General features: G+C 66.1%; 50 protein-coding genes, 1 tRNA gene and 1 other RNA gene (1 of these 52 only partly in view). 34 read left to right on the top strand and 18 right to left on the bottom strand.

The genetic code is table 11. The features are described from left to right. The 6 genes in view from hyfB to ACQR0W_RS15720 are tightly spaced (at most 14 nt apart) and all read left to right on the top strand, a layout consistent with a single transcriptional unit that may run on beyond the window. Positions 1 to 1,236, top strand: partial view of a hydrogenase 4 subunit B gene (gene hyfB, locus ACQR0W_RS15745; RefSeq protein ID WP_316169595.1) — the 3' portion only. The gene continues 780 nt to the left of window position 1, outside the view; 1,236 of the gene's 2,016 nt are visible here — the last part of the coding sequence; the start codon falls outside the window, past its left edge; its stop codon occupies positions 1,234 to 1,236. Continuing rightward, positions 1,227 to 2,180 carry a respiratory chain complex I subunit 1 family protein gene (locus ACQR0W_RS15740; RefSeq protein ID WP_315715389.1) on the top strand — a complete coding sequence of 318 codons (954 nt, stop codon included), beginning with the start codon at positions 1,227 to 1,229 and terminating at the stop codon, positions 2,178 to 2,180. Before hyfB ends, ACQR0W_RS15740 begins: the two co-directional genes overlap by 10 nt. A 2-nt stretch (positions 2,181 to 2,182) precedes the next feature. Continuing rightward, positions 2,183 to 2,848: a hydrogenase-4 component E gene (locus ACQR0W_RS15735; RefSeq protein WP_315715388.1), complete on the top strand. Its 666-nt coding sequence runs from the start codon at positions 2,183 to 2,185 to the stop codon at positions 2,846 to 2,848. Then, a complete protein-coding gene (locus ACQR0W_RS15730) occupies positions 2,848 to 4,296 on the top strand; it encodes a hydrogenase 4 subunit F (protein WP_315735705.1) in 1,449 nt (482 codons plus the stop codon). Before ACQR0W_RS15735 ends, ACQR0W_RS15730 begins: the two co-directional genes overlap by 1 nt. A 5-nt stretch (positions 4,297 to 4,301) precedes the next feature. Further along, positions 4,302 to 5,813: a hydrogenase expression protein HypE gene (locus ACQR0W_RS15725; RefSeq protein ID WP_316169596.1), complete on the top strand. Its 1,512-nt coding sequence runs from the start codon at positions 4,302 to 4,304 to the stop codon at positions 5,811 to 5,813. A gap of 14 nt (positions 5,814 to 5,827) precedes the next feature. Continuing rightward, positions 5,828 to 6,358 carry an NADH-quinone oxidoreductase subunit B family protein gene (locus tag ACQR0W_RS15720; protein ID WP_316169597.1) on the top strand — a complete coding sequence of 177 codons (531 nt, stop codon included), beginning with the start codon at positions 5,828 to 5,830 and terminating at the stop codon, positions 6,356 to 6,358. Between the two features lie 212 nt (positions 6,359 to 6,570). Here ACQR0W_RS15720 and ACQR0W_RS15715 read toward each other — a convergent pair. Then, a tRNA-Arg gene (locus ACQR0W_RS15715) sits at positions 6,571 to 6,647 on the bottom strand. Positions 6,648 to 6,918: 271 nt separating this feature from the next. Continuing rightward, the gene (locus ACQR0W_RS15710; RefSeq protein WP_315715364.1) at positions 6,919 to 8,394 is read right to left on the bottom strand and encodes a sensor histidine kinase; all 1,476 of its coding nucleotides are present in this window, start codon (positions 8,392 to 8,394) and stop codon (positions 6,919 to 6,921) included. A 513-nt stretch (positions 8,395 to 8,907) separates the two neighbouring features. Here ACQR0W_RS15710 and rpmH point away from each other — a divergent pair. From rpmH to dapE, 11 genes are all read left to right on the top strand, one after another. Continuing rightward, entirely contained in the window at positions 8,908 to 9,042 is a 135-nt protein-coding gene (gene rpmH / locus ACQR0W_RS15705; protein ID WP_006609582.1) for a 50S ribosomal protein L34, read from the top strand. A 31-nt stretch (positions 9,043 to 9,073) separates the two neighbouring features. After that, positions 9,074 to 9,484 carry a ribonuclease P protein component gene (gene rnpA / locus ACQR0W_RS15700; protein ID WP_315715363.1) on the top strand — a complete coding sequence of 137 codons (411 nt, stop codon included), beginning with the start codon at positions 9,074 to 9,076 and terminating at the stop codon, positions 9,482 to 9,484. A 22-nt stretch (positions 9,485 to 9,506) separates the two neighbouring features. Then, complete coding sequence (gene yidC, locus ACQR0W_RS15695) at positions 9,507 to 11,372, top strand: membrane protein insertase YidC (RefSeq protein ID WP_316169598.1); 1,866 nt, start codon at positions 9,507 to 9,509, stop codon at positions 11,370 to 11,372. A 145-nt stretch (positions 11,373 to 11,517) separates the two neighbouring features. After that, complete coding sequence (gene yihA, locus ACQR0W_RS15690) at positions 11,518 to 12,177, top strand: ribosome biogenesis GTP-binding protein YihA/YsxC (protein ID WP_315715361.1); 660 nt, start codon at positions 11,518 to 11,520, stop codon at positions 12,175 to 12,177. Continuing rightward, positions 12,174 to 12,545 (top strand): DUF423 domain-containing protein, encoded by a 372-nt coding sequence (locus tag ACQR0W_RS15685; protein ID WP_315752203.1) that lies wholly within the window; start codon positions 12,174 to 12,176, stop codon positions 12,543 to 12,545. Before yihA ends, ACQR0W_RS15685 begins: the two co-directional genes overlap by 4 nt. 75 nt (positions 12,546 to 12,620) lie before the next feature. Beyond that, positions 12,621 to 13,517: an acetylglutamate kinase gene (gene argB, locus ACQR0W_RS15680; RefSeq protein ID WP_012047096.1), complete on the top strand. Its 897-nt coding sequence runs from the start codon at positions 12,621 to 12,623 to the stop codon at positions 13,515 to 13,517. 80 nt (positions 13,518 to 13,597) lie between these two features. After that, positions 13,598 to 14,662 carry a DUF1036 domain-containing protein gene (locus tag ACQR0W_RS15675; protein WP_316186630.1) on the top strand — a complete coding sequence of 355 codons (1,065 nt, stop codon included), beginning with the start codon at positions 13,598 to 13,600 and terminating at the stop codon, positions 14,660 to 14,662. Positions 14,663 to 14,882: 220 nt separating this feature from the next. Then, a complete protein-coding gene (locus tag ACQR0W_RS15670) occupies positions 14,883 to 15,575 on the top strand; it encodes a pyrimidine 5'-nucleotidase (protein ID WP_315752205.1) in 693 nt (230 codons plus the stop codon). Between the two features lie 215 nt (positions 15,576 to 15,790). Continuing rightward, positions 15,791 to 16,636: a 2,3,4,5-tetrahydropyridine-2,6-dicarboxylate N-succinyltransferase gene (gene dapD / locus ACQR0W_RS15665; protein ID WP_316186629.1), complete on the top strand. Its 846-nt coding sequence runs from the start codon at positions 15,791 to 15,793 to the stop codon at positions 16,634 to 16,636. Positions 16,637 to 16,704: 68 nt separating this feature from the next. Further along, entirely contained in the window at positions 16,705 to 17,355 is a 651-nt protein-coding gene (locus ACQR0W_RS15660) for a DUF805 domain-containing protein (protein ID WP_316186628.1), read from the top strand. Between the two features lie 17 nt (positions 17,356 to 17,372). Further along, the gene (gene dapE / locus ACQR0W_RS15655; protein ID WP_316186627.1) at positions 17,373 to 18,527 is read left to right on the top strand and encodes a succinyl-diaminopimelate desuccinylase; all 1,155 of its coding nucleotides are present in this window, start codon (positions 17,373 to 17,375) and stop codon (positions 18,525 to 18,527) included. 19 nt (positions 18,528 to 18,546) lie between these two features. Here the strand turns inward: dapE and ACQR0W_RS15650 are convergent, their stop codons facing one another. From ACQR0W_RS15650 to def, 4 genes are all read right to left on the bottom strand, one after another. Then, a complete protein-coding gene (locus ACQR0W_RS15650) occupies positions 18,547 to 20,604 on the bottom strand; it encodes a methyl-accepting chemotaxis protein (protein WP_316186626.1) in 2,058 nt (685 codons plus the stop codon). Positions 20,605 to 20,758: 154 nt separating this feature from the next. Then, positions 20,759 to 21,496, bottom strand: coding sequence for a tRNA pseudouridine(38-40) synthase TruA (gene truA / locus ACQR0W_RS15645; protein WP_315715355.1), 738 nt, complete (start codon positions 21,494 to 21,496; stop codon positions 20,759 to 20,761). Positions 21,497 to 21,616: 120 nt separating this feature from the next. Further along, positions 21,617 to 22,552, bottom strand: coding sequence for a methionyl-tRNA formyltransferase (gene fmt, locus ACQR0W_RS15640; protein ID WP_315715354.1), 936 nt, complete (start codon positions 22,550 to 22,552; stop codon positions 21,617 to 21,619). A 141-nt stretch (positions 22,553 to 22,693) separates the two neighbouring features. After that, positions 22,694 to 23,221 carry a peptide deformylase gene (def, locus tag ACQR0W_RS15635; RefSeq protein WP_315715353.1) on the bottom strand — a complete coding sequence of 176 codons (528 nt, stop codon included), beginning with the start codon at positions 23,219 to 23,221 and terminating at the stop codon, positions 22,694 to 22,696. 169 nt (positions 23,222 to 23,390) lie between these two features. Here def and ACQR0W_RS15630 point away from each other — a divergent pair, with 169 nt between their 5' ends. After that, positions 23,391 to 24,626 (top strand): DNA recombination protein RmuC, encoded by a 1,236-nt coding sequence (locus tag ACQR0W_RS15630; protein WP_315752210.1) that lies wholly within the window; start codon positions 23,391 to 23,393, stop codon positions 24,624 to 24,626. A 117-nt stretch (positions 24,627 to 24,743) separates the two neighbouring features. Continuing rightward, a complete protein-coding gene (locus tag ACQR0W_RS15625) occupies positions 24,744 to 26,129 on the top strand; it encodes an AmpG family muropeptide MFS transporter (protein ID WP_315825865.1) in 1,386 nt (461 codons plus the stop codon). A 159-nt stretch (positions 26,130 to 26,288) separates the two neighbouring features. On the opposite strand, the gene ACQR0W_RS15620 is transcribed toward ACQR0W_RS15625, so the two are convergent. The 5 genes from ACQR0W_RS15620 to ffs form a co-directional block, all read right to left on the bottom strand. Beyond that, a complete protein-coding gene (locus tag ACQR0W_RS15620) occupies positions 26,289 to 26,714 on the bottom strand; it encodes a hypothetical protein (protein WP_315715350.1) in 426 nt (141 codons plus the stop codon). 20 nt (positions 26,715 to 26,734) lie between these two features. Further along, positions 26,735 to 27,334 carry a recombination mediator RecR gene (gene recR, locus ACQR0W_RS15615; protein WP_315715349.1) on the bottom strand — a complete coding sequence of 200 codons (600 nt, stop codon included), beginning with the start codon at positions 27,332 to 27,334 and terminating at the stop codon, positions 26,735 to 26,737. A 25-nt stretch (positions 27,335 to 27,359) separates the two neighbouring features. After that, complete coding sequence (locus ACQR0W_RS15610; RefSeq protein WP_315715348.1) at positions 27,360 to 27,680, bottom strand: YbaB/EbfC family nucleoid-associated protein; 321 nt, start codon at positions 27,678 to 27,680, stop codon at positions 27,360 to 27,362. 103 nt (positions 27,681 to 27,783) lie between these two features. Then, positions 27,784 to 29,622, bottom strand: a complete 1,839-nt coding sequence (locus ACQR0W_RS15605; RefSeq protein WP_316169602.1) for a DNA polymerase III subunit gamma/tau — start codon at positions 29,620 to 29,622, stop codon at positions 27,784 to 27,786. Between the two features lie 131 nt (positions 29,623 to 29,753). Further along, positions 29,754 to 29,850, bottom strand: an RNA gene (ffs, locus tag ACQR0W_RS15600) — signal recognition particle sRNA small type. Between the two features lie 145 nt (positions 29,851 to 29,995). On the opposite strand from ffs, the gene ACQR0W_RS15595 reads away from it, so the two are divergent. The 5 genes from ACQR0W_RS15595 (at position 29,996) to ACQR0W_RS15575 (ending at position 33,923) form a co-directional block, all read left to right on the top strand. After that, the gene (locus ACQR0W_RS15595) at positions 29,996 to 30,415 is read left to right on the top strand and encodes an HIT family protein (protein WP_315715346.1); all 420 of its coding nucleotides are present in this window, start codon (positions 29,996 to 29,998) and stop codon (positions 30,413 to 30,415) included. A 3-nt stretch (positions 30,416 to 30,418) separates the two neighbouring features. Beyond that, positions 30,419 to 31,363, top strand: coding sequence for an NAD(+) diphosphatase (gene nudC, locus ACQR0W_RS15590; RefSeq protein WP_315752214.1), 945 nt, complete (start codon positions 30,419 to 30,421; stop codon positions 31,361 to 31,363). Between the two features lie 130 nt (positions 31,364 to 31,493). Then, positions 31,494 to 31,994, top strand: a complete 501-nt coding sequence (locus ACQR0W_RS15585; RefSeq protein WP_315715344.1) for an Lrp/AsnC family transcriptional regulator — start codon at positions 31,494 to 31,496, stop codon at positions 31,992 to 31,994. Between the two features lie 112 nt (positions 31,995 to 32,106). Then, positions 32,107 to 32,436, top strand: a complete 330-nt coding sequence (locus ACQR0W_RS15580) for a hypothetical protein (RefSeq protein WP_316169643.1) — start codon at positions 32,107 to 32,109, stop codon at positions 32,434 to 32,436. Between the two features lie 20 nt (positions 32,437 to 32,456). Further along, positions 32,457 to 33,923, top strand: coding sequence for a methyl-accepting chemotaxis protein (locus ACQR0W_RS15575; RefSeq protein WP_316167266.1), 1,467 nt, complete (start codon positions 32,457 to 32,459; stop codon positions 33,921 to 33,923). 53 nt (positions 33,924 to 33,976) lie between these two features. Here ACQR0W_RS15575 and ACQR0W_RS15570 read toward each other — a convergent pair whose 3' ends face one another. The 4 genes from ACQR0W_RS15570 to ACQR0W_RS15555 all read right to left on the bottom strand — a co-directional run bounded on the left by ACQR0W_RS15570 (position 33,977) and on the right by ACQR0W_RS15555 (position 40,273). After that, the gene (locus tag ACQR0W_RS15570) at positions 33,977 to 35,476 is read right to left on the bottom strand and encodes a phosphomannomutase/phosphoglucomutase (RefSeq protein WP_316169603.1); all 1,500 of its coding nucleotides are present in this window, start codon (positions 35,474 to 35,476) and stop codon (positions 33,977 to 33,979) included. A gap of 224 nt (positions 35,477 to 35,700) precedes the next feature. Continuing rightward, positions 35,701 to 36,201 (bottom strand): TIGR02281 family clan AA aspartic protease, encoded by a 501-nt coding sequence (locus ACQR0W_RS15565; RefSeq protein WP_315799204.1) that lies wholly within the window; start codon positions 36,199 to 36,201, stop codon positions 35,701 to 35,703. 161 nt (positions 36,202 to 36,362) lie between these two features. Then, positions 36,363 to 38,837 carry an ATP-dependent helicase HrpB gene (gene hrpB, locus ACQR0W_RS15560; protein ID WP_316169644.1) on the bottom strand — a complete coding sequence of 825 codons (2,475 nt, stop codon included), beginning with the start codon at positions 38,835 to 38,837 and terminating at the stop codon, positions 36,363 to 36,365. Positions 38,838 to 38,953: 116 nt separating this feature from the next. After that, positions 38,954 to 40,273: a UDP-glucose dehydrogenase family protein gene (locus ACQR0W_RS15555; RefSeq protein WP_315825860.1), complete on the bottom strand. Its 1,320-nt coding sequence runs from the start codon at positions 40,271 to 40,273 to the stop codon at positions 38,954 to 38,956. 151 nt (positions 40,274 to 40,424) lie between these two features. Between ACQR0W_RS15555 and ACQR0W_RS15550 the strand changes: the two genes are divergently transcribed. After that, positions 40,425 to 41,477 carry an acyltransferase family protein gene (locus ACQR0W_RS15550; RefSeq protein WP_316169604.1) on the top strand — a complete coding sequence of 351 codons (1,053 nt, stop codon included), beginning with the start codon at positions 40,425 to 40,427 and terminating at the stop codon, positions 41,475 to 41,477. Positions 41,478 to 41,485: 8 nt separating this feature from the next. On the opposite strand, the gene ACQR0W_RS15545 is transcribed toward ACQR0W_RS15550, so the two are convergent. Beyond that, the gene (locus ACQR0W_RS15545) at positions 41,486 to 42,454 is read right to left on the bottom strand and encodes a quinone oxidoreductase family protein (protein ID WP_316169605.1); all 969 of its coding nucleotides are present in this window, start codon (positions 42,452 to 42,454) and stop codon (positions 41,486 to 41,488) included. Between the two features lie 99 nt (positions 42,455 to 42,553). Between ACQR0W_RS15545 and ACQR0W_RS15540 the strand changes: the two genes are divergently transcribed. From ACQR0W_RS15540 to ACQR0W_RS15525, 4 genes are all read left to right on the top strand, one after another. Further along, positions 42,554 to 43,405, top strand: coding sequence for a LysR family transcriptional regulator (locus tag ACQR0W_RS15540; RefSeq protein ID WP_316169606.1), 852 nt, complete (start codon positions 42,554 to 42,556; stop codon positions 43,403 to 43,405). A gap of 72 nt (positions 43,406 to 43,477) precedes the next feature. Next, positions 43,478 to 46,498, top strand: a complete 3,021-nt coding sequence (polA, locus tag ACQR0W_RS15535; protein WP_316169607.1) for a DNA polymerase I — start codon at positions 43,478 to 43,480, stop codon at positions 46,496 to 46,498. 1,004 nt (positions 46,499 to 47,502) lie between these two features. Further along, complete coding sequence (locus ACQR0W_RS15530; protein WP_315752221.1) at positions 47,503 to 48,702, top strand: glycosyltransferase family 87 protein; 1,200 nt, start codon at positions 47,503 to 47,505, stop codon at positions 48,700 to 48,702. An 84-nt stretch (positions 48,703 to 48,786) separates the two neighbouring features. Beyond that, positions 48,787 to 49,422 carry a LysE family translocator gene (locus ACQR0W_RS15525; RefSeq protein ID WP_315752222.1) on the top strand — a complete coding sequence of 212 codons (636 nt, stop codon included), beginning with the start codon at positions 48,787 to 48,789 and terminating at the stop codon, positions 49,420 to 49,422. Positions 49,423 to 49,551: 129 nt separating this feature from the next. On the opposite strand, the gene ACQR0W_RS15520 is transcribed toward ACQR0W_RS15525, so the two are convergent. Then, positions 49,552 to 50,178 carry a glutathione S-transferase family protein gene (locus ACQR0W_RS15520; RefSeq protein ID WP_315715332.1) on the bottom strand — a complete coding sequence of 209 codons (627 nt, stop codon included), beginning with the start codon at positions 50,176 to 50,178 and terminating at the stop codon, positions 49,552 to 49,554. A 168-nt stretch (positions 50,179 to 50,346) separates the two neighbouring features. On the opposite strand from ACQR0W_RS15520, the gene pyrE reads away from it, so the two are divergent. Both pyrE and ACQR0W_RS15510 read left to right on the top strand, forming a co-directional pair. Next, a complete protein-coding gene (gene pyrE, locus ACQR0W_RS15515; RefSeq protein ID WP_315752224.1) occupies positions 50,347 to 50,904 on the top strand; it encodes an orotate phosphoribosyltransferase in 558 nt (185 codons plus the stop codon). Between the two features lie 188 nt (positions 50,905 to 51,092). Continuing rightward, complete coding sequence (locus ACQR0W_RS15510) at positions 51,093 to 51,914, top strand: DUF2865 domain-containing protein (protein WP_315752225.1); 822 nt, start codon at positions 51,093 to 51,095, stop codon at positions 51,912 to 51,914. Between the two features lie 95 nt (positions 51,915 to 52,009). Here the strand turns inward: ACQR0W_RS15510 and ACQR0W_RS15505 are convergent, their stop codons facing one another. Further along, complete coding sequence (locus ACQR0W_RS15505) at positions 52,010 to 52,441, bottom strand: hypothetical protein (protein WP_316169608.1); 432 nt, start codon at positions 52,439 to 52,441, stop codon at positions 52,010 to 52,012. Between the two features lie 138 nt (positions 52,442 to 52,579). Between ACQR0W_RS15505 and ACQR0W_RS15500 the strand changes: the two genes are divergently transcribed. The 3 genes from ACQR0W_RS15500 to ACQR0W_RS15490 all read left to right on the top strand — a co-directional run bounded on the left by ACQR0W_RS15500 (position 52,580) and on the right by ACQR0W_RS15490 (position 56,478). Then, positions 52,580 to 52,828 (top strand): hypothetical protein, encoded by a 249-nt coding sequence (locus tag ACQR0W_RS15500; protein ID WP_315752226.1) that lies wholly within the window; start codon positions 52,580 to 52,582, stop codon positions 52,826 to 52,828. 218 nt (positions 52,829 to 53,046) lie between these two features. Continuing rightward, positions 53,047 to 55,554 (top strand): glycogen/starch/alpha-glucan phosphorylase, encoded by a 2,508-nt coding sequence (locus ACQR0W_RS15495; protein WP_316169609.1) that lies wholly within the window; start codon positions 53,047 to 53,049, stop codon positions 55,552 to 55,554. A gap of 105 nt (positions 55,555 to 55,659) precedes the next feature. Then, positions 55,660 to 56,478, top strand: coding sequence for an acyl-CoA thioesterase (locus tag ACQR0W_RS15490; RefSeq protein WP_315715326.1), 819 nt, complete (start codon positions 55,660 to 55,662; stop codon positions 56,476 to 56,478). The last annotated feature ends 195 nt before the right edge of the window (positions 56,479 to 56,673 follow it).

Genomic DNA, 56,673 nt, shown 5'->3' with positions numbered 1-56,673 from the left:
ATCGTATTCGATCTTGCTGGCGACCTGCCCTGGTGGTCGGGCGCGCTACTGCTCGCGATCGGCAGCCTGAGCGCGGTCCTCGGCGTGTTGCAGGCCCTGATGCAGGACGACGCCAAGCGGCTGCTCGCCTATTCGACCATTGAAAATATCGGCATCGTCTTCATCGGGCTCGGCCTCGCGCTGTCGTTCCGAGCCGACGGCATGAATGCGGCGGCCGCGCTGGCCATCACGGCGGCCTTGTTGCACGTGCTCAACCATTCCCTCTTCAAGAGCCTGCTGTTCTTCGGCGCCGGTGCGGTGCTGACCGCAACCGGCGAGCGCGACATGGATCGTCTCGGCGGATTGATCCACCGCATGCCGGTGACGAGCTTCCTGTTCCTGGTCGGCTGCATGGCGATCTCGGCACTGCCGCCACTGAACGGTTTCGTGTCGGAATGGCTAACCTTCCAGGCCGTGCTTCAGAGTCCCGACCTGGCGCGATGGTTGCTGAAGGTCATGGTGCCGGCGGCAGGCGGCCTGCTCGCGCTCGCAGCAGCGCTGGCGGGCGCGACCTTCGTCAAGGCCTTCGGTATCACCTTCCTCGGCCGTCCACGCAGCACGGAAGCGGGACAAGCAACGGAAGTGGACCGCTTCTCGCTCTCGGCCATGGCGGCACTTGCCTTGCTCTGCCTGATCACCGGCATCGTTCCGGGCTTCATCATCGATGCCATCGCCCCGATCACGCACCAGCTTGCCGGCACGGCGCTGACGACTCAGGGGAGCCGGCCCTGGCTCACGATCGTGCCGGAGGCCGAAACCGGCAGCTCCTATAACGGCTTGCTCGTCTTTCTCTTCATCGCCACGTCCGCGCTGCTGGCGGTGTGGGCCATCCACCGCTTCGCCTCGCACGCGATCCGCCGCGGCCCGGCATGGGATTGCGGCTTTCCCGATCCCAGTCCGCTGACGCAATATTCCGGCTCGAGCTTTGCCCAGCCTATCCGCCGCGTGTTCCTGGCGCGGACTCCTTTTACGAGTGAAGAGGTCACCATGCCCGCGCCCGGCGACACACGCGCCGCCCGCTTCACACTGACGATCGCCGATCCGGTGTGGGACTGGCTCTACGAGCCGGTTGCCGGCGCCGTCGAACGCGCCGCGCTCCAGCTCAACAAACTGCAATTCCTCACCATCCGCCGCTACCTCAGTCTTGTCTTCCTCTGCCTCGTGCTGCTCTTGCTGGTGCTGGCGATATGGAGCTGATCTCCGCCCTTCTCGTTCAGGTCTCGCAGATGATGCTGGTGCTGCTGGCGGCGCCGCTGCTGACCGGCTTCATCCGCAAGGTGAAGGCGCGTCTCCAGCGCCGCCGCGGCCCGCCGATCGTGCAGCCCTATCGCGATATCCTACGGCTCCTGAAGAAGGAGGTCGTGGTCGCGGACAATGCCTCGTGGATATTCCGCGTCGCGCCCTATCTGATCTTCGCGGCGACCTGGGTCGCCGCCGCGCTGGTGCCGACCTTCGCCAAGGGTTTGCTGTTCAGCTGGTCCGCGGACCTCATCGCCATCATCGCGCTGCTCGCCAGCGCGCGGTTTTTCCTCGCGCTCGCCGGCATGGATATCGGCACCGCCTTCGGCGGCATCGGGGCGAGCCGGGAAATGATGATCGCCTCGCTCGCCGAGCCGGCCATGCTGCTGGTCGTCTTCACCATGGCGCTGGTCGCGCACTCGACGCAGCTCTCGGCCGTGGCCGATCTGTTCGCCTCGGGCGTCGGCCTGCGTGTCTCGCTGGGCCTTGCGATGGTCGGGCTGATCATCGTCGCCATCGCCGAAAACGGCCGCGTTCCGGTCGACAACCCGGCGACCCATCTCGAACTCACCATGGTGCATGAAGCCATGGTGCTGGAATATTCAGGTCGCCACCTCGCCATGATCGAACTCGCCGCCGCGGTCAAGCTGCTGCTCTACATCTCGCTGATCGGCTGCATCTTCGTGCCGTGGACGCTGGCTGCGCCCAGCGCGAGCACCGCAAGCCATCTGACCGGATTTACCGGCTATCTCGCCAAGCTCACTGTGTTCGGCTTTCTGCTCGGCGTGTTCGAGACCGCCATTGCGAAGATGAGGGTGTTCCGCCTACCGGATTTCATCGGCGCTGCCTTGATGCTCGGCCTGCTCGGCACGCTGCTGTTGTTCGTGTCGAGGAGCCTCTAGCAATGGCGCACGGACTGACATTCGACGTCGCGCACCTGTTGGCGGGCAGCCTGTTGCTGGTCAGCTTCCTGATGATCACACAGCACCGGCTCTATGCCCTGCTCAACGCCTTTGCGCTCCAGGCCGTGCTGCTCGCGATGTCGGTCGCCTGGCAGGCCCACGTCCAGAGCGCGCCGCATCTCTATGTCACCGCCATGATCGCGCTGGTCTTCAAGGCCGTGGTCGTGCCGGTCGGGTTGCATCGCATCATCCAGCGGCTCGGCATCCATCGCGAGATCGAAACCGTGATCGGCTCCGGAACGACCATGCTGACCGGCATGGGACTGGTCGCGCTCTCAATGACGGTCATGCTGAAGGTCACCCCCGCCGCCGATCCGCTCGCGCGCGAGGACCTCGCCTTCGCGCTGGCGGTCGTACTGCTCGGCCTGTTGATGATGGTGAGCCGGCGTAACGCTGTGAGCCAGGTGGTCGGCTTCATGTCGCTTGAAAACGGGCTGGTGCTCGCAGGCACCGGCGCGCGCGGCATGCCGCTGGTGGTCGAGATCAGCGTCGCCTTCTCGATCCTGATCGCCTTCTTCGTGATCGGCGTCTTCCTGTTCCGGATCCGCGAGCGCTTCGATACCGTCGATGTCCAGGCGCTGGATCGCTTTCGCGGAGAGCGCCGATGATGTTGTCCACCAACGAGGGCGTCGTCCTCGTCACCGTCATTCCGGTCGTCTCGGCCGCTGTGCTGGCCCTGCTTCCCGGCTATCGGCTGTCCGCGCGCCTCAACGTGCTGGCGTCGGGGTTGACCTTCGCGGCCTCGCTCTCGATGTTCTTCGCCGATCACATCCAGCCCGGCTCTTACCTGTTCGTCGATGAACTCAACATCGCGTTCATCGTGCTCAATACCTTCGTCGGCTTCACCACCAGCGTGTTTTCGGCAAGCTATATCGGCCACGAGCTGGCGACCGGGCGGCTGACGCCTGCATACTTGCGTTTCTACCACGCCATGTTCCAGGTCATGATGGGCGGGATGAATCTCGCGCTGACCGCCAACAATATCGGCTTGATGTGGGTCGGCATCGAACTGGCGACGCTGACGACCGTGCTGATGGTCGGCATCTACCGCACCCATGAAGCGCTCGAAGCCGCCTGGAAATATTTCATTCTCGGCAGCGTCGGCATCGGGCTCGCGCTGTTCGGTACCATCCTGGTCTACATGGCTGCGCTCCCCGTGGTGGGCGAAGGCATCAACGGCATGGTCTGGACGGTGCTGGTCGCGCATGCCTCGCAGTTCGATCCGGCGCTGATCAACGTCGCCTTCATATTCCTGCTGCTCGGCTACGGCACCAAGGTGGGGTTGGCGCCGCTGCACGCCTGGCTGCCGGATGCGCATGCGGAAGGGCCGACGCCGATCTCCGCGGTGTTGTCCGGCCTCCTGCTCAACGTCGCACTCTACGCAGTGCTTCGTTTCAAGATCGTGCTGGCAGCCAATCCGAGCGCGGTGGCTCCTGGACCCCTAATGGTGACACTCGGTCTGGTGTCGCTGGTGTTCGCCGCCTTCATGCTCTACCGGCGGCGCGACATCAAACGCCTGTTCGCCTATTCCTCGATCGAGCACATGGGGATCATCACCTTTGCCTTCGGGATGGGCGGCCCGGTCGCCAATTTTGCCGGGCTGCTGCACATGGTGATGCACAGCCTTACCAAGTCGGGAATCTTCTTTGCCGTTGGCCATGTCGCGCAGATCAAGGACACGCAGAAGATCGCCGATATCCGCGGCCTGACCGCGACCCATCCGGCGCTCGGCTGGAGCCTTGTGATCGGTGTCGTGGCCATCGCCGGATTGCCGCCGTTCGGCGTCTTCATGAGCGAATTCCTGGTCGTGACCTCGACCTTCGCGCGCGAGCCGCTGCTTGCCATCCCACTCGTGTTCGGCATCCTGCTCGCGCTCGGCGCGCTGTTCTATCATCTCAACGGTATCGCCTTTGGCGTGCCGACCGGGAGCACTGCGCCATCGGATGCCTCCTACATGCCGATGATCGTGCATTTCGGTCTCGTGCTGATCGCCGGAATCTTCCTCCCGCCCACGCTGGTCACGTGGTTCCGGCACGTCGCCGATATTCTGGGGTGATCGCAATGGGCCTCGACGAACTCCTGCGCCAAGGCGAGCTTGCATCGAGCCCCTGTCCCTGGCCGCGCGCCGTCGTCGGCGTCGCGACCTGGAACGAGGCGATCGCGGGACTTGCCGGCGCCGACTGGGAACTGCTCGGCCTTTGGGGTGAGGCGGATCGCGTTCACATGGCGCTGCTCGATGCGCCGAAGACTGTGGCCGGCATCATCACGCTCGATTGCCCGACCCGCCGCTATCCGTCGGTCGGTCTGCACCACCCACCGGCACTTCGGCTGGAGCGGACCATCCGCGATCTCCGCGGCCTGGAGCCGCAAGGCCTGCCGGACCCGCGCGCCTGGCTCGATCACGGCAATTGGGGCCTGCGGCATCCGCTCGCTGCGAAGCCCGAGCCGACGCCGATCGACAAGACCTATGCGTTCCTTCCTGTCGAAGGCGCCGGCCTGCATCAGATTCCGGTCGGCCCGGTCCATGCCGGCATCATCGAGCCCGGCCACTTCCGCTTCACCGCCAACGGCGAGACCGTGGTGCGGTTAGAGCCTCGGCTCGGCTATGTGCACAAGGGTATCGAGGGCCTGATTGCGGGCGCGAACCTTGCGAAGGCGGGCAAGCTCGCAGCGCGCGCCTCCGGTGACAGCACAGTCGCCTACGGACTGGCCTTCGCGCGCGCGGTGGAGGCTGCGTTGGGGGTAGAAGTTCCGCCGCGCGCGCACCATCTGCGCGCGCTGATGGCGGAGCTGGAGCGTCTCGCCAATCATCTCGGCGATTTCGGCGCAATCTGCAACGACGCTTCCTTCGCCCTGATGCTGGCCCATTGCGGCGTGTTGCGCGAGAAAGTGCTGCGCGGCGCGGGCAATGTTTTCGGGCACCGCCTGATGCGCGACTTGATCCTGCCCGGCGGCGTTGCGACCGATATCAACCAGGATGGCATCCAGGCGATCCGATCGCTGGTGAGCGATATCCAGGCACGCTTCCCAGCCCTCGTCGAACTCTACGACAACACGGCCTCGCTCCAGGATCGCACCGTCAACACGGGCACGGTGAAGGTCGATCTCGCCCGTCAATACGCGCCCGGCGGCTTCATCGGCCGCGCATCGGGCCGCGCCTTCGACGCGCGCAAGCATCTTGCCTACGCGCCCTATGACAAGCTCGCCTTCGAGATTCCTGTGCTTGAGGCCGGCGACGTCAACGCGCGGGTGTGGATTCGCGTTCGCGAGATCGAGCAGAGTCTAAGGCTCGTCACCCAATTGCTGGAGCGGATGCCGCAGGGCGAGTCGCGGATCAATCTGCCCATGGCCGGAGAGGCTCGCGAGGGCATGGCGCTGGTGGAGGGTTTTCGCGGCGACATCCTGGTCTGGCTCGCGCTCAATGCCGACAACAGCATTGCGCACTGCCATCTGCGTGACCCTTCCTGGTTCCAATGGCCGCTGCTGGAGGCCGCGATCCAAGACAACATCGTTGCCGATTTCCCGCTCTGCAACAAATCGTTCAACTGCTCCTACTCGGGCCACGACCTCTAGGGACGCCCATCCAGATGAGAAAGCTGCTGTTCCAGAGTCTCGTGCAGATGCCGTTAACGGAGCCGGCGCCGTCGGCCGACGACCGGGCATTTGCAGAAGTGGGAGCTGCGCTGGAGCGGGCGGCCCGCCGACGCCTTGGCCGGTCGCTGTCGATCCGCGAAGTCGACGCCGGCTCCTGCAACGGCTGCGAGCTGGAAATTCATGCACTCAACAACGCCTATTACGATCTCGAACGCTTCGGCCTCCGCTTCGTCGCCTCACCGCGCCACGCGGACGTGCTGCTGGTGACTGGGCCGGTGACGAAGAACATGCGCATGGCGCTGGAGCGGACCTACAACGCAACACCAAATCCGAAGTGGGTCGTGGCCGTGGGCGACTGCGCCCACGACGGCGGGTGCTTCGCCGGCAGCTATGCCGTGGTGGGGGGCGTGGGAGAGGTCGTGCCGGTCGATCTGCATGTCCCGGGGTGCCCGCCCGCTCCGCTCGAAATTCTCCGCGGGCTACTGGCTCTTCTCGAACGCGTTGCTTCGGCCATCACGCCGTAGCTATCTCGACGGCTTCGATGATTTATAGGACCTCAGAGGCATTGGCGGAGAGGGCGGGATTCGAACTCCCGTTAATTCTCCGATCTGGACGCAATCTTTTTGCCAGGAGCGGCACCGTCCACAAGCATGGACGTCACACACCAAAACCGTTTGAAAAACCGTTTTAGTTTTCAAATCTCAAACGGTGATCTTGGCTAAGCTATTGATTTGAATGGCGCGCCCGGAACGATTCGAACGTCCGACCCTCAGATTCGTAGTCTGATGCTCTATCCAGCTGAGCTACGGGCGCGTTTTTCGCATTTGGCAGGCTCCGGGCCAGGGGCCGGATCCCGGAAGGCCGGAGCGGCAAACGCCGGCAGGCCTCGCGAAGGGCCCCTGACTAACGGCTCGGAGACCGCTTGGCAAGGCTGGAGCGGGACATTTTGCGACCATTTTTCCGCAGACGCGCCGGCGCGGTTCGGCATGGCCGGAGCGGATGGGCTTCGTTCCGACACGCCAGGAGTTCCGCGCTCGACGCCTGCGGCATCGCCCGCCGGAATGGCAGGTGAGGCCGATCGGGTTCAGGCGCTGGCGCGCTCGGTCCAGAAGGTCTGCAACTCGACAGGACGGTCGGGGATCGTGATTCGGAAGGTCGCCCCCAGGGTCCCTTCGACCAGTTGGATGTCGCCATCATGGGCCCGGACCAATTCGGCCGCAATCGCAAGGCCCAGCCCCGAGCCGCCCGGACGACCGGCACCGCGGAAGGCCTCGAACAGGTGCTCCCGCACCTTCGCCGGGACACCGGGACCCGTGTCCGAGACCTCCAGGATCGCCACCCCGCCTTCGCGGCGGCCGGTGATGCGGATCTGGCGCACGCCGGCGTCCGCCGCGAGGCTGTCCAGGGCCTGGGCGGCATTGCGCACCAGGTTGAGCAGCACGCGGAACAGCTGGTCGGGATCGGCATCGATCTTCAGCCCGCGCTCGATCGCCGCGATCCAGGTGATCGAGGCATCCGGCGACAGGCCGGCGGTCTCTCGCACCTCGGCGACGACGGGCTCGACCACCACCATGCGGCGGTCCGGCGCCGGCTCCTGGACCTTGCCGTAGGACAGCGTCGACTGGCAGAACGCGATGGCGCGCTCCAGCGAGCGCATCAGCTTCGGCGCGAAGCGCTGCACCCGCGGATCCGGCACGCTGGCGAGCTGGTCCGACAGCAGCTGCGACGAGGCCAAGAGGTTGCGCAGATCGTGGTTGATCTTGGACACGGCGAGGCCGAGCGCGGCGAGCCGGCTCTTCTGATGCAGCATCGAGACGAGGTCGCGCTGCATGTCGGCGAGCTCGCGCTCGGCGACGCCGATCTCGTCGGAACGCTGGCTCGGCACGATGATTCGCGCCACGCTCTCCGGATTTTCGTGGAAGCCGACGAGGCTCGCGGTGAGACGCCGCATCGGCCGCACAAACAGGAAATGCAGGGCAAGATAGACCAGCGCCGCGGTCAGCACCGCCAGCAGCAGCGACACGCCGAGCAGGTTGCGCGAGAACCGGTACATCGCCTTGCGCAGCGGCTTCTCGTCGGTGACGACCTCGATGAACTGGGCTCGGCCGGGCGCCGGTCCGATCACCCGCATGGTGTGGTCGCCGGTCTCCGTCATCATCGTCAGCGAGTTCACGATCGACGACCACGCCGTCATGTCGCGCATGTCGAAGTCGTGGTCGATCGAGGCGGGCAGGTCGGCGCTCGCGAGCAGACGGCGCTGCTGGCCCATCTTGATGGCGACGCCGCGCGCGTTGATGGAGGTGAGGATCTGCCGCGCCAGCGAATCCGGCACCATGCCGGACGGTGCGGCGTCGAGCACCAGGGCAGCGGTATTTGCGGCCGCCAGGCGGTCGTTGAGCCGGTTGGTCCAGAAATTGGCGATCGCCGGCACGTAGATCAGCACCTCCGCGATCATCACCAGCGGAATGGTCAACAGCAGCAGCTTTCCAGACAAGCCGAGCCGCCGCGACCGTTTCGGTCGCAGGCGCTCCAGGATTGGCTGGTTGTCGCTCTCGGTCACGTATCGCCCTTGTAAGAGACACCCCACCCTTACGGGACCGCAAGATGGGACTGCACCGGAGTCCGGTCAAATTACGGATCGCTCATGTTCCGGTTTCCAAATCGTTCATAATGGAACCCGAAACTGCACGATCTCTGACGTCTTCAACCCCGCCGCGCCGAAGCCATTCTTGCCTTCGTCGTGTGCGCAGGGTCTTGTGCGCAGGGACTTGCGTTCTCGTCCTGCCTCGTGTCGTTCGCGACGCTGATCTACGGCTGGTGACGAAGGTCTTGACGAGATCTCGGCGTCGTCGATCCCTGCACCGCCTATGACGTCTTGCCGCGATTGACGAAGGCAGGACGCTCCCTTATAAGCCGCGCCAACCGTCCGCGATGACCCGGCTCGCCCGGGAGCGGCTCGATTTCAGGGCCGGCAGCGGTCCATTTCGGGCCCGTAAACATCATCGGACATCAATCGACATTTCAAGCAGGCAAGTTGTCAACTGGCAAATTGCCCGTCAGCGGAGAACGACCCGTGAAGCGGACTTATCAACCCAGCAAACTGGTGCGCAAGCGCCGTCACGGCTTCCGCGCCCGCCTCGCCACCACCGGCGGCCGCAAGGTCCTTGCCGCGCGTCGCGCCCGGGGCCGCAAGCGTCTCAGCGCCTGAAGCCAGGGCGTCTGTCCCGGAGATTTCCATCATGGATCGGCTACGGCAGCGGGCGGACTTCCTCGCCGTTGCCGATGGCGTGCGGGCGAACAGCCCTGCCTTCGTCGTCCAGCGCCGGGAACGGCCGGACCGGGGCCCGGTCCGGATCGGCTTTACCGTCACCAAGAAGAATGGCACCGCCACGGAGCGTAATCGCATCCGTCGGCGGCTGCGCGAGCTTGTGAAACGGCTCGATCCCCTGTCGATGCGGCCGCACACTGACTACGTGCTGGTCGGCCGGCGGGATGCCCTGTCACGCGACTTCCAGACCATGCTCGCCGATCTCCAGGCGACGCTCCGCCGCCTCGACCGGCCGCAGGCCAAGCCGCAGCCGCGCAAGCCGTCGGATGCGGACAAGCCAAACGCTCCCGCACCGGACGCGCATTCCCGCAAACCGGATTGAACGACGAGACGATAAGAAAACGATGACCGACAATCGCAACACCATCCTCGCCGTCATTCTGTCCGGCCTCGTGCTGATCCTTTGGCAGGTCTTCTACAACGGACCGCAGATGGAGAAGCAGCGCGCGCAGGCCCAGATGCAGGCCGAGCTCGCCAAGAAGCAGGCGCCGGCAACGCAGCCCGACAGCGCCGCGCCGTCGGCCACCCCGCAGCCGGGCGCGGCCGCGACCGGCAGCCCGAGCGCGCCGGGCGGCGCCGTGACCAGCACCAGCGTGATGCCGCGCGACACCGCCATCGCCGCCACGCCGCGCGTCAAGATCGACACACCGCGGCTGACCGGCAGCATCTCACTCAAGGGCGCACGCATCGACGACCTGGCCTTCGTGCAGTACCGCGAGACGGTCGATCCGAAATCGCCGGCGATCGTGCTGTTCTCCCCGTCCAACACCGCCGAGCCCTATTACGCCGAGTTCGGCTGGGTGAACGCCGCCGGCGCCAAGGTGCAGGTGCCCGACCAGAACACCGTCTGGCAGCAGGACGGCTCGAATGCGCTGACGCCGTCGACCCCGGTGAAGCTGACCACCACCAACGGCGACGGCCTGACTTTCCAGCGCACCATCAGCGTCGACGATCACTATCTCTTCACCATCAAGGACGACGTCACCAACGCCGGCAACGCACCGGTGACGCTGTATCCCTACGGCCTGATCTCGCGTCACGGCACGCCGCACGTGTCGGGCTATTACATCCTGCACGAAGGCCTGATCGGCTATCTCGGCGAGAAGGGCCTGCAGGAGTTCACCTACAAGAAGATGGACGACGAGAAGGCGGCGAAGTTCGACGTCACCAATGGCTGGCTCGGCATCACCGACAAATATTGGGCGGCGGCGCTGTTGCCGATGACCGATGCGCGGCTGCAGGCAAACTATTCGTCGAAGCTGGTCGACAACCAGCATCGCTACCAGACCGACTATGTCGAGACCCCGCAGACGGTGCCGGCCGGCGGCTCGGCCAGCGTCTCCACCCGGCTGTTCGCCGGCGCCAAGGAGGCCGGCGTGGTCGGCATCAACTTCCCGATCGGCGGCCTCGGCGGCTACAATCAGAAGCTCGCGCTGAACCATTTCGATCTCTTGATCGACTGGGGCTGGTTCTACTTCCTGACCAAGCCGATGTTCCTGGCGCTCGACTTCTTCTTCCGCTTCTTCGGCAATTTCGGCGTCTCGATCCTGCTGGTGACGGTGCTGGTGAAGGCCTTGTTCTTCCCGCTGGCCAACAAGTCCTACGCCTCGATGGCCAAGATGAAGGCGATCCAGCCGCAGCTGCAGGCGCTCAAGGAGCGCTATCCGGACGACCGGATGAAGCAGCAGCAGGAGATGATGGAGATCTACAAGAAGGAGAAGATCAACCCGGTCGCCGGCTGTCTCCCGGTCGTGCTGCAGATCCCGGTGTTCTTCTCGCTCTACAAGGTTCTCTTCGTCACGATCGAGATGCGGCACGCGCCGTTCATCAGCTGGATCAAGGATCTCTCGGCTCCGGATCCGACCAATCTGTTCACGCTGTTCGGCCTGATCCCGTTCGATCCGACGCAGCTGCCGCTGTTCGGCCATTACCTCGCGCTCGGTATCTGGCCGATCATCATGGGCATCACGATGTGGTTCCAGATGAAGCTGAACCCGACGCCGCCCGATCCGACCCAGGCGATGATCTTCAACTGGATGCCGCTGATCTTCACCTTCATGCTCGCGGGCTTCCCGGCCGGCCTCGTGATCTACTGGGCCTGGAACAACACGCTGTCGGTGCTGCAGCAGGGCTTCATCATGCGCCGCAATGGCGTGAAGGTGGAGCTGTTCGACAACATCCGCGGCACGTTCAAAAAAAAAGCGGCGTGACGAGTAAGGCGGCGTGAGCCGCTGAAGCAACCAACCATCTACCGTCATGGCCGGGCTTGTCCCGGCCATCCACGTTTTGATATCCCGCGCAATGGGCGTGGATGCCCGGGTCAAGCCCGGGCATGACGAAGAGCGAGGCCTTGTCATGACCACCAGCCACGACACCGACGAGCGCCTGATCGAAAAAGGCCGCAAGCTGTTCGCCCAATCGTGGCGCTTCACCCATGCATCTCCCTCGATCGAAAGCCTGCCGCCGATGGGGGCGATCGAGGTCGCCTTCGCCGGCCGCTCCAATGTCGGCAAGTCCAGCCTGATCAACGCGCTGACCGGCCAGAACGCGCTGGCGCGCACCTCGCATACGCCGGGCCGCACCCAGGAGCTGATCTTCTTCGAGGGGCCCGAGCATGCGCCGCTGCGGCTGGTCGACATGCCCGGCTATGGATATGCCGCCGCGGCGAAGACCAAGGTCGCGTCCTGGACCGAGCTGATCCACAAATTCCTGCTCGGCCGCGCCTCTCTCGCCCGCGTCTATGTGCTGATCGATGCCCGTCATGGGCTGAAGGAAGTCGATCAGGAGATCCTCAAGACGCTGGACCGGTCCGCCGTCAGCTATCAGCTCGTCCTGACCAAGGCCGACCAGATCAAGCCGGCTGAGCTCGCAAGCCGGATCGCCGAGACCGAGGCCGCGCTCGCCAAGCATCCGGCGGCGTTTCCTCACGTGCTGGCGACGTCGTCACGATCCGGCACCGGCATGCCGGAGCTGCGTGCCGCCATGGTGCGGCTGCTGGAAGAGCGCAGCACATGATGACGCCGTGGCGAATCCTGGTCGCAATGGCCGGGCTGATGGGCGCCGCCGGCGTCGCGCTGGCGGCCAAGGCCGCGCACGAGCCCGACGCAGCGCGGCTCGCGACCGCCTCCACCATGCTGCTGTTCCACGCCTGCGCCCTGCTCGGCACCATCGCGCTGGCAGAGCGCGGCGTGGTTCATCGGCGCATCGGCCTGGTCACGGCGATCGGCTTCGTGCTCGGCCCGGCCCTGTTCGCCAGCGACCTCCTGATGCGGCAGTTCACCGGCGACCGGCTGTTTCCGTTCGCGGCGCCGATCGGCGGTAGCTTGCAGATCGCGAGCTGGCTCGCACTCGCGGTCTGCGCGCTGTGGCCGCGGCGGGCGTGATCCGGCGCTTTGCGCCGCGGGCGGCAATCGGCTAGAACGCGGCGCGACGCCCCCGACAGCCGAGACCTCCCAGACATGACCGACGCGACCACCATCAGCCCGCTCGATCAGGCCCGCATCCTGTCCGAAGCGCTCCCGCACATGCAGGAGTACGACGACGAAACCATCGTCATCAAATATGGCGGCCACGCCATGGGCGACGAGGACACCGCAAAAGCGTTCGCGCGCGACATCGTGCTGCTGGAGCAGACCGCGATCAATCCGGTGGTGGTGCATGGCGGCGGCCCGCAGATCGCGACCATGCTCAAGCGCCTCGGCATCGTCTCCGAATTCGCCGCCGGCCTGCGCATCACGGACGCGGCGACGATCGAGATCGTCGAGATGGTGCTGGCCGGCTCGATCAACAAGCAGCTGGTCGGCTACATCAACGAGGCCGGCGGCAAGGCCGTCGGGCTGTGCGGCAAGGACGGCAACATGGTGCGCGCGGTCAAGGCGACCCGCACCATGGTCGATCCTGACAGTCACATCGAGAAGGTGGTCGATCTCGGCTTCGTCGGCGAGCCGGACAAGGTCGATCTGACGCTGCTGAATCAGCTGATCGGCTACGAGCTGATCCCGATCCTCGCACCGCTTGCGACTTCGAAGGAAGGCCAGACCTTCAACGTGAACGCCGATACGTTCGCCGGGGCCGTGGCCGGTGCGCTGAAGGCCAAGCGCCTCCTGCTGCTCACCGACGTGCCCGGCGTGCTCGACAAGTCGAAGAAGCTGATTCCGGAATTGTCGGTGAAGGACGCACGCAAGCTGATCGCCGACGGCACCATCTCCGGCGGCATGATCCCGAAGGTCGAGACCTGCATCTACGCACTCGAGCAGGGCGTGCAGGGCGTCGTCATCCTGGACGGCAAGGTGCAGCATGCCGTGCTGCTCGAGCTGTTCACCAACCAGGGCACGGGCACGCTGATCCACAAGTGAGCAGCCACCACCATCTCTCGCCGTCGTGGCCGGGCTTGTCCCGGCCATCCACGTTGTTCGGCGAGTTCGGAGCGAGAAAAATGGATGCCCGGGTCAAGCCCGGGCATGACGATGGGGAGAGAGCGGGGCGTATCAAACCCTTCCGGACTCGCGCTCCGCTCAGCCTCACTGTGATCCTTCTGGCCTTGTTCGCCTCCCTCACCCCCGCCCGCGCCGACCTCAAGCTCTGCAACCGAATGAGCTACGTCGTCGAGGCCGCAATCGGCATCGACGAGAAGGCGGCAACCGCGACACGCGGATGGTTCCGGCTCGATCCGGCGACCTGCCGCGTGGTGCTGCAGGGGACGATGACCGCCGACCGCATTCTCCTGCATGCACGCGCGCTCAGCCTCTACGGCGCGTCGCCGCTCGCCGAGAACGGCAACGATCAGCTGTGCGTGGCGGCGGACAATTTCGTCATCGCCGCCGCCCGCCAGTGCCGCACCGGTCAGACGCCGGCGGCGTTCACGCAGGTGACGCCGAGCAAGGCCGACGACGGCACCCTGATCGCCTATCTCGCCGAGAGCGCAGAATATGACGACGAGCAGGCGCGGCTCGCCGGCATCCAGCGGCTGCTCGGCATCGCCGGCTATGACGCCTCGCCGATCGACGGCGTCGACGGGCCGAAGACGCAAGCCGCGCTCGCGGCGTTCCTGAAAAGCCGCGGGCTGTCATCCGACGTCGTGTCGCAGCCGAATTTCTTCGCGACCATGGTGGACGCGGTGCAGACGCCCTCCCCCACCGGGCTGACCTGGTGCAACGACACCCCGCACAAGGTCATGGCGGCGGTCGGCACCGACGACGGCCGCACCGTGGTCAGCCGCGGCTGGTACCGCATCGATGCCGGCAAATGCCTGCATCCCGACATCGCCGGGCAGCCGAAGAAGGTCTACAGCTTCGCCGAGGCGGTCGACGATGAGAACCGCACCATCAAACTGAAGAACAAGCCGCTGAACTGGGGCGGGCTGGTGCAACTCTGCACCCGCGAGAACAAGTTCGAGACATCAGAGCAGGGCGACTGCCCGAGCCGCGGCTTCACCGCCACCGGATTCACCGCCGTCGACATCACCCGCGGCGGCAAGACGCTGCGCTTCGCGTTGCCGTGATGGGCATAGCGACGTTGCCCACGTTGCCACCACACCCACAGCTGTCATCCCGGCGAACGCCGGGATCCATAACCACCGGCCGAGGTTTGGGCCATCGGCATCAGCCATCATGCCGCAAGATAGCTTCCGCGGTATGGGTCCCGGCGTTCGCCGGGACGACAGCGGAATATGCCGCCCTAGCCGGGCATGATGACCGAAGGCAGGATGGACCGACGCCCACATGACAAAATCCCCTCGCGCCTTCGATCACGTCGACACCTGGGTGTTCGACCTCGACAACACGCTGTATCCGCATCACGTCAATCTGTGGCAGCAGGTCGATGCCAGGATCGGCGAGTTCGTCTCCAACTGGCTCAAGGTCGATGCGGAGGAGGCGCGCCGCATCCAGAAGGACTACTACCGCCGCTACGGCACCACGATGCGCGGCATGATGACCGAGCACGGCGTGCACGCCGACGACTTCCTTGCCTACGTGCACAAGATCGACCACTCGCCGCTGGAGCCGAACCCGGCGATGGGCGCGGCGATCGAGAAGCTGCCGGGGCGCAAGCTGATCCTGACCAACGGCTCGGTCGACCACGTCGACGCGGTGCTGGCGCGGCTCGGCATTGCCGCGCATTTCCACGGCGTATTCGACATCATCGCCGCCGAGTTGACGCCGAAGCCGGCGCGCGAGACCTATGACAAATTCCTCAAGCTCCATGACGTCGATCCTGCCAGGGCCACGATGTTCGAGGATCTCGCCCGCAATCTCGTCGTCCCGCACGACCTCGGCATGACGACCGTGCTGGTAGTGCCCGACGGCACCAAGGAGGTGGTGCGCGAGGACTGGGAGCTGGCGGGGCGCGACGATCCGCATGTCGATCATGTCACGGACGATCTGACCGGGTTCTTGCAGCGGCTGGTGGGGTGAAACCCGCCACGCATTGAGCTGTCATTCCGGGACGATGCGAAGCATCGAACCCGGAATGACGGAGCATGATAAGCCGCACCTCCCGCGCGGACGGCCCCCGCCACCGATGCGTCCTTGACTCTCCGGGTCCAAATCCCGAAAAAGCCGCCCTGCCCACCATGCTCGTACACGGCCGTCCCCGGCTTTCTGCCCAGGGACCAAGCGAGGATCGACCGATGTCACTGTCCGCCCTGGAATCCACCATCAACAGCGCCTTCGATGCCCGTGATGGCGTCTCGACCACGACCAAGGGCGAGGTCCGCGACGCCGTGGAGAGCGCGCTCGAGCTGCTCGACAAGGGCGAGGCCCGGGTCGCTGAGCGCGGCACTGACGGCAAGTGGAGCGTCAACCAGTGGCTCAAGAAGGCCGTGCTGCTGTCGTTCCGCCTCAACGACATGAGCGTGATCCCCGGCGGCCCCGGCCAGGCGTCGTGGTGGGACAAGGTGCCGTCGAAGTTCGAGGGCTGGGGCGAGAACCGCTTTCGCGACGCCGGCTTCCGCGCCGTGCCCGGCGCGATCGTGCGCCGCTCGGCCTACATCGCCAGGAACGTCGTGCTGATGCCGTCCTTCGTCAATCTCGGCGCCTATGTCGACGAGGCGACCATGGTCGACACCTGGTCGACGGTCGGCTCCTGCGCCCAGATCGGCAAGCGCGTGCACATCTCCGGCGGCGTCGGCATCGGCGGCGTGCTTGAGCCGCTGCAGGCCGGCCCCGTGATCATCGAGGATGACTGCTTCATCGGCGCGCGCTCGGAGGTTGCCGAGGGCGTGGTCGTACGCAAGGGGGCGGTGCTGTCGATGGGCGTTTTCCTGGGCGCGTCGACCAAGATCGTCGACCGCGAGACGGGCGAGGTTTTCGTCGGCGAGGTGCCGGAATATGCCGTCGTGGTGCCGGGCGCGCTGCCGGGCAAGCCGATGAAGAACGGCCAGATCGGCCCCTCCACCGCCTGCGCCGTCATCGTCAAGCGCGTCGACGAGCGCACCCGCTCCAAGACCTCGATCAACGAGCTGTTGCGCGACTGATTGAACCGCGGCTGCGGCCGTAGCAACGAATCTCCGGGCCGGCCAAGCCATCGGTCCGGAGGACGTCCATGGACTGGACCTGGTTTCTGTTTCGCTTCCACGGCCGGATCAACCGCGCCAAGCTCTGGCTGTCGTTGCTGGTGGTGCTCTGCTGGATGGTCTTTGCCGCCACGCTGGTGGCGGGCGCGAGCAGGCTGCTGGGCGGCCCGACGGCCTTCAGCTTCAATCTGACCGACATCTTCGCGGTCCTCGACCCGGACACCTTTCGCGGCTTGACCCGCGCCGATATCGTCCCCGCCACCTTCCACGTCATCCTCACCCCCGTGTTCGTCTGGGTGTTTGCCGCAGGCGCCATCAAGCGGCTGCATGACCGCGACAGGAGCGGCTGGTGGACGGTTCCGTTCTTCGTCGTGCCCGGGCTGGTCAACCAGTACGCGGAGCGCATTCCCGGGACGGTCATTCCAGCGATCGTGGGCGGCGCTGGTGCGCTGCTCTCGCTGTGGGCCTTCATCGAATTGTACTGCCTTGCCGGCGATCCCTGGACCAATCGCTTCGGGCCCAACCCGTTGCCGAAGGTCCGATCCAGCGAACGCTCCGGCCAGCCAAGACCGCCCGCGCCCGCCTGGAACCAGCACAAGGAGCTGGAGTTCACCCCGCACGTTGCGAGCCCGCCGCGAGGGGAAGCGGCAATCGGCAGCACTAGCCCGCCGGCAAAATAGCATGTTAAGCGAAAGGCATGACCGATGCCCTCGCCATCACCCGCGACCTGATCCGCTGCCCCTCCGTGACCCCGGCCGATGCCGGCGCGCTCGGCGTGCTCGAGGCCCTGCTGAAAGACGCGGGCTTCACGACGCATCGCGTGACGTTCTCCGAAGCAGGCACGGCCGACATCGACAACCTCTATGCCCGCATCGGCACCGACGGGCCGCACATCACCTTCGCCGGTCACACCGATGTCGTGCCGCCCGGTGATGAAGCGGCGTGGAGCCTGCCGGCGTTCTCGGGCGAGGTGAAGGACGGCTACATCTATGGCCGCGGCGCCGTTGACATGAAGGGCGGCATCGCCTGCAGCGTCGCGGCTGCGCTCGACTATCTGCGCGATCACAGCGGACAGCCGAAGGGCTCGATCTCGTTCCTGATCACCGGCGACGAGGAGGACGTCTCGATCAACGGCACCATCAAGCTGTTGAAGTGGGCGGCCGAGCGCGGCGAGCGGTTCGACCATTGCGTGCTCGGCGAGCCGTCCAATCAAGAGGTCATGGGCGACTGCATCAAGATCGGCCGCCGCGGCTCGCAGTCCGGCACCTTGATCGTCGAGGGCAAGCAGGGCCACGTCGCCTACCCGCACCGTGCCTCCAACCCGGTGCCGGACATCTCGCGCCTGATCGTGGCCTTGTCGGACGAACCGCTCGACAACGGCAGCGCGCAGTTCCAGCCGTCGAATCTCGAATTCACCACCGTCGATGTCGGCAACACCGCCAGCAACGTCATCCCGGGCCTGGCGCGGGCGAAATTCAACATCCGCTACAATGACTGCCATACGCAGGAGACGCTGCGCGCGCTGGTCGAAGAGCGGCTGACGAAGGCCTGCGGCAATCGCATCCGCGCCCGCATCGACTGGCTGCCGTCGAACTCCAACGTGTTCCTGACCAAGCCCGGACCGTTCACCGAGCTCGCCGTCGCCGCGATCGAGAGCGTGACGGGCCGCAAGCCGGAGCTGTCGACCACCGGCGGCACCTCGGACGCGCGTTTCATTTCGAGCTACTGCCCGGTGATCGAGTTCGGCCTGGTCGGCCAGACCATGCACCAGATCGACGAGCGCGCCTCGGTCGCCGACATCGCGACCTTGACGAAGATCTATCGCGGCATCCTCGACAGGTATTTCGCCTGAGCGGCGCGCCTGATCCTGATCAGGCGGCCTTCACCTCCGCCAGGAACTGATCGACCTCGCGACGCAGGTCGGTGGCCTGGCCGGCAAGGCTCGCCGCGGAGTCGAGCAGCGAGCGCGCCGATCCGCGGGTGTCCGCGGCGGCCGCGCTGACCAGCGCGATCGACGACGAGACGTCGTTGGTGCCGCTCGCAGTCTGCTGCACACTGCGGGCGATCTCCCGGGTCGTGGCGCTCTGCTCGGCCACCGCACTCGCCACCGCTCCGGTAACACCGCTGATCGTGTTGACGACGGCGGCGATCTTCTCGATCGCAGCGACCGTGCTGCCGGTCTCGTTCTGGATCGCGGCGATCTGGCTTTCGATCTCCTCGGTGGCCTTGCTGGTCTGGGATGCGAGACTCTTCACCTCGGACGCGACGACGGCAAAACCCTTGCCGGCCTCGCCGGCGCGCGCCGATTCGATCGTGGCATTGAGCGCGAGCAGATTGGTCTGCGAGGCGATGGCGCGGATCAGCTGCACGACGTCGCCGATGCGGGTGGCGCTGCCGGCGAGCGTCCGGACCTTGTCGGTGGTATCGAGCGCCTGGCTAGTCGCGTTGGAGGATTCCGACGCGGCTTCTGCGATCTGTCGGGTGATCTCTTTCATCGACGCGTCGAGCTCCTCGGAGGCAGCCGCAACCGTGTTGACGCCGGAGGTCGCCTGCGCCGCCGCATCGGCCACCGCGGTGGCGCGCGACGCGGTGGTGCTGGCCGAGCCGTCGAGCGTCTCGGCCGATTGCTTCAGGCCGCTCGCGGCATCGCTCAGCCGGCCGCACAGCGTGTCGATGACCTCGCCGAAGCGGCGCGTGAGCGCCTCGATCTTCTGCCGGCGGGCGTCGCGCCGGGCCTCGGCATCGGCGCCCTGCAGCGACAGCCGGTCGGCCTCCGCCGACTTCTCCTGCAGAACGCCGATGGCATTGGCGAGCGTGCCGATCTCGTCGGTCCGATCGCCAAATCCGATTTCCACACTGCGCTCGCCACCGGCGATCCGACGGATCATTTCGGTCAGATTCGACAGCGGCTTGATCACGCGGGCATTGAACCAGACCGTCCCCAGTGCGGCGGCCGCGACGTTGACCAGCAACAGGACCAGCGCCAGGACAAAGCGGGTCTGCGACTCGGCGATCGCGACCTCGCTCTGGCTCAGCGCCTCGGCGAGGGCTGCATCGCGCAGCGGCAGGATCGTATCGAGGATCGGGAATACGGACCGCAGGAACTGGTCGGGATCGAGCTCGAGCACCTTGCCCCGGTTCGGCGCCACCTGCGACGAATAGAACTCGCCGCCGCGGGCCCAATAGCCATTCTCGACCTCGGTCAGGGCCGCAAAGATCGGCTTCTGGTTGATCTCTGCGGCAGCGAGCTTGGCCGTCGTCCAGATGCGCTCGATGCGTCCCTTGAACGTCGCGAGCGCCTCGGCCGGTTCACCCGCCATCGGCTGCTTGGTCGCGATCATGCGAACGAACGTCGTCGTGGCGCGACCGGCCCAGTCGCGCAAATCCCAGCCGATTACCGCGAGACGCGCCGCCTGGCCTACCGCGGGATTGGCCGCATTGATCCGGCGCACGATCACGTCGACATGGCTGCCGGTCGTTTCCTGGATCGTGAACATCTGGGGCACGTAATCACGGACGATTGCTTCGGATCGCGCCGCCTTGGCCTGCGCGACGGCATCGAGAGCGGCCCCGCGCGTCACACGCAACTTCTGCTGGATCGAGTCCAGCGCGGCGCTGTCTTCACTCAGCAGCGCCAGGCTGCGCGCCTTGGCGAAGGCGTCGTCAGAGCCTTGAAGTATCTTCTGCAGCGCGGCCAGCTCGTCCGAGTTTGCCGGATTCGGCGACGCCAGGCGCGGATTGACCATGGCGCGCTCGAGGTTCAGCTTTTCCGGCAGCCGCAGCATGGCGGCCAGCAGCTGCGTATCACGGCCTGCCGTCCTCGCGGCCTGCAGCGAGGTCAGCTGCTGCCAGGCGAACAACATGGTTGCGAGCAGGCCGATGACGGCCCCGAGCAGCAAAGAGAGCAGGAAGACTTGACGAATGCGCACGATCGACCTCGCTGGACAGCAGCCTGAGGTCCGGATAGCAGCGAGGGCTTCAATTTGGAGTTAATGAATCCTGTCCCTTACTCCCGAAACGACTACTCATTAGGACAATCATTGGCAGCTAATAGCGATTCGCGGGTTCCACTGCAGAACGATCTCAATAGTCGACCTTCACGAGATAGAGGCCTTCCGGCGGGGCGACGACGCCACAGGCGGCGCGGTTGCGCGCGGCGAGCGCGGCGGCCAGATCATCGGCGGTCCAGCGACCCTGCCCGACCCACACCAGTGAGCCGACCATCGAGCGGACCTGGCTATGCAGATAGGAGCGGGCGGAGGTGAGGATGGTGATCGCATCGCCCTCCCTCACGACGTCGAGTTGATCCAGCGTCTTCTCCGGCGATTTGGCCTGGCATTCGGTATCGCGGAACGTCGTGAAGTCGTGCTTGCCGATCAGCCGCTGCGCGGCTGCATGCATCGCATCGGAATCGAGCCGCTGCGGCACCCGCCAGACGCGGCCGACCTCCAGCGCGAGGTTGGAGCGGCGATTGACGATCCGGTAACGGTAGTGCCGCCTGCGCGCGGAGAACCGCGCTTCGAAGGTGTCGGGCACGATCTCGGCGGCGAGCACCGCGACCGGGTTCGGCCGCAGATGCGCGTTGAGCGCGTCGCGCAGCTTGTCCGGGCGGAACTCCTTGGCGATGTCGCAATGCGCGACCTGGCCGGTGGCGTGGACGCCGGCGTCGGTGCGGCCCGAGCCGTGCACACGCGTGGGCACGCCGCAGGTCGCCTGCACCGCGGCTTCGAGCGCGCCCTGCACCGACGGCAAGGTCTCCTGCAGCTGCCAGCCGCAGAACGGCGCGCCGTCATATTCGATGGTGAGCTTGTAGCGGGGCATTCGGTCTATTGCTGCCGTCATCGCCCACGCAGGCGGGCGATCCAGTATTCGCCGACGTCTCGGCGCAACAATGCACGTCTCGGCGTACTGGATACCCCGCTTTCGCGGCGTATGACAGCGTTACGAAAAACGAGCACCGCGATTCAATTGGGTACCGCGCAGGAAATCCGCGGCCTTCATCGGGCCCTTGCCGGCGCGCTGCAGCTCGGTGATGCGGATCGCGCCGTCGGCGCAGGCGATGGTGAGCTGGTCATCCAGAACAGTGCCGGGCGCGCCCGCGCCGCTGGCGAGCGCGCAGCGCAGGAACTTCAAACGCACCGCCTCGCCATCGAGCGTGACCTCGCTCCAGGCGCCGGGGAACGGCGACAGGCCGTGGATGTGCCGCAGCACCGTATGCGCCGGCTTCGTCCAATCGATCCGCGCCTCCGCCTTCTCGATCTTGGCAGCGTAGGTGACGCCCTCCTCGGCCTGCTTCGTCAACGTCAGCCCGCCGCGCTCCAGCGCCGCCATCGCGCGCACCATCAGGTCGGCACCGATCCGCGAGAGGCGATCGTGCAGATCGGACGCCGTCATCGCGTCAGTGATGGGTAGACGCTCGGCCATCGCGACGTCGCCGGTGTCGAGACCGACATCCATCTTCATGACCATCACGCCGCTTTCGGCGTCCCCTGCCATGATGGCACGGTTGATCGGCGCGGCGCCGCGCCAGCGTGGCAGCAACGAGGCGTGGAGGTTGTAGCAGCCGAGTTTCGGTGCATCGAGAATCGCCTGCGGCAGGATCATGCCATAGGCGACGACAACGGCGGCATCGGCCTCATGGGCGCGGAACGCAGCCAGCGCGTCCTCGGTCTTCAGCGTCTTCGGCGTGAGCACGGGAATGCCGAGCCGGCGCGCCTCGGTCTCGATCGGCGTCGGCACCAGCGCCAGGCCGCGGCGGCCGCCGGGTTTGGGCGCGCGCGTATAGACCGCCGCGATCTCGTGGCCGTGGCCGGCGAGTTCGAGCAGGGTCGGCACGGCGAAATCCGGCGTGCCCATGAAGATCAGGCGAAGCGGCATCTGGTGGAAGATCCTGCATTGCCGAATCCTCCGCGTCATGGCCGGGCTTGTCCCGGCCATCCACGTCGAGCTGCCTGTAACGCGCGGCGCGACGTGGATGCCCGGGTCAAGCCCGGGCATGACGGAGGAGAGAGTTGATCGTTACTCGCTGGCGCGCTTGGCGGCCTTGGCGAACTTCTTCATCACGCGGTCGCGCTTGAGCTTCGACAGATAGTCGATGAACAGCACGCCGTTGAGATGGTCGATCTCGTGCTGGATGCAGGTGGCGTAGAGCCCCTCGGCATCCTCCTCGCGAACCAGCCCGTCGAGATCGGTGAAGCGCACGCGCACGCGCGCCGGCCGCTCGACCTCCTCGTAATATTCGGGGATCGACAGGCAGCCTTCCTCGTAGACCGACAGCTCGTCCGACTTGGCAACGATCTCCGGATTGATGAAGACGCGCGGCTCGCGCTTGCCTTCCCCGTTGGCGTCGGGCTTGGCCAGATCCATGGTGATGACGCGCAGCGGCTGCGCGACCTGAATCGCTGCGAGCCCGATGCCCGGCGCGTCGTACATGGTCTGAAACATGTCGTCGACCAGCTGCCGGATCTCCGGCGTGACCTTCTCGACCGGCTTGGACACCAGCCGCAACTGCCGGTCCGGCAGGATGATGATTTCTCTTAGGGACATGGCGCGCGATTTAAGCCGCGGAACCGGCGCGGTCAATGTGAGGGTGCGCGGTTAAGACTTCGCTAACCATGAATTTCAACGCCTCGTTAACCATGATTCTTAACCTGGCCTTAACCATAAATGTTCTCTCTTCGTTCGCGAGCTTGTGCGAATCGGATAGACGGGCGTGATGACCGCCGCCAGCCAGTCCCTCAATCCTGTCGTCATCATGATCGGCGACCTTCCGGTCCGCGCCAGCGATGCGCTGATCGGATTTGGCGTGCTGGTGGTGCTGCTGCTCGTGATGATCGTGGCGGCCGTGGTGCGTTCCGGCCGGCGCGGCGCCGAGCTCGCGGCCCAGCAGGCGATGCGCAGCGATGAGATCGAACATCGGTTCAGCGAGATGATCCGCGTCCAGAGCGAGGCCTCCGGCCGGGTCGACGCGATGGCGCAGCTGCTCGCCGGCCGGCAGGTTGATCTTGCCCGCAGCGTCAACGAGCGGCTCGATGCGGTGACTCATCGCGTCGGACAGTCGATGGAGCAGAGTACGCGCCACACCATGGATAGTCTGCGCGTGCTGCACGAGCGGCTCGGCATCATCGACAATGCCCACCGTGATCTCAGCGAGCTGACGACCCAGGTCACGACCCTGCGCGACGTCCTCGCCAACAAGCAGTCGCGCGGCGCGTTCGGCCAGGCGCGGATGGAGGCGATCGTGCAGGACGGACTGCCGAAGGGCAGCTACGCGTTCCAGTACACGCTCGCCAGCGGCAAGCGGCCGGACTGCGTCGTGTTCCTGCCCGACGCGCGACCGCTGTGCATCGACGCCAAGTTTCCGTTGGAAGCCGTGACCGCGCTGCATGATGCGGAGACGGACGAGGAGAAGCGCACCGCCGCACAGCGCCTGCGTACCGACGTGCTGCGTCACGTCAACGACATCGCGGAGAAATATCTGGTGGTCGGCGAGACGCAGGACACCGCGCTGATGTTCGTGCCGTCGGAATCGGTCTATGCCGAGATCCATGATGGCTTCGACGACGTCATCCAGAAAGCGTATCGCGCGCGCGTCGTGCTGGTGTCGCCGTCGCTGCTGATGCTCGCGATCCAGGTCATGCAGCAGATCATGAAGGACGCACGCATCCGCGACGCCGCCGACCAGATCCGCAACGAGGTGATCCATCTCGGGGACGATCTCGGCCGCCTGCGCGAGCGCGTGCTCAAGCTGCAGAAGCATTTCGGCGATGTCGGCGAGGACATCCGCCAGATCCTCATCTCGGCCGACAAGATCGAGAAGCGCGCCGCGCGGATCGAGGAGCTCGACTTCAGCAAACAGGACACGCCGGTGGAGTCGCCACGCATCGCGCCAGCTACGGGCACCGCGCCGGATTTGTTTCCGCTGGCGGGACGCGTGCAGGCGGGGGAGTGATTGGGTAGCTCGCCCTTGTCGCAGCTTGAATTTTGCCAAGACTGTCATCGCCCGGCTCGCGGACGATGACAGCTGAGATGGAGAGCGTTTCTTGCGCAAATCTGCTACCACCCATCCATGACCGTACCTGAGGCTTCTTCCGACATCACCGCGACCGGCGCAAAGCCCGAGGCTGCGCCAAAAGCCCCCACCTGGCGCGAGAGCATGGCCGTCTATCTGCAGCCGCGCGTGCTCGTGGTGCTGTTCCTCGGATTTTCGTCGGGGCTGCCGCTGGCCCTGTCCGGCTCGACCTTGCAGATCTGGATGCGCGAGCTCGGCGTCGACCTCGGGACCATCGGGCTATTCGCGCTCGTCGGCACGCCCTACACGCTGAAATTCCTCTGGGCGCCGCTTGTCGACGCGCTGCACGTGCCGCTGCTGACGCGCGCCTTCGGGCGGCGGCGCGGCTGGCTGGTGTTCGCGCAACTGCTGCTGATCGCCGCCATCCTGCTGCTGGCGTTGACCGACCCGGCGCACGCGCCGTTCATGGTGGCGCTGGCCGCGCTGCTGGTCGCCGCGATGTCGGCGACCCAGGACATCGTGGTCGATGCCTTCCGCGTCGAGAGCCTGCCGGAGAGTGAGCAGGCCGCGGGCATGGCGGCGTATGTCGCCGCCTACCGCATCGGCATGCTGGTCTCGACCGCCGGCGCACTGGTGGTGGTCAGTGCATTCGAGACCTCGGGGCTGACGCGTCCGTCGTCCTGGATGTGGGGCTATGTTGCGATGGCCGGATTGGTGCTGATCGGCACGATCACGGCCCTCGCGGCGACCGAGCCGGCCCAGTCGCAGCAGGCGGAGGCCGCGATGGGTGCGGACACCGCGCTCACCCGCGTGATGCATGCGGCTGCCGGGGCCTTCGTCGAGTTCCTCGGCCGACGTGATGCGCTCACGGCGCTCGCCTTCGTCGTGTTGTTCAAGTTCACCGACGCCTTCTCCGGCACGATGACCGCGCCGTTCGTGATCGATCTCGGCTTCAGCAAGGTCGACTACGCCGCGATCGTGAAAGGCGTCGGCCTCGCCGCCACGCTCGCCGGCGGCTTTGCCGGCGGTTTCGTCGCGCGGCGCTATTCGCTCGCCATCAGCCTGTGGATCGGCGGCATCGTGCAGGCGCTGGCCAACCTGTCGTTCTCATGGCTCGCCATCGTCGGCGTCAATCAGTGGGCGCTGGCGCTGGCGATCTCTGCGGAGAACCTCACCAGCGCGATCGGCACCGTGATCTTCGTCGCCTATCTCTCTGCGCTGTGCCAGAACCCGCTGCACACCGCGACCCAATATGCGCTGCTCACCGCGCTCGCCGCGGTTGGACGAACCTATCTGTCATCGGGCGCGGGCTATGTGGCGAAAGCGACCGGCTGGCCTGCATTCTTCGTCATCTGCGTGCTCGTCGCGATCCCGAGCCTCGTGCTGCTCGCTTGGCTGCAACGGCGTGGGCATTTCGATGATTTGGGGCCGGTGAAGTTGTAGCTGCCGCCTCACCGTCAACTGTCGTCACTCGCGAAGGCGGATGACCCAGTATTCCAGAGACGTCAGCTATCAACCGAGGGCCGCGGCGTACTGGATCGCACGGTCGAGCCGAGCGATGACTGCAGAAGTCAGGAGGCGGCGCTCGCAGCGTCCCAAGTGTCACCGCTTCACCAAGCTCCACTTGGTCACGACCGCCTCGCTCATCTGCCCCGCATCCTGGGCGCAGGCGATCTCGTCGACCTTGACCGCGATCTGCTTGCCGAGCAGGCCCTTGAGCTGCGAGGCCTGCGCCGTGTTCGCGGTGACGAGCTGGAACGTCTCCGGTCCGGTCTCGAGATTGCACAGCCCGCTCGGCGGCGGCAGGCGGCGCGGCTCGCTGGTGATCTGATAGGCGGCGGAGGGCTGGCCCGATTTGGCGCCTTTCAGCTTCAGCGCCGTCAGCTCGCCCGACAGCACGTCACCGGCATTGAGCGGACGCCCCGCCTTCTGCGGTGCCTCGCTTTGCTGCGCCAGCACCGACGGCGCCGAGAGTGCCGCCAGAATCGCGCCCAGAGCCAGCCGTTTGCCGAATCCGCGTTTCGTCATCAATTCATTTCCGTCTGTGCTTAGAACAAGGTCCGCTGCCGCATCGCGGCCGAGAGCGTGCCTTCGTCGAGATAGTCGAGCTCGCCGCCGACCGGCACGCCATGCGCCAGCCGCGTGACCTTGACGTTCGCCTCCTGCAGGAGGTCGGTGATGTAGTGCGCCGTCGTCTGGCCGTCGACCGTCGCGTTCAGAGCGAGGATGATCTCCTGCACCTCCGGCGCATGCGCGCGCTGCACCAGCGCGTCGATGGTGAGATCCTGCGGACCGACTCCGTCGAGCGGCGACAAGGTGCCGCCGAGCACGTGATAGCGGCCGTTCGAGGCCTTGGCGCGCTCCAGCGCCCAGAGGTCGGCGACATCGGCGACGACGACGATCATCGCGGGATCGCGCCGCGGATCGGTGCACACCGTGCAGGGATTCTGCGTATCGATGTTGCCGCAGGTCTTGCAGACCTGGATGCGATCGATCGCGACCTGCAGCGCCGAGGCAAGCGGCACCATCAGCGCCTCGCGCTTCTTGATCAGATGCAGGGCGGCGCGCCGCGCCGAACGCGGCCCGAGGCCGGGCAGGCGCGCGAGCAGCTGGATCAGGCGTTCGATCTCAGGACCAGCGACGGCCATCAGTTCACGAATGTCATCAGGTCAACTAACCAAAACCGAAGCCGGGCGGCAGGCCGAGCTTGCCGGTGATGGCCTGCATCTTCTCCTGCATCGCGGCTTCCGCCTTGCGCCGTGCATCGCCATGCGCGGTCACCAGCAGGTCCTCCAGGATCTCGGCCTCCTCCGGCTTGAGCAGCGACGGATCGATCTTGATGCTCTTCACGTCCATCTTGGCGGTCATGCGCACGGCAACCAGACCGCCGCCCGAGATGCCCTCGACCTCGACGTTGCCGAGTTCCTCCTGCATCTCCTGCATCTTCGTCTGCAGCTGCGCCGCCTGTTTCATCATGCCGAGAAAGTCAGCCATCGGAGCACCTCATCATCAGCCATCTGGTTGAGCATGATCTCCGCGCAAACGCCTTTGGCGTTTGTCGCGAGGAAAACCGTTTTCCACTTTTCCGGATCATGCTCTAGAAATCATCATCGTCGGACTCGTCGGGCGGCTCGACAGCACTGGCGTCCGATTCGGGCGGCTCGGGGGCGAGCCGGCGCACTTCGACCACCTTGGTGCCCGGGAACCGCGCCAGGATCTCCTGTACGCGCGGATCGGCCTCCGCCGCCGCCTCTCGCTCGCTCTTGGCGCGCAGGTTCTGCTCGCGCAAGGTCGCCTGACCCGGCTCGTTGGAAACGATCACCGTCCAGCGCCGGCCGGTCCAGTCTTCCAGCTTGCGGCCGAGGTCCGAGACAAGCGAGCGCTGCGCCGTCCGTTCCAGCGCGATCTCCAGCCGTCCCTCCTCGAAGCGGACCAGCCGTACGTCCATCTCCAGCGCGCTCTTGGTGATCAGGTCACGATTCTTGCCGGCCAGCGCGACGAGTTCCTGAAAGCTCGCGATGCGTAGCGCGGGCTGGTCCTGTGTTGCCGGCGCCGGCTGTGACGACATCGCCTGCGGGCGCATCGAACCGCCGACCGCGGCGAGCGTCGGGCCTTGCGCGCGCGGCGCCTGCATCGGCGCCGACGTCATCACAGGCGGCGTTCCCGCGCTCATGGTGGATGCCGGCGCAGCACGCGCTCCGCCGCCGTTCGTGACAACGGGAGATCCGCCGCCGTTCTGGTCGATCATCCGAATGGCTTCGTCGGGCGTCGGCAGATCGGCCGCGTAGGCAATCCGTACCAGCACCATTTCCGCGGCGGCGGCCGGGCGCGTCGCGCCTTGGGTCTCGGCGATGCCCTTGAGCAGCATCTGCCACATCCGCGACAGCACCCGCATCGACAGCTTGGTGGCGAAGTCGCGCGCGCGCAGCCGCTCGGTCTCGCTGAAGGCGACGTTGTCGGCCGTGGCCGGCACGACCTTCACCCGGGTGACGAAGTTCACGAACTCGGCCAGATCCGACAGCACGACCACGGGGTCGGCGCCGACGTCATATTGCTCGCGGAATTCCTTGAAGGCGGCGGCGATGTCGCCGCTGGCGAGATGGTGGAACAGGTCGATCACGCGGGTGCGGTCGGCGAGGCCCAGCATCTGACGGACATCGTCGGCGCGGACTTCGCCGGCGCTGTGCGCGATCGCCTGATCGAGCAGCGACAACGAATCGCGCACCGAGCCTTCGGCGGCGCGCGCGATGATGCCGAGCGCCTCGGGCTCGATCGTCACGCCTTCCTTGGTCGCGATGCCCGAAAGATGCTTCATCAGCACGTCGGCCTCGACGCGGCGCAGATCGAAGCGCTGGCAGCGCGACAGCACCGTCACCGGCACTTTGCGGATCTCGGTGGTCGCAAACACGAACTTGGCGTGCTCCGGCGGCTCCTCCAAGGTCTTCAGGAAGGCGTTGAACGCCGCTGTCGACAGCATGTGGACTTCGTCGATGATGTAGACCTTGTAGCGCGCGCTGGCCGGCGCATAGCGGACGCTGTCATTGATCTGGCGGACGTCATCGACGCCGGTGTGGGACGCCGCGTCCATCTCGAGGATGTCCATGTGCCGGCTTTCCATGATCGCCTGGCAATGGGTGCCGAGCACCGGCATATGGATGGTCGGCCCCTTCACCGAGCCGTCCGGCAGCTCGTAATTCAATGCGCGGGCGAGAATGCGGGCGGTGGTCGTCTTGCCGACGCCGCGGACGCCGGTCAGAATCCAGGCCTGCGGAATCCGGCCGGTCTCGAACGCGTTCGAGACGGTGCGCACCACGGCCTCCTGGCCGATCAGATCTGCGAAGCTGGAGGGGCGGTATTTGCGCGCCAGCACCCGGTAGGGCTTGGCGGGAGCGTCGGCGCTGTCAGGCGGAACAGGTGGGGCGCCAGCGTCGGTCATCGAGCGATCCGCAAGTGAGCATTCCAGGCCGGCATCGATCGCGATCGTCGACGCAATCAGCCGGAGCGCGGTCGAGCGCCCGCCCTGCGCGGGGTCCCCGCCATCTTTGCGCGATTCGCTCGAGAAAACAGGTAGGAGACTGACGAGCGACCCGATCCGGACCTCGTTAGGGCTGCTTCCTTCCGGACCTGACCCGGTTGGCGAGTGGCTCGTCCACCGCCAATCTCCCGCTGCCTATTTGGGGCCAAATGGTCCGGAAAGCAAGCGCGAGCTTCGCCGGCCTAGTCTACCGCCCCGCGGGCTTGTGCCGCAGCTCGGAAAGGCTTTAGGTGCCCGCGAGCTCCCCACCTGACCATCCGCCAGGAACCGCCGCATGCCCGAATCAGCCTGGTCGCTGCATCCGCAACTTGCGAAGGATACGATCGACATTGGCGACCTGCCGCTGTCCCGCGTGCTGGTGATCAAGGACGCGAACTATCCTTGGCTGCTGCTGGTGCCGCGGCGCGAGGGCGCGGTCGAGATCATCGATCTCGACGAGGTCGCGCAGGCGCAGCTGATGACCGAGATCACGCGGGCGTCACGCGCGCTCAAAGAGATCACCAAATGCGACAAGCTCAACGTCGCCGCGCTCGGCAACATGGTGCCGCAGTTGCACGTCCACATCATCGCGCGACGCACAAGTGACGTGGCCTGGCCGCGACCGGTGTGGGGCGCCGCGCCGCCTGTGCCCCACGATGCGCAGGAGGTGCAGCAGTTCATCAGCGCTATCAGGCGCAAGATCTGGCTAGGGTGAGAGATGTCGCCATTCGACTTGTTTCCGTTGGGCAAGCCGGCCTTCGTCGGCCATCCGATCGATCGCGCCGCCCATCTGCGCTTCCATGACGAGAGGCTGCTCGGCTTCGAGAGCAAGCCGTCGACGCGGGCCTATGTCGTGCATCGCGATTCGCTGGTGCTGAAGCGCGAGGGCGACAAGCTGCGCGCGCTGCTGTCGATCGACGAGGCGCTGAAGTTCGGTGCCAATCCGGGAACGATCTTCCTCGGGCTGCAGGACGGCGCGGCGGTGTTCGGCATGGGCATCTCGCCGGCGGCCGTCGAGAAGCTCGCCGGGCGCGACGATGTGGCGGTCACCGAGCTGCGCGGGGTGGCGATGCAGGGCGCGATCCCGGTCGACCAGTTGGCGACGATCGCGATGGCGAAGTCCCTGGTATCATGGCATCAGCGCCACGGCTTCTGCGCAAATTGCGGCGCCAAGACCGCGATGCGCGAGGGCGGCTGGAAGCGCGAATGCCCGAGCTGCAAGACGGAGCATTTCCCGCGCACCGATCCGGTCGTGATCTCGCTGGTCGCCTCGGGCGACAAGTGCCTGCTCGGGCGGCAGAAGCAGTTTCCGGCCGGCATGTATTCCTGCCTCGCCGGCTTCGTCGAGGCGGCTGAGACGATCGAGGACGCCGTCCGGCGCGAGGTGTTCGAAGAATCGGGCATTCGCTGTACCGACGTGACCTATTACATGACCCAGCCTTGGCCCTATCCGTCGTCGTTGATGATCGGTTGCAGCGCCCGAGCGCTCAACGAAGACATCGTCATCGACCGCACCGAGCTCGAGGACGTGCGCTGGTTCAGCCGCGACGAGGCCCGGCAGATGCTACTGCGGCAGCATCCGGATGGCTTGGCGGGACCGCATCCGTTCGCCATTGCTCATCATCTGGTCGGCCGCTGGCTGAAGGAGAACGACGAGCGGTAACAGGAAACCAGCCCGGCCCTCTGCGGAAACGGCCAGACCCGGCCGCAAAGGGCTGAACGGCCGATCCTTGCCTTGGAACGATTTTCTCTATATGAGGGTTTTATAGCCTTCCTATGGAACAAGTTTCTCCATGACCGATGTCGCCGCCCAAGGCTCCGAGGCCAATCGCCGGCTCGATGCCATTGACCGCAAGATTCTGATGGTCCTGCAGGAGGACGCATCGCTCTCCGTCGCCGAGATCGGCGATCGGGTCGGATTGTCGTCGACACCGTGCTGGAAGCGCATCCAGCGGCTGGAGGCCGATGGCGTGATCCTGCGCCGGGTGGCCCTGGTCGATCAGAACAAGATCGGGCTCGGCATCTCCGTGTTCGTGTCGGTGGAGAGTGCGGACCATTCCGAGGCCTGGCTGCGCAAATTCGCCGAGGCGGTCAGCTCGATGCCGGAGGTGATGGAGTTCTACCGGATGGCCGGCGACGTCGACTACATGCTGCGCGTCGTCGTTGCGGACATGCAGAGCTACGATGTCTTCTACAAGAAGCTGATCAGCGCGGTGCCCCTGAAGAACGTCACCTCGCGCTTCGCCATGGAGAAGATCAAGTCGGTCACGGCGCTGCCGGTGCCGCCGGTCTGAGCCGAGCATTCCGGGCCGCTTGGACGTTGCAGCGCCGGCGTCCCGAACTCCAGTCGTCATCCCTAACGAACGTTTACCGGAAGTTATTCCCATCCCTCTATTCTTGGATGTGATGACGTCCGGTGCAACCATACCTCCGTCTTCGCGCCCGTGGCTCAATGCCACGGCGCTTCTGATCGCGAGCTTTGTCGCGGTCGCAGCGCTGTCACTCCAAGTGCGCGCGGGGAGCGAAATCGTGGCCGTCGCTTTCCCACCTTGGTGGAGCGCGCAACACGCGATGCTCGCTGCGGCCTCGGCTGACGCCGCGCTCGTGCGCACAACGACCATTTCATCGCTGCTGGTCGTTCGTCCCGGCGAACACGACGGCTCGGCGCGGCTGCGCGAGGCCGGAGCCTGGCTCATCATCGATCCGCAGGCGGTCTCCGCCTGCCTTGCAAAATGATCTCTTTGGGGGAATCGGAAATGAACGTCGAGACCAGCGATCTGGCAACCCTCCGGCACACGACCAGCAAGCTTCTGCTGGCGGTACTCTGGGTTCACGTTCCGCTCTCCCTCATCATCGGGCTGTCGCGCGGCGACTGGCTGATGCCGACCATGCTCATGGTCGTCATGGCGGTGGTGGCGACCCTTTCCTGGCGCAGCGCCGGCGACACCTTGTCGACCCAGCTCACGGTCGCGGTCGCCGTCATGGGCGGTGTATCTGTGCTTGTCTACCAGATGTCCGGACATGCCTGGCAGATCGACATGCACATGTATTTTTTCGCCGCGCTCGCCTGTCTGGTCGCATATTGCGACTACCGGCCGATCCTGGCCGGCACCGTCGCCGTCGCGCTTCACCATCTGGTCCTGAACTTCGTCTTTCCTGCAGCGATCTACCCGGGCGGCGCTGATTTCGGCCGCGTTGTGCTGCATGCGGTCATCCTGCTGATCGAGGCCGGTGTTCTCATCGCCCTTGCGCTCAAGCTGACGCAGTTGTTCGAAACCAGCGCGCGCAAGACCGCGGAAGCCGAATCGGCGATCGCTGCCGAGGCGCGCGCCACCGCCGAGCGGTTCGAGGCCGAGCAACGCGTCAAGCAGCAGGCTGATCTTGCCCGTCGCGAGCTTGCGGAAGGCTTCGAGCGCAAGATCGGCGGCATCGTCGAGGCGGTGGCCGTCGCCGCCAACGAGATGCAGAGCCTGTCCTCGTCGATGAGCCGGAGCAGCGCGGAGTCCTCGCGCCAGACGTCGGCCGCGGCCGGCGCCTCGCAACAGGCGTCGACCAATGTCGAGACGGTCGCTGCCGCAACGGAAGAGCTGACTGCGTCGATCAACAGTATCTCACAGCAGGTGACGCGGTCGGCGGAGATCGCCGCGAAAGCGGCGGACGAAGCTCGCCGCACCAACACCGTGGTCGCGAGCCTGGCTGCCGGCACTCAGAAGATCGGCGAGGTGGTGACGCTGATCCAGACGATCGCCAGCCAGACCAACCTGCTGGCGCTGAACGCCACCATTGAGGCGGCGCGCGCCGGCGAGCACGGCAAGGGCTTTGCCGTCGTGGCAAGCGAGGTCAAGGCACTCGCCAACCAGACCGCGAAGGCCACCGAGGAAATTTCCAGCCAGGTGCAGAGCATCCAGAGCGCAACGGGTGACGCCGTCTCCGCCATCCAGGCGATCGGGGGAACGATTGCCGAGATCGACGACATCTCCAAGGAGATCGCCACCGCGGTCGAGCAGCAGGGCCTCGCCACCGGAGAAATTTCCGGCAACGTGCAGCAGGCGGCCGAAGGCACGCGGCTGGTCAGCCAAAGCATGGGCAGCGTGACCCGTGCCTCCGACGAGACCGGCAGCGCCGCCTCGCGCCTGCTGGAGTCCGCGACCGGACTCACCTCGCAATCGACCCGGCTCAAATCCGAGGTCGATCAGTTCCTGAGCTCCCTGAGGGCCGCTTGATCCCATCGAGTAGGATGGGATCAGCGCCCTAGCGCGACATCATCGACGCGGCCTCAGATCGTCTGGTTGTAGGCGCCGACTTCGGGATGCGTCCGCAGCACCTCGTTGACCGCCTCGAACATGTCGTGCATGCGCTGCTCGGACACCGGGCTTTCGACCACCACCACGAGCTCGGGCTTGTTGGATGACGCTCGCACCAGACCCCAGCTGCCGTCCTCGACGGTGACGCGGACGCCGTTGACGGTGACGAGATCGCGGATCTTCTGCCCCGCCACCTTGCCGCCCCGCTGCTGCAGCGCCTGGAAGTGCTTCACGACAGCGTCGGCGACGCCGTATTTGACCTCGTCGCCACAATGCGGCGACATGGTCGGCGACGACCAGGTCTTTGGCAGCGCGTTCTTCAGGTCGGCCATCGACTTGCCCGGCGCCCGGTCGAGCATCTCGCAGATCGCGATCGCCGAGACCAGACCGTCGTCATAGCCTCGCCCGAACGGGCGGTTGAAGAAGAAGTGGCCCGACTTCTCGAAGCCGGCGAGCGCACCGAGCTCGTTGGTGCGGCGCTTCATGTAGGAATGGCCGGTCTTCCAGTAGGCGGTCTTCGCGCCCTGCGCCTGCAGCACCGGATCGGTCATGAACAGACCGGTTGACTTCACGTCGACGACGAACTGCGCGTCCTTGTGGATCGCCGACATGTCGCGCGCCAGCATCACGCCGACCTTGTCGGCGAAGATCTCCTCGCCGGTATTGTCGACCACGCCGCAGCGATCGCCGTCGCCATCGAAGCCGAGGCCGACATCGGCCTCGTGCGCGAGCACGGCATCGCGGATGGCGTGCAGCATCTCCATGTCTTCGGGATTGGGATTGTATTTCGGGAAGGTGTGATCGAGCTCGGTGTCGAGCGGGACAACCTCGCAGCCGATCGCCTCCAGCACCTGCGGCGCGAACGCGCCCGCGGTGCCGTTGCCGCAGGCCGCGACCACCTTCAGCCTGCGCTTCAGCTTGGGACGGCTGGTGAGGTCGGCGATGTAGCGCGCCGGATAATTCTCATGGAACTGATAGGAGCCGCCGCTGCCATTCTTGAACGCGGCCTCGAGCACGATCTCCTTGAGCCGGGTCATCTCTTCGGGGCCGAAGGTGAGCGGGCGGTTGGCCCCCATCTTCACGCCGGTCCAGCCGTTGTCGTTGTGCGAGGCGGTCACCATGGCGACGCAGGGCACGTCGAGATCGAACTGGGCGAAATAGGCCATCGGCGTCACGGCAAGGCCGATGTCATGCACCTTGCAGCCGGCGGCCATCAGGCCCGAGATCAGGGCGTATTTGATCGAGGCGGAGTAGCCGCGGAAATCGTGCCCGGTCACGATCTCCTGCTTGACGCCGCGTTCGGCGATCAGCGCGCCCAGCCCCATGCCGAGCGCCTGCACCCCCATCAGATTGATCTCCTTGTTGAACAGCCAGCGCGCGTCATACTCGCGGAAGCCCGTCGGCTTCACCATCGGCTCGGATTCGAAGGCGTAGGTATTGGGAACCAGGACGGGCTTGGGTTTCGGAAACATCTGGAGACGGCCTCGGCAATATCACATCAATGGAAGAAGGCATTCGTGCTTAGCACGACGTCAGACAACAGTGTCAGAAGGCAGAGGAATGCAGGCAACAATCGGGCAGGACCGCTCGAGTAGGCCACCCGACGAACTATTCAATGACTGCGACTCGGGATCGGCCTGCCTGCCGGTATGTGGGGGCCGGTGACGCGCGAAACAACATTCCGCTTCGGTGCAGCCTACTGCTCCAGCACCATCTGGCCGTTGGCGTAGGCGAAACGCTTCAGCTTGGACAGGAACGACAGGCCAAGCAGATTCTCCGACAGCGCCGTATCGGGCAGCACCAGGGCATCGACGTCACGCACGGTGAGCTCGCCGAGCTCGACCATCGCAAGCCTGGCCCGGGCGGCCTTCACGGTGCCGTTGGCCGTGGTGACGGTGGCGGTGTAGTCGCCGCGCGCCGGACGCAGGCCGAAACGGGCGGCCGAGCTCTCGTTCAGCGCGACCATCGAGGCGCCGGTATCGACCATGAAGCTGATGCGCTGGCCGTCGATGCGGCCGTCGGCGCGGAAGTGACCGCGGCGGTCGGTCGGAATGCTCAGGCTGCGCTGGCCCGCAGCAGACGGTTCCGCCGTGGCAACCCGCGCGGACGGCGTCGCGGATGCCGACGCGGGGGTCAGGCGATCGGCCAGTTGCGCCATGAAGGTGCCGAGACCGACGAGAACGGCCGCGAAGATCATTATGTTACGCATGACGCAAACGCCCGACTTTACCCCGCAACCGATTTGACCATCAAAGCCGCTGACGGGCGACTGCGAGCGACCGGCTGCCGCCGCCATTTTGGCGAAAACGATGAGTGAAGCGTTAACGACAACGACGGCGGCGGTACAATTTGCATGAGCTACGTCCCCCGCGGCTTGGCCCGCCGGGTCGGCTCGGCATGGGCCGGATCGTCGGGCCAAGGATGGCGCGGATAGCGGCCGCGCAGGTCGGTGCGGACCGCGGCATAGGAGCCGCGCCAGAAGCCGGGCAGATCGCGCGTCACCTGCACCGGCCGCTGCGCCGGCGACAGCAGCTCCAGCACCAGGGGCACCGCGCCGCGCGCGATCGAGGGATGGACGTTCAGGCCGAACAGCTCCTGCAGCCGCACCGCGATGGTGGGCCCCTGCTCGGCCTCGTAGTCGATCGCCAGCATGGTGCCGGTCGGCGCCTCGAAATGGGTCGGCGCCTCCCGGTCGAGCCGGGCGCGGAGATCCCAGGGCAGCAGCGCCATCACGGCGTCGGAGACGTCGCCGGGCGAGACATCCTTGAGCGAGGTCTTGTCGGCGAGCAGCGGCACCAGCCAGTCCTCGCGCCGCTCGGCGAGGCCCGCCTCCGACAGGTCCGGCCAACTGTCGCCTTCCGCCTTGCGCAGGAAGGTGACGCGGTCACGCCACTGCCTGGCGGCCTTCGACCAGGGCAGCCGGTCGAGCCCAGCCGCGCAGATCCCCTCCGCGAAGATGCGCGCGGTCTCCTCCGACGGCGTCAGCGCGACTGGCGCATCGGCCATGGTGATCGCATGCAGCTTGCGCCGGCGGCGCGCCCGCAACGCCATCGCGTTTTGATCGAAGCTGACCTCGTCTCTCGCTTCGATATGTGCAGCAAAATGCCGCTCGATATCCTCGATCGCCAGCGGCGCCGCCAGCAGGATGCGGCCGCTGGCCGCCGTTCCCGTCAGCTCACCGACCGCGATATAGGGCACGCGCGCCAGCGACGAGGCGGGGTCGACGGCGGCGCCGCGGCCATTGGCGAGCACGAAGCTGCCATTGCCGCGATTGCGCGCGACCCGGTCGGGAAAGGCGAAGGCGAGCATCAGGCCGGTGGAGATGTCCGCGTCTCCGGCGCGGGCGGACGCGGACGACACCTGCTGCGCCCACCGCCGCGCAAGGTCGCGGGCACTTTGCGCGCGCGGCGAGCGGTCGCGGCGGAACTGATCGAGCCGCACCTCGAGATCGACGCTGTCGCCGCCCAGCCCGCGCTCGGTCAGGATGGCGGCGATGTCGGCGGCCTGCGCCGCCGCGCCGTGGTCGGCGGCATCGACGATCATCCGCGCCAGCCGCGGCGGCAGCGCCAGCGCCCGCAGCCGCCGGCCCTCGTCGGTCAGCCTGCCATCGGCATCGAGCGCATCGAGCTCGCGCAGCAGGTCCCTTGCCTCCTTCCAAGCCGGTTGTGGCGGCGGATCGAGGAAGCTCAGCGCGGAGGGGTCATTGACACCCCATTGCGCCAGGTCGAGCACCAGCGAGGACAGGTCGGCGCTGAGGATTTCCGGCTGCGTATAGGCCGCCAGCGAGGCCGTCTGCGGCTCGTCCCATAGCCGGTAGCAGACGCCAGGCTCGGTGCGGCCGGCGCGGCCGCGGCGCTGATCGACAGCGGCGCGCGAAGCCCGCACCGTCTCCAGCCTGGTGAGGCCGATGTCCGGCTCGTAGCGCGGCACCCGGGCGAGACCGGAATCGACCACGATGCGGACGCCTTCGATGGTCAGCGAGGTCTCGGCAATCGAGGTCGCCAGCACCACCTTGCGCTGCCCTTTCGGGGCGGGCGAGATGGCGCGGTCCTGGACGGCGGAATCGAGTGCGCCGAACAGCGGCACGATCTCAACGCTGGCATCATGAACGCGCTCGGCGAGCATGGTCTGGGTACGCCGGATCTCGGCCGCGCCCGGCAGGAACGCCAGCACGGAGCCGGCATCGGCGCGCAGCGCGCTGGCGATGGTCTCGGCCATCTGGCGCTCGACCGGCGCATCCGGCTTGCGGCCGACATAACGGGTCTCGACCGGATAGGCGCGGCCCTCGCTCTCGACCACCGGCGCATTGCCGAGCAGTCTGGCGACGCGGGCGCCGTCGAGCGTCGCCGACATCACGAGGATACGGAGATCCTCGCGCAGCCCCTGCTGCGCATCGCGCGCCAATGCGAGGCCGAGATCGGCGTCGAGCGAGCGCTCGTGGAATTCGTCGAACAGCACGGCAGCGACGCCGGTCAGTTCGGGATCATCGAGGATCTGCCGGGTGAAGATGCCCTCGGTGACGACCTCGATGCGGGTCGCGCGCGAGACCTTCGAGCCGAAGCGCACGCGATAGCCGACGGTTTCGCCTACGCGCTCGCCGAGCGACTTCGCCATCCGCTCGGCGCTGGCGCGGGCCGCGATCCGGCGCGGCTCCAGCACGATGATCTTCTTGTCCCCAACCCAGACTGCATCACGCAAGGCCAGCGGCACCCGCGTGGTCTTGCCGGCGCCGGGCGGCGCCACCAGCACGGCGGTGTTGCTGCGTTCGAGCGTGCCGGACAGTTCATCCAGCACGGCATCGATGGGCAGCGGTGTGTCGAAGCGAAGGGGCAATAGCAGCAACCCGTCATCACCCGCGAAGGCGGATGATCCAGTAAGCGCAAATCTCGCGGATCACGAAGATCGGGCGTACTGGATACCCCGCCTGCGCGGGGTATGACAATGCCATGTCAACCGCCCTTCACCGACGGCCTGCCGACGCTCTCGTAGACGAAGCCGTGGGCGGCCATCTCGTCGGGGCGGTAGACATTGCGCAAGTCGACGACGACCGGATGCGCCATCACCTCCTTGAGGCGATCGAGATCCATGGCGCGGTACTGCACCCACTCGGTGACCAGCACCATCGCATCGGCGCCGGTCGCGCACTCATAGGGATCGTCGTAGTAGGCGATCTCCGGCAGCTCCTTCTTGGCCTGCTCGATGCCGACGGGATCATGCGCGCGGACCTTGGCGCCCATGTCGAGCAGACCGGTCACCAGCGGGATCGACGGTGCCTCGCGCATGTCGTCGGTCTCCGGCTTGAAGGTGAGGCCGAGCACCGCGACTGTCTTGCCGCGCAGATTGCCGCCGACGGCATGCGCCACCTTGCGCGCCATCGCGCGCTTGCGGTTGTCGTTCACCGCCAGCACCGATTCGACGATGCGCAGCTGCGTGTCGTAGTCCTGCGCGATCTTGATCAGCGCACGCGTGTCCTTCGGGAAGCACGAACCGCCGAAGCCCGGACCGGCATGCAGGAATTTGGAGCCGATGCGGTTGTCGAGACCGATGCCGCGCGCCACCTCCTGCACGTCGGCGCCGACCTTCTCGGCGAGATCGGCGACCTCGTTGATGAAGGTGATCTTGGTGGCGAGGAACGCATTGGCGGCGTATTTGATCAGCTCGGCGGTGCGGCGCTCGGTGTACATCATCGGCGCCTGGTTCAACGACAGCGGGCGATAGATGTCGCCGAGCACCTTGCGGCCACGCTCGTCCGCGGTGCCGACGACGATGCGATCCGGCCATTTGAAATCGCGGATCGCAGCACCTTCGCGCAGAAATTCCGGATTGGAGGCGACGACGACATCGGCCGTCGGATTGGTCTCGCGGATGATGCGCTCGACCTCGTCGCCGGTGCCGACCGGCACCGTCGACTTCGTCACGACCACGGTGAAGCCGGTGAGCGAGGCCGCGATCTCGCGCGCGGCGGCATAGACGTAGGTGAGGTCGGCGTGTCCGTCGCCGCGGCGCGACGGCGTACCAACCGCGATGAAAACGGCGTCGGCCTCCGCGACCGGCTGCTTGAGGTCCGTGGTGAAATCGAGCCGCTTGGCCTTGACGTTGGCCGCGACCAGCGCATCCAGGCCGGGCTCGAAGATCGGGATTTCTCCGCGATGCAGCGCGGCGATCTTGCTCTCGTCCTTGTCCACGCAGGTCACCTGGTGACCGAAATCGGCGAAGCAGGCACCGGACACCAGACCCACATAGCCCGTGCCGATCATCGCAATTCGCATCGAAACCCATCCTTCAAGGTTAATACTTTCGCGTCTTAAACCATTTGCGGTTCAAGGGGAATTTAGAAAACGGCATGACGTTTGGATGACAAGGAGGAGTATTAACGGCTCTGCCCGACAATGCGGCAGCTCCGCGCCAAAGAGGGACAGCATGACCGCGAATGGTACGCCGAAAACGGCCGGAACCGAGACGCGCATCGACTGGGTGGACTACGCCAAGGGTATCTGCATCATCATGGTGGTGATGATGCACTCGGTGCTCGGCGTCGAGCTCGCCGCCGGCGAGACCGGCTTCATGCACGCCGTCGTCGCCTTCGCCAAGCCGTTCCGGATGCCCGACTTCTTCCTGATTTCCGGCCTGTTTCTGCCACTGGTGATCGACCGGGACTGGCGTACCTATCTCGACCGCAAGGTGGTGCATTTCGCCTACTTCTACGTGCTGTGGGTGACCATCCAGTTCGGCTTCAAGGCGCCCGGCTTCGCCGCCGCGTCCGACTGGCCGCACGCCGGCTACCTGTACCTGGAATCCTTCATCGAGCCGTTCGGCACGCTGTGGTTCATCTATCTGCTGCCGATCTTCTTCGTCGTCATCAAACTGACACGAAAGCTGCCGGCGCCGGTGATCTGGGGCGTCGCGGCCGGCCTCGAAATGGCGCACATCGTCACCGGCTGGACCGTGATCGACGAATTCTGCGCCCGCTTCGTCTATATCTATTCGGGCTATCTGTTCGCGCCTGCCATCTTCGCGCTGTCGGATCGCGCGCGGGCGCAGCCGATGCTCGCCATCGTCGGCCTGCTCGCCTGGGCGGTGATCAACCAGTCGCTGGTGAACCTCGGTGTCAGCGAATGGCCGGCTGTCTCCCTCATGCTCGGCTATGCCGGCGCCGTCGCCATCATCATCGCCGGCACGCTGCTGGCGCGCGCGCAGCTCCTCAACGCATTGCGGTTCTGCGGCGAGCATTCGATCGTGATCTATCTCGCCTTCTTCCTGCCGATGGCGGCGACCCGCACCTTGTTGCTGAAGACGGGCGCCATCGCCGACATCGGCACGATCTCCCTGCTCGTGACCATCGCCGGCGTGCTCGGCGCGCTCGCGATCTGGCGCCTCGCGTTGCGCCTCGGCGCACGCTTCCTGTTCGAGCGCCCGATCGCGTTCTGGATCGCGCCGCCGAAGCCAAGAGCCGTGTTGCAGCCGGCGGAGTAGCGTCACCGTCAGGGCACCAGAAGCAGCGCGCCACGGCTGCGGCCGCTCTCCAGATCGATATGGGCCTCGACGACCCGCGCCAGCGGATACGCGGTGCCGTGGCCGACGAGATCGCCATTGGCGAGCGCGGCGAGAACCGTCGCCGCATCCCTGCGATAGTCGGCGACATCGTTGACATGGGCCATCACGCTCGGACGTGCCAGCGACAGGCTGCGGCGCGGCCCCAGCTCCTCGACGGCAAGGCTTGGAATTGGACCGCCGGACTGACCGATGCTGGCGACCGTCCCGAACGGCCTGACGCAGGCGAGCGTTTGCGCAAGCGTCTTGCCGCCGACGCCATCGTAGGCGACATCGACGCCGCGCCCGTCGGTCAATCGCTTCACGGCATCGACAAAGTCAGCATCCCGGCCGACGACCAGATGGCGCGCGCCGGCGGCACGCGCGAGCTCCGCCTTGGCCTCCGAGCTCACCGTGCCGATGACGGTCGCGCCGCGCAGCCGAGCCATTCGCGTCAGCACCTGGCCGAGCCCGCCGGCGGCACTGTGCACCAACAGCGTCGTTCCGGCTCCGACGGGATAGGTACGATTGAGCAGCATCACCGCGGTGATGCCTTTCAGCAGGGTCGACGCAGCGCTCGCTTCAGACACGGCGTCGGGCAGCGGCATCGCGCGCCAGGCGGGCAGATTTCGCTCCGAGGCATAGGCGCCGACCGGGGCGCCGGCATAGGCGACGCGGTCGCCGACGGACAACTCTGTCACGTCCGCGCCTTTCGCCGTCACGATCCCCGCCCCTTCGACCCCAGGAATTCCATCGGGCAGCGGATAGAGGCCGCTGCGCTGATAGATATCGATGAAGTTCACGCCGATCGCGGTGTGGCGCAGCCGGATCTCGTTGGCGCCCGGCGCCGGCAGCTCAACATTCTCCAGCACCAGATTCTCCGCGCCACCCGGTGCCTTCAGTCGAACGATAGCAACCATGCCCGTCTCCACACATCTTGCCTTGATCCGGACAGTGTGGTCAGCGTTGGCATTCTGCGGAATTGCCCAATTTGGCTCCCCTATTGTGAATATTCGAACATGCGGATCGACTGGACCGACCTTCACCACTTCGTGACCCTGGCCCGCGAGGGCACGCTGTCGGCCGCCGCACGTGGTCTCGGCGTCGATCATGTCACGGTGGCCCGCCGGGTCGCGGCCCTGGAACGGGCCACCGGGCTGAAGCTGGTCGACCGCCGAGCGCGGGCCTATGAGCTGACCGAGGACGGCCGCCGCCTCGCCGCGGCCGCCGGCCCGATGGAGCAGGCCGCGTTCGCGATCGAGCGCGCCGTGGTCGCATCGCGTCCCGGTCTGGCCGGTGAGGTCTCGGTCAGCGCGCCGCCGACGCTCGCCAACAGGCTGATCGCGCCACGGCTGGTCGAGCTGCACCGGCGGCATCCCGCCATCATCATCAAGCTGATCGGCGAGAAGCGCAGCGCCTCGCTCAACCGACGGGAAGCCGACATCGCTCTGCGACTGTTCCGTCCCGACGAGCCCGGCCTGATCGCACGCAAGATCGGCCGCTTCGGCTTCAACCTCTACGGCGCGCCGCACTATCTCAAGGAGACGCCGCAGCATGCGCTCGGATTCATCGCCTATGATGCCAGCATGGACTCGGCACCCCAGCAGCAATGGCTGAAGGCGGTCGCCGGGCAGCGCCCGATCGTGTTTCGGAGCAGCGATCTCGAGAGCCAGGCCGCAGCGGCGCGCGCAGGGCTGGGGCTCGCCGCCCTGCCGCATTTTGTCGGCGATCATGATCCCGACCTCACCCGCTTCGAAGCCGGCGCGGCCATCAGCAGGGACATCTGGCTCATCGTTCATCGCGACCTCAGGCGCACGCCCCTCATTCGCGCCGTCATGGAGTTCCTGACCCGCTGCGTCCGACCGGACTGAGGGGCGGAAAAATCCGGTGCGCATGGCGTCGTCACGGCTGTCAATGCGAGCGAAAATCCCTACATTGCGGCCATGCCCAAAGCTCCCCAGAAAGCCGCCGCCACGCCCGCCGCCCCTGTGCCTGCCGCCGCCAAGGGCGCGGCCAACGGCGACCATGTGTTCCTGGTCGACGGCTCGTCCTACATCTTCCGCGCCTATCACGCGCTGCCGCCGCTCAACCGCAAGTCCGACGGGCTGCAGGTCAATGCCGTGCTCGGCTTCTGCAACATGCTGTGGAAGCTGCTGCGAGACATGCCCGAGACCGACCGACCGACGCATCTGGCCATCGTGTTCGACAAGTCCGAGGTCACGTTCCGCAACAAGATCTACGCCGACTACAAGGCGCACCGGCCGCCGGCGCCCGACGACCTGATCCCGCAATTCGCGCTGATCCGCGAGGCCGTCCGCGCCTTCGACCTGCCGTGCCTGGAGCAATCGGGCTTCGAGGCGGACGACCTGATCGCGACTTATGCGCGGCTTGCCTGCGAGCGCGGCGCCACCACCACCATCGTGTCCTCGGACAAGGATTTGATGCAGCTCGTCAACGACTGCGTCACGATGTACGACACGATGAAGGACCGGCGCATCGGGGTCGCCGAGGTGATCGAGAAGTTCGGCGTGCCGCCGGAGAAGGTGGTCGAGGTGCAGGCGCTGGCCGGCGATTCCACCGACAACGTGCCGGGCGTGCCCGGCATCGGCATCAAGACCGCCGCGCAGTTGATCACCGACTATGGCGATCTCGAAGGCCTGCTGACGCGCGCAAGCGAGATCAAGCAGCCGAAGCGGCGCGAGGCGCTGATCGAGAACGCCGAGAAGGCGCGGATCTCGCGCCAGTTGGTGCTGCTCGACGACAAGGTCGTGCTCGATGTGCCACTCGACGACCTCGCGGTGCACGAGCCCGATCCGCGCAAGCTGATCGCCTTCCTCAAGGCGATGGAGTTCACCACGCTGACGCGCCGCGTCGCCGAGTATTCGCACATCGATCCGGCCGACGTGTCGGCGGATGAACAGTTGAAGGTGGGATCGAGTCCGGCCGCAGCCCCCACCCCGCCCTCCCCCGCAAGCGGGGGAGGGAGCACACTGAGCAAGCCAGCCGCCGCTCCTCGCAGCGGTGACCCGCGCACCGACAAGTCGGCGATGAGCAAAGGCACACCCGCCAGCCTCGCCGACTCCAGGGCCGAGGCGGCCAAGAGCGCGCGGATCGATCGCGATAAATATCAGACCGTGCGCACCGTACCGGAGCTGAATGCGTGGCTCGCCCGCGTCCATGACTTCGGTCGGGTCACCATCGACGTCAAAGCCAGCTCGATCGATCCCATGCAGGCCAGCCTGTGCGGCATCGCGTTGGCGCTGGCGCCGAACGACGCCTGCTACATCCCGCTGGCGCATCGCCAGGCCGGCGATGGCGGCGGCCTGTTCGATGCCGGGCTCGCACCTGGCCAGATCAGGGACAGCGAGGCGCTCGCTGCCCTGACGCCCATCCTGGAATCGGCCGGCCTGCTCAAGATCGGCTTCAACATCAAGTTCACGGCCGTGATGCTGGCGCAGGCCGGCATCACCCTGACCAACACCGACGACGTGCAGCTGATGAGCTACGCGCTGGACGCCGGACGTGGATCGCAGAAGCTCGACTCGCTGTCCGAGCACGTGCTCGGACACGCCATGATCAGTGAAGGTGAGCTGATCGGGAGCGGCCGGAACAAGCTGACCTTCGAGCAGGTCGCCATCGATCGCGCGACCGCGCATTCCGCGGAAGCCGCCGATGTCATCCATCGGGTCTGGCGCGTGCTGAAGCCGCGCCTCACGGCGGAGCGCATGACCGCGGTCTACGAGACCCTGGAGCGGCCGCTGGTGTCGGTGCTGGCGCGCATGGAGCGGCGCGGCATCTCGATCGACCGCCAGGTGCTGTCGCGCCTGTCCGGCGACTTCGCCCAGACCGCGGCGCGCGTCGAGGCCGAGTTGCAGGAGCTGGCCGGCGAGCCGATCAACGTCGGCAGCCCGAAGCAGATCGGCGACATCCTGTTCGGCAAGATGGGCCTGTCGGGCGGCACCAAGACCAAGACCGGCGCCTGGTCGACCTCTGCCTCCATCCTCGATGACCTCGCCGAGCAGGGCAACGATTTCGCGCGCAAGATCCTGGAATGGCGCCAGGTCTCGAAGCTGAAATCGACCTATACCGATGCGCTGCCGACCTATGTCAACCCGCAGACGCATCGCGTGCACACCACTTACGCGCTGGCGGCGACCACCACCGGCCGGCTGTCGTCGAACGAGCCGAATCTGCAGAACATCCCGGTGCGGACCGAAGATGGCCGCAAGATCCGCCGCGCCTTCATCGCGACGCCGGGCCATAAGCTGGTGTCGGCCGACTACTCGCAGATCGAGTTGCGGCTGCTCGCGGAGATCGCCGACATCCCCGTGCTGAAGCAGGCGTTCAAGGACGGGCTCGACATCCACGCGATGACGGCATCCGAGATGTTCGGCGTGCCGATCAAGGACATGCCGAGCGAGGTGCGCCGCCGCGCCAAGGCGATCAATTTCGGCATCATCTACGGCATCTCCGCGTTCGGCCTCGCCAACCAGCTCGGCATCGCCCGCGAGGAGGCCTCGGCCTACATCAAGCGCTATTTCGAGCGCTTCCCCGGCATTCGCGACTACATGGACGCGACCAAGGAGTTCTGCCGCAAGCACGGCTATGTCACCACGTTGTTCGGCCGCAAGTGCCATTACCCCGAGATCAAGGCCTCCAACGCCTCGGTGCGCGCCTTCAACGAGCGCGCCGCGATCAACGCGCGGCTGCAGGGCACCGCGGCCGACATCATCCGGCGCGCCATGATCCGCGTCGAGGAGGCCCTGGCGCAAAAGAAGCTGTCGGCTCAGATGCTGCTGCAGGTGCATGACGAACTGATCTTCGAGGTACCGAACGACGAGGTCGCCGCGACCTTGCCGGTGGTGCAGCACGTCATGCAGGACGCCCCCTTCCCGGCGGTGCTGCTGTCGGTGCCGCTACATGTCGACGCCCGCGCGGCTGATAACTGGGATGAGGCGCATTGAGCTGATCGCGGTGATCTCTGCCTCGTCATCGCGAGCGCCGAAATCCGTCACGAGCGAGATGCCACCCTCCCCTGGAGGGGGAGGGTCGATCGCACGCAAAGCGGGCGAGCGGGGTGGGGTGAGCCGCGGGCGCTGGCGCCTGTGGAGAGATCACCCCACCCCGCCTCCCATTCGCTGCGCTCGTGAGAGGCGACCCTCCCCCTCCAGGGGAGGGTGGGCAGCGTGCCTCGCAACGCAGCCCTCATACGCATCCGTTTGATGCTCCCCAATACGATGATCATTGGCTGCAACGCGAGCCGTAGACATGCCTCAGCCTTCTCGCAGCATGATTTGCTCGAGGGATGCATGTCGTTCGCCCTCTGAATTTTGCAGAGGGCGCAGGGAAGGCCGGGCCTCGGCTGAGGCCCGTGGCCCGCCTGCTCAAAAGAATGCAGGCGGCAGGTACCACAGGTTCAGCCGGACAGACCCGGCCCTCCCTGCGCGATGGGCTTAACGTCTGCTCCGAGCTCTCCCCGGGGACCGGCTTGTTTGCCCCCGTCACCAGCGCGACACGTGATGTCACGCAGGCTTGGCGCCAGCTTCGGGGCGCCAGGACCACACGGCTTGAACGTCCGCGAGCTGCCAATCGTCCAGCGCATCAGCACCTGACAGGCCCGCGGCCACCGCTCCCCGCCTCAACGTATCGTGACGACGCGTACGCCCCTCTGCATGAGGACGGGATGCGCTGAATAGAGCATGACTTCGGAAAAATAGCAATATAAATCTTGACGAGCGCGTTGGCCGATTCCGAGCGATGACGCCGTCCCCTGTTCACGGTCACTCGGAACGCGGCGATTTTACCCCTCGTTAGGCACGATGAGATCGCGCCTGGCCGGATGGACGGACGGTAACGCGACGTGCAGCGCACCCTGGCAAAGTTGGAGAGGCACCGCACGCGAGCGATCGCTGACAGCTCCGATCATCCCCATGCCACGACTGCGCCGAGGGCGCGAACGAAGAGCTCCATGACCGCGACCTCATCCGCAGCTCACCCCAAGACGCGCGACCGGCGCGCGGTGCTGATCCTGCTGGTCGCGATGGCGCTCTACAACGGCGCCTATCTCGTCGGCTGGGCGCTGTCGTCGCCGCAGCCGGCGTTTGGCGACTTCTTCGGGCTATGGTCGTTCGGCAGATTTGCCGCGCTGTCCGGCGCCGGCATCTACGATCCGGTTGCGCTCGCGCGCTATCAGCAGACGCTGGATCCGACGCTGGGCGGCGGCGGCTTTCCCTATCCCTATCCGCCGACCTTCCTGCTGGTGCTGATACCCCTGGGCATGCTGGCGCTGCCGGTAGCCTATGTCTGCTGGATCTCGGTCACCTTCGCGCTTTATGGCCTGGCGACGCTGGGGCGCGATTGGCGCACGTTAACCTCTCTGGCGCTGCTCGCGGCGCCAACCACGCTCATCAACGCGATCACCGGCCAGAACGGTTTCCTGTCGGCGGCCTTGCTGATCGGCGGATTGCGCCTGCTCGCGTGCCACCCGATCGTTGCCGGCACGCTGCTCGGCCTGCTCGCCTACAAGCCACAATTCGTGCTGCTGATGCCGGTCGTGCTGCTGGCGTCACGCAACTGGCGCGCCATCCTCTCGGCCATCGCCACGACCGTGATCGTCGCGGTCGTCACCTGCGCTGCGCTCGATCCGTGGATCTGGCTCGAATGGATCGTGAAATTTCCGAGCTATCAGGCGCAATTGCAGGCCAACCAGGTCAGCCTCGATCACATGATGCCGACGGTCATCGCTGGCTTGCACGCGCTCGGCGCGCCGCCGCCGATCGGCTACCTGGTTCAGCTCCTGTTGTCCTGCTCCGTCGTCGTGATGGTCTGGGATGCCTGGCGACGCGGCTCAACGCAGCAGGCGATCGCGCTGGTCGCGGTCGGCAGCATCATCGCCACGCCCTATGCGATGATCTATGACATGCCGATGGTGGCGGCGGGGATTGCGATCCACTGGAAGGCGCGGAGCGACGCCGGCGAGCCGATCGCGCCGCTGGAGATCGGCCTCGTGATTGCGCTGGGAGCCTGCCTGCTCGCCATGATCGGGCACTCCGTGCCGCTCGCGGCGGCCATTCTGCTGATCCTGCTGGCGTTGAGCATCGCCGGTGTGTTCGACCGCTCCGGCAGACCGCTGCCTGCGCTGGACGTCGCGCCGCCGGCGGCGGGCTGATTGCTCTCGGTGCAATTGACCGGATGACGATGCGTGATCGTCCGCGCTAAAGCAGCGGCAGAGATCCCGATCATCGAACCAGTGATGCCGCACACATCATCCCTGCTCGCCTTCGCCCTCGTCTCGCTCGGCATGGTGCTGACACCAGGGCCGAACATGATCTATCTGATCTCGCGCGCGATCACGCAGGGTCACGTCGCGGGCCTGGTCTCGCTCGGCGGCGTTGCCGTCGGCTTTCTGGTCTACATGCTGGCGGCGGCGTTCGGCATCACGGCGCTGCTGTTTGCCGTGCCGTTCGCCTATGACGCGCTGCGCCTCGCCGGCGCTGCCTACCTGCTCTATCTGGCGTGGCAGGCGGTGAAGCCGGGTGGACGCTCGCCCTTCCAGGTGAGGACCCTCGCCATCGACAGCCCGCGCAGGCTGTTCCTGATGGGGCTCGTCACCAATCTGCTGAACCCGAAGATCGCGATGCTGTATCTGGCGCTGCTGCCGCAGTTCGTCGATCCCGCTGTTGGCAGCGTGCTGACGCAGTCGATGGTGCTTGGCGCGATCCAGATCGTGATCAGCATCGGCGTCAACGCCATGATCGCCATGGCGGCAGGATCGATTGCCCTGTTCCTGGCGACACGGCCGAGCTGGGCGCTCGTGCAGCGCTATCTGATGGGCACGGTGCTCGCGGGACTTGCGGTGCGCATGGCGCTGGAGGCGCGGCGGGGGTGATTTCCATCGGCTCCCCCGCCTTGTCCGCCGAAGCCTCTCGGCAAAGGCGGACGAGAGCGGGAGAGGGGGCACCGCGCGTGCCGAAAGATCTCGGAAGTCATCGTCGGCAAGGAACGGCCGATGAGCTTCTCAGTCCAGCTTCGCTTCCATGCCGCGCTTCACGGCGGGGCGGGCCATCAGGGTATCGTACCAGCGCTTGACGTTCGGGAAGTCGGCGAGATCCACCTTGTGGCGCGGGTGGCGCCAGGCCCAGCCGACGATGGCGAAGTCGGCGATCGAGAGAGCGCCTGCGACGAACTCGTGCTGCGCCAGCCGGCGGTCGAGCACGCCATAGAGCCGGACCGTCTCGGCCATGTAGCGCTTAAGCCCGTAGGCACGGTCCTGTTCGTTGGTCAGCGCGATGAAATGGTGCACCTGGCCGGGCATCGGGCCGAAACCGCCCATCTGCCACATCAGCCATTCATAGACCGGGATCCGCTCGGCGAGGGATTTCGGCAGGAACTGGCCGGTCTTCTCAGCCAGGTAGAGCAGGATGGCGCCGGATTCGAACACGCTGACCGGCTTGCCGTCGGGGCCGTCGGGATCGACGATCGCCGGGATCTTGTTGTTGGGGCTGATCGCCAGGAATTCCGGCGCCATCTGGGCGCCCTTGGTGATGTCGACCGGAACGACGCGGTAGGGCAGCCCCATCTCCTCCAGCGCGACCGAGATTTTGCGCCCGTTTGGGGTGTTCCAGGTGTACAGCTCGATCGTCATGCGGGGCATCCTTCCCAACCGTCCTTGCTTGGTCGCGGGCTCCCATTAGCTCGAAACTGCATCCGGCTTCAAACGTACCGTTGTTGATGGGACATCGTGGCGGCTGGTCTCCGCCGCCCGCCCCCGATAGATTGCGCCACCCAAGAATCCACCCTCAGGGGAAACGCCGTGTCCAAATCCGCCTCCCGCGCCCGCCTCCTCGAGATCATCCGCAGGCGCTCGTTCGGCCGTGGCGAGGTCACGCTGGCCTCCGGCCGCAAGAGCGATTTCTATTTCAACCTGAAGCCGACCATGATGGACCCGGAGGGCGCCACCTTGCTCGCCGAGCTCACCTATGAGGCGCTGAAGGACGAGGGCTTCGATTATATCGGCGGCCTGGAGATGGGCGCGGTGCCGCTCGCCGGCGCGATCGCCCAGATCTCCTGGATCAAGGGCCATCCGATCGCGGCCTTCTTCGTCCGCAAGAAGCCGAAGGAGCACGGCGCCAGGCTCGCGATCGAAGGCCTGACCCGCGACGAGACCCTGGCGGGAAAACGCATCGTCGTGGTCGAGGACGTCACCACCACCGGCGGCTCGGCGATGAAGGCGGTGGAAACCCTGCGCGAGGCCGGCGCCGAGGTGGCGCTGGTGTTCACCATGGTCGACCGCGAGGAAGGCGCCGCCGAGACCTTCGCCCAGGCCGGCCTGCCGTTCCGGGCGCTCTACAAGGCGCACGAATTCCTCTGAGGCGCCTGGCGCGCGGCGCAATTCGCGACCCGCGCATACCGCTCATTTACCAACGCCCGTTAAGGTTACCGCAAAGCTGATGGCGCCATGCCTTGGGCAAGGCGCGTTCGATCGCACATGATCGAGCGACGCGGGTTGCCGCGTCACGGCGTGGCTTTGCGGTGAAGATCCTGGCGATGGAGCGGGCGTTGCGTAGCGTGTTGTCGTTTCGGCGGAGGTCCCGCCACGTCGCTGTCGCGGCGACGGTCGGCCTCGTCGCGGCCGGCGCGCTGGCGCCGCGAATGGCGTCGGCCCAGGGCCTGTTCGACTTCCTGTTCGGCGGCTTCAACAAGCCGCAATCGCAGCGGCCGGCGCAAGGCGGCTTCTTCGCCGATCCGTTCGGCACCAACCCGCAGGCCCCCGCCCAGCCGCGCACCGCGAGCGGCGGATCGGGCGCAGCGTTCTGCGTGCGCACCTGCGACGGCCGCTATTTTCCGTTGACGCGGGGCCTCGCCTCGCCGGCCCAGATGTGCCAGGCGTTCTGCCCGGCCAGCCCGACCAGGATCTATTTCGGCTCCAACATCGACTACGCCACGGCGGCGAACGGCGAGCGCTATGCCGACAGCGAGAACGCGTTCGCCTATCGCCAGGCGCTGCGCGCCGACTGCACCTGCAACGGCCGCGATCCGGCCGGGCTGGCGCCGGTCGACCTGTCGCTCGACACCTCGCTGCGCCCCGGCGACGTCGTCGCCACCAGCGACGGCCTCGTCGCCTATTCGGGCACGCGCGGCAGCGGCGGCCAGCCGGCCGATTTCAAGCCGGTCGCCTCCTATCCCGGGCTGAACTCGGACATGCGGGCCAAGCTGAGCGAGATGAAGGTCGCACCGGTGCGCGCCGAGATGCTGGCGGCCGATGCGCTCGCCGCGATGCCGCCGCCGGAGGCCAGCGCCAGCAATGTCAGCGTCGCGCCGCCGCTGACGATCGCGCCGAAGCCGGCCACCGGCCGCGCCAAGCGCGCGGATGTGGATTGAGCCCGGACTCGTCATTGCGAGCGCAGCGAAGCAATCCAGAGTCCCGCACACCACCCTGGATTGCTTCGCAGCGCTCGCAATGACGGAATGCTGACCTAGCGCGCGACGATCACGCCGATGACGTTCGGCGCTTCCAGATATTTCTCCTCGATCGCCGCCCGCGCGGCGGCGCGGTTGTCCGGCGTCAGCAGGCCGCGTTTCTCGGCCAGGATCATCCAGCAGAAGCCCCACCAATCGGTCAGTATGCCCTCGTCGTCGACCAGGTCGTAGCCCTGCTCGGCGGCGAAGATGCGCGCCCGCGCCTCGTCGAGGCCATCGAGGAAGGTGTGGTCGGTGGCCGAGAACAGATCGTCGGAAATGTCGTCGGTGGTGTAGCCCCAGACCGACATGCAGACGGCGTTGAAGGCGCGGTCGATCTGGTCGTCGTCGACGGCCCGCCGCCGCGCGGCCTTGTGCAGCCGCGTCAGGCTGCGCGCGAAGTCGGCAATGCGGGTCAGGGCCAGGGGATCGAAGGCGATATTGGACATGGGTGTCCTCGCGGGATGCACTGATGCCGGGGGGCTGGCGGATCGAATCGCTGTCAGGATAACGATCGCTTGCTAAATTGTTCTTAATTTGTTCCCGGCCGATTGTCCATCCCTTCTCAAAGGAGGCGCGCCGCTCTCATGGAGAATTCCAACACCGAAACCGATGCAGCCCTGCGCAAGCGTCTCGACTGGCTGCTGCGCGACCTATGCGTGGACTGGGGCTTTTGCAGCCGCCTCACCGCGGACGACCTGATGCTGGACGGCCAACCGCCCTCTCCGCAGGCGTTCGCCGCGGCCGTGCTGCGGGCCGAAGGCATGAACGCGGAATACGAGCCGGATTGGCGCCGTCGGATCGAGCAGATGTTCGTCGCTCGCCTCACAACGTGAGTCTGGATCCCGGCTTTCGCCGGGATGACGATGGGGAGAGCCCTCAACTCCACGACGCACCTGCACCATCCTAGCGCGTTCCGCCCCCGGAACTCCGGCCCCGTTTTTGCATCATTTTCCATCACCTTGCTGTGCGGACCAGCCTTTCCCCGGGTTTCGGACCGCGCGCAACCATCGTATGCTTTTACCGGTTCCTCGTAGCATCACAGGTTTCCAAGGTGACAGATCAGCCGTCCCAGCGCAGCTTCGTAAGCACCGGCCAGCCCGTCGACGAATTGGCGGTCGCGGAGATCAAGAGCGACATCCTGGCCAAGCTTCGCCTCGCCATCGGCAAGGAGGCGAGCCAGGCGACGCAGCAGGACTGGTACCACGCCGCGGCGCTGACCTTGCGCGACCGCATCGTGCATCGCTGGCTGACCGCGGACAAGGAGAGCTACGACGCCGGGCGCAAGCGGGTCTACTATCTCAGCCTCGAATTCCTGATCGGCCGGCTGTTCGCCGACGCGCTCAACAACATGGGCCTGATGAAGGTGTTCGAGACCGCGCTCGGCGATCTCGGCGTCGGCCTGATGGACCTGCGCAAATGCGAGCCGGATGCCGCGCTCGGCAATGGCGGCCTCGGCCGGCTTGCGGCCTGCTTCATGGAAAGCATGTCGACCTTGCAGATCCCGGCGATCGGCTACGGCATCCGCTATGATTTCGGCCTGTTCCGCCAGGTCATCGTCGACGGCTGGCAGCACGAATATCCCGACGTCTGGCTGTCGTTCGGCAATCCCTGGGAGTTCCAGCGCCCCGAGGTGGTCTATCACGTTCATTTCGGCGGCGGCGTCGAGCACATCGACGACAAGGGCCGGGCCCGCGCGATCTGGCATCCCGGCGAGACCGTGCAGGCGGTGGCCTATGACACACCGATCGTCGGCTGGCGCGGCCAGCACGTGAATGCGCTCAGGCTATGGTCGGCGCGCTCGCCCGATCCGCTGAAGCTCGACGTGTTCAACTCCGGCGACTATCTCGGCGCCTCAGCAGAAGAAGCGCGCGCCGAGGCGATCTGCAAATTCCTGTATCCGAACGACGAGAGCCCGGCGGGACGCGAGCTGCGGCTGCGCCAGGAATATTTCTTCGTCTCGGCTTCGCTGCAAGATCTCGTCAAGCGCCATCTCGGCTCCGACGGCCAGTTGCGCAGCCTGGCGCAGAAGGCCGCGGTGCAGCTCAACGACACGCACCCCTCGCTCGCCGTGGCCGAGCTGATGCGGATCCTGGTCGACCTGCACAATTTCCGCTGGGACGAGGCGTGGAAGATCACCATCGCGACCTTGTCCTATACCAACCACACGCTGCTGCCCGAAGCGCTCGAGACCTGGCCGGTCGAGCTGTTTGAGCGGCTGCTGCCGCGCCATCTCGAGATCATCTATCGCATCAATGCGCAGCATCTCGCGCTCGCCGAGCAGCGCGCACCGGGTGACATCGACTACCGCGCCTCGGTGTCCCTGATCGACGAGAAGAGCGGCCGCCGCGTGCGCATGGGCCAGCTCGCCTTCGTCGGCTCACACCGCATCAACGGCGTCTCGGCGATGCATTCCGACCTGATGAAGGAGACCGTGTTCCACGATCTCAACCATCTCTATCCCGGCCGCATCACCAACAAGACCAACGGCATCACTTTCCGCCGCTGGCTGATGCTGGCCAATCCCAAGCTGACGAACCTCTTGCGCGAGGCCTGCGGCGACGCCGTCGTCGACGATCCGACCTTGCTCTCGAGCCTCGAGAGCTACGTCGCCGACGCCGGCTTCCACCAGAAGTTCCGCGCCGTGAAGCACCACAACAAGGTGCAGCTGGCGCGTCTGATCGGCGAGCGCATGAACGTGCGCCTCGACCCGGGCGCGCTGTTCGACGTGCAGATCAAGCGCATTCACGAATACAAGCGCCAGCTCCTGAACATCCTCGAAGCGGTCGCGCTGTATCTGGACATGAAGGACGACCCGCAAGCTAACTGGGTGCCGCGGGTGAAGATCTTCGCCGGCAAGGCGGCGGCGAGCTACCGCTATGCCAAGCTGATCATCAAGCTGATCAACGACGTCGCGGAGGTCGTCAATAACGATCCCGCGATCGGCGGCAAGCTGAAGGTCGTGTTCATGGCCGACTACAATGTCAGCCTGGCGGAAACGATCATTCCCGCAGCCGACCTGTCCGAGCAGATCTCGACCGCCGGCATGGAGGCGTCCGGCACCGGCAACATGAAGCTGGCGCTGAACGGCGCCCTTACCATCGGCACGCTGGACGGCGCCAATATCGAGATCCGCGACAATGTCGGCGCCGACAACATCGCGATCTTCGGCATGGAGGCCGACGAGGTCATGCTCCGCCGCAAGCAGGGACTGGACGCGTCCGACGTGATCCACCGGTCACCGCGGCTGGCGCGCGCGATCGATGCGATCGCGACCGGTGCGTTCTCGCCAGACGAACCCGGCCGATTCGAGCCGATCGCCCATGCGCTGCGCCATCTCGACCACTACATGGTCTCGGCCGATTTCGATTCCTACTACGAGGCCCAGCGCGGCATCGATGCACGCTGGCAGACCGTGCCGGCCTGGACCCGCGCCTCGATCCTCAACGTCGCGCGCATGGCCTGGTTCTCCTCCGACCGCACCATCCGCGAATATGCCGACGACATCTGGAACGTGCCGGTCGGGCTGGCGATGGCACCGGCACAAGCGCAGCGGGCGTGACGGGCCCTTCCCCTCACCTTCAGCAATGACCCATGACGTCATTGCAGAGGCCTTCCATTGCGTTTCACCTGACGGCCATCATACGATGACCGTCGGGAGGAATGCATGACCGAACCGCCAGCTCACCTGTTCGACGAGGCCACCGGCGTCACCGCCGGCGACAGCCGCTGGCAGGGAAGTACCAGCCCGGATTACTGGGCGTTCGTCGGCCCGTTTGGCGGCGTCACGGCGGCGACCGTGCTGCGCGCGTTGATCCAGCATCCGCAAATTCAGGGCGATCCGCTGGCGATGACGGTGAACTATTGCGCGCCGATCGCGGAAGGGCCGTTCGATCTCGACGTGCGGTTGGTGAAAGCCAACCGCTCCTCGCAGCATTGGTGCGTCGAGCTGAGCCAGGGCGACTCTGACGCGGCGACGCTCGCCACCGCCGTGTTCGCCGAGCGCCGGCCGTCCTGGTCGCATCAGCCGGCCACAAAGCCCGAGGCGCCGCCGTTCGATCAGGTCAAGCGACATCCCGACACGAACATGTCCTGGACCAAGCAGTACGATTTCCGCTTCATCGAGGGCCGTCCAACGTTTGGTGCATCGTCGTCGGGGGAGCCGCACAGCAGCTATTCCCGGCTGTGGATCTCCGACCGCAAGCCGCGCAAGCTCGACTGCCTGTCGGTGCTATCGATGTCGGACGCCTTCTTCGGCCGCGTCTTCCACGCCCGCGGCCAGCTGGTGCCGTTCGGCACGGTGTCGCTGACGACCTATTTCCACGTCAGCCGGGACGAGCTCGCGGCCGAGGACATCACGCACGTGCTCGCGACCGCCGACGCCAAGATTTTCAACCGCAGCTATCAGGACCAGCATGGCGAGCTGTGGTCGCCGTCCGGCCGGCTGCTCGCGACGACGACGCAGATTGCGTATTTCAAGGCGTGAGGGCCGGGACGCAAGCCAAGAAAACGGCGTCGTCCCGGCCTTGAGCCGGGACCCATAGCCACCGTCGCCAGTTTTGGAAGGCTGGGGCGACCCGCACGCCTCAACCACTCCGTCCTGTGGTTATGGGTCCCTGTGTCTGGAAAGTCTGCCATGATGATGGTGGGCGGGAAGCCGTTGGGTCCTTGGCGCTAGACG

Source organism: Bradyrhizobium sp. HKCCYLRH1034 (assembly GCF_051168375.1).
Taxonomy (GTDB): Bacteria; Pseudomonadota; Alphaproteobacteria; order Rhizobiales; family Xanthobacteraceae; genus Bradyrhizobium.
The sequence above is the reverse complement of the archived record's forward strand: the minus strand, read 5'-3'. Positions and strand labels throughout refer to the sequence as shown.

What these genes read in the sequence shown, in the direction of transcription:
- ACQR0W_RS15670 (WP_315752205.1), top strand. Translation starts at nt 14,883, where the DNA reads ATGACAAAATCCCCTCGCGCCTTCGATCACGTCGACACCTGGGTGTTC.
- ACQR0W_RS15575 (WP_316167266.1), top strand. Translation starts at nt 32,457, where the DNA reads ATGAACGTCGAGACCAGCGATCTGGCAACCCTCCGGCACACGACCAGC.
- dapE (WP_316186627.1), top strand. Translation starts at nt 17,373, where the DNA reads ATGACCGATGCCCTCGCCATCACCCGCGACCTGATCCGCTGCCCCTCC.
- ACQR0W_RS15545 (WP_316169605.1), bottom strand. Translation starts at nt 42,454, where the DNA reads ATGGTTGCTATCGTTCGACTGAAGGCACCGGGTGGCGCGGAGAATCTG.
- ACQR0W_RS15525 (WP_315752222.1), top strand. Translation starts at nt 48,787, where the DNA reads ATGCCGCACACATCATCCCTGCTCGCCTTCGCCCTCGTCTCGCTCGGC.
- ACQR0W_RS15625 (WP_315825865.1), top strand. Translation starts at nt 24,744, where the DNA reads ATGACCGTACCTGAGGCTTCTTCCGACATCACCGCGACCGGCGCAAAG.
- ACQR0W_RS15565 (WP_315799204.1), bottom strand. Translation starts at nt 36,201, where the DNA reads ATGATCTTCGCGGCCGTTCTCGTCGGTCTCGGCACCTTCATGGCGCAA.
- recR (WP_315715349.1), bottom strand. Translation starts at nt 27,334, where the DNA reads ATGGCCGTCGCTGGTCCTGAGATCGAACGCCTGATCCAGCTGCTCGCG.
- polA (WP_316169607.1), top strand. Translation starts at nt 43,478, where the DNA reads ATGCCCAAAGCTCCCCAGAAAGCCGCCGCCACGCCCGCCGCCCCTGTG.
- ACQR0W_RS15540 (WP_316169606.1), top strand. Translation starts at nt 42,554, where the DNA reads ATGCGGATCGACTGGACCGACCTTCACCACTTCGTGACCCTGGCCCGC.
- ACQR0W_RS15725 (WP_316169596.1), top strand. Translation starts at nt 4,302, where the DNA reads ATGGGCCTCGACGAACTCCTGCGCCAAGGCGAGCTTGCATCGAGCCCC.
- rnpA (WP_315715363.1), top strand. Translation starts at nt 9,074, where the DNA reads ATGGATCGGCTACGGCAGCGGGCGGACTTCCTCGCCGTTGCCGATGGC.
- yidC (WP_316169598.1), top strand. Translation starts at nt 9,507, where the DNA reads ATGACCGACAATCGCAACACCATCCTCGCCGTCATTCTGTCCGGCCTC.
- ACQR0W_RS15605 (WP_316169602.1), bottom strand. Translation starts at nt 29,622, where the DNA reads ATGACCGACGCTGGCGCCCCACCTGTTCCGCCTGACAGCGCCGACGCT.
- ACQR0W_RS15735 (WP_315715388.1), top strand. Translation starts at nt 2,183, where the DNA reads ATGGCGCACGGACTGACATTCGACGTCGCGCACCTGTTGGCGGGCAGC.
- ACQR0W_RS15570 (WP_316169603.1), bottom strand. Translation starts at nt 35,476, where the DNA reads ATGTTTCCGAAACCCAAGCCCGTCCTGGTTCCCAATACCTACGCCTTC.
- ACQR0W_RS15620 (WP_315715350.1), bottom strand. Translation starts at nt 26,714, where the DNA reads ATGACGAAACGCGGATTCGGCAAACGGCTGGCTCTGGGCGCGATTCTG.
- ACQR0W_RS15530 (WP_315752221.1), top strand. Translation starts at nt 47,503, where the DNA reads ATGACCGCGACCTCATCCGCAGCTCACCCCAAGACGCGCGACCGGCGC.
- ACQR0W_RS15730 (WP_315735705.1), top strand. Translation starts at nt 2,848, where the DNA reads ATGTTGTCCACCAACGAGGGCGTCGTCCTCGTCACCGTCATTCCGGTC.
- ACQR0W_RS15685 (WP_315752203.1), top strand. Translation starts at nt 12,174, where the DNA reads ATGATGACGCCGTGGCGAATCCTGGTCGCAATGGCCGGGCTGATGGGC.
- ACQR0W_RS15740 (WP_315715389.1), top strand. Translation starts at nt 1,227, where the DNA reads ATGGAGCTGATCTCCGCCCTTCTCGTTCAGGTCTCGCAGATGATGCTG.
- ACQR0W_RS15490 (WP_315715326.1), top strand. Translation starts at nt 55,660, where the DNA reads ATGACCGAACCGCCAGCTCACCTGTTCGACGAGGCCACCGGCGTCACC.
- dapD (WP_316186629.1), top strand. Translation starts at nt 15,791, where the DNA reads ATGTCACTGTCCGCCCTGGAATCCACCATCAACAGCGCCTTCGATGCC.
- ACQR0W_RS15580 (WP_316169643.1), top strand. Translation starts at nt 32,107, where the DNA reads ATGACGTCCGGTGCAACCATACCTCCGTCTTCGCGCCCGTGGCTCAAT.
- fmt (WP_315715354.1), bottom strand. Translation starts at nt 22,552, where the DNA reads ATGCCGCTTCGCCTGATCTTCATGGGCACGCCGGATTTCGCCGTGCCG.
- ACQR0W_RS15520 (WP_315715332.1), bottom strand. Translation starts at nt 50,178, where the DNA reads ATGACGATCGAGCTGTACACCTGGAACACCCCAAACGGGCGCAAAATC.
- argB (WP_012047096.1), top strand. Translation starts at nt 12,621, where the DNA reads ATGACCGACGCGACCACCATCAGCCCGCTCGATCAGGCCCGCATCCTG.
- ACQR0W_RS15550 (WP_316169604.1), top strand. Translation starts at nt 40,425, where the DNA reads ATGACCGCGAATGGTACGCCGAAAACGGCCGGAACCGAGACGCGCATC.
- def (WP_315715353.1), bottom strand. Translation starts at nt 23,221, where the DNA reads ATGTCCCTAAGAGAAATCATCATCCTGCCGGACCGGCAGTTGCGGCTG.
- ACQR0W_RS15630 (WP_315752210.1), top strand. Translation starts at nt 23,391, where the DNA reads ATGACCGCCGCCAGCCAGTCCCTCAATCCTGTCGTCATCATGATCGGC.
- ACQR0W_RS15500 (WP_315752226.1), top strand. Translation starts at nt 52,580, where the DNA reads ATGGAGAATTCCAACACCGAAACCGATGCAGCCCTGCGCAAGCGTCTC.
- yihA (WP_315715361.1), top strand. Translation starts at nt 11,518, where the DNA reads ATGACCACCAGCCACGACACCGACGAGCGCCTGATCGAAAAAGGCCGC.
- ACQR0W_RS15720 (WP_316169597.1), top strand. Translation starts at nt 5,828, where the DNA reads ATGAGAAAGCTGCTGTTCCAGAGTCTCGTGCAGATGCCGTTAACGGAG.
- ACQR0W_RS15555 (WP_315825860.1), bottom strand. Translation starts at nt 40,273, where the DNA reads ATGCGAATTGCGATGATCGGCACGGGCTATGTGGGTCTGGTGTCCGGT.
- ACQR0W_RS15505 (WP_316169608.1), bottom strand. Translation starts at nt 52,441, where the DNA reads ATGTCCAATATCGCCTTCGATCCCCTGGCCCTGACCCGCATTGCCGAC.
- ACQR0W_RS15610 (WP_315715348.1), bottom strand. Translation starts at nt 27,680, where the DNA reads ATGGCTGACTTTCTCGGCATGATGAAACAGGCGGCGCAGCTGCAGACG.
- nudC (WP_315752214.1), top strand. Translation starts at nt 30,419, where the DNA reads ATGTCGCCATTCGACTTGTTTCCGTTGGGCAAGCCGGCCTTCGTCGGC.
- ACQR0W_RS15675 (WP_316186630.1), top strand. Translation starts at nt 13,598, where the DNA reads ATGGATGCCCGGGTCAAGCCCGGGCATGACGATGGGGAGAGAGCGGGG.
- ACQR0W_RS15595 (WP_315715346.1), top strand. Translation starts at nt 29,996, where the DNA reads ATGCCCGAATCAGCCTGGTCGCTGCATCCGCAACTTGCGAAGGATACG.
- truA (WP_315715355.1), bottom strand. Translation starts at nt 21,496, where the DNA reads ATGCCCCGCTACAAGCTCACCATCGAATATGACGGCGCGCCGTTCTGC.
- ACQR0W_RS15585 (WP_315715344.1), top strand. Translation starts at nt 31,494, where the DNA reads ATGACCGATGTCGCCGCCCAAGGCTCCGAGGCCAATCGCCGGCTCGAT.
- ACQR0W_RS15660 (WP_316186628.1), top strand. Translation starts at nt 16,705, where the DNA reads ATGGACTGGACCTGGTTTCTGTTTCGCTTCCACGGCCGGATCAACCGC.